General features: G+C 36.5%; 53 protein-coding genes (2 of these 53 only partly in view). 26 read left to right on the top strand and 27 right to left on the bottom strand.

The genetic code is table 11. The annotated features are described in order from the left end of the window. On the top strand, positions 1 to 104 hold the end of the coding sequence (locus IPI65_23520; protein ID MBK7444404.1) for a putative metal-dependent hydrolase. Its footprint begins 415 nt before the window's first position; 104 of the gene's 519 nt are visible here — the last part of the coding sequence; its start codon lies off the left edge, out of view; its stop codon occupies positions 102 to 104. A 7-nt stretch (positions 105 to 111) separates the two neighbouring features. Here IPI65_23520 and IPI65_23515 read toward each other — a convergent pair whose 3' ends face one another. After that, on the bottom strand, positions 112 to 729 hold the full coding sequence (locus IPI65_23515; GenBank protein MBK7444403.1) for an inorganic pyrophosphatase: 618 nt from the start codon (positions 727 to 729) through the stop codon (positions 112 to 114). 30 nt (positions 730 to 759) lie between these two features. Next, positions 760 to 3861, bottom strand: a complete 3102-nt coding sequence (locus tag IPI65_23510; protein MBK7444402.1) for an ATP-dependent helicase — start codon at positions 3859 to 3861, stop codon at positions 760 to 762. A 64-nt stretch (positions 3862 to 3925) separates the two neighbouring features. On the opposite strand from IPI65_23510, the gene IPI65_23505 reads away from it, so the two are divergent. The 7 genes from IPI65_23505 to IPI65_23475 all read left to right on the top strand — a co-directional run bounded on the left by IPI65_23505 (position 3926) and on the right by IPI65_23475 (position 11743). Further along, entirely contained in the window at positions 3926 to 4933 is a 1008-nt protein-coding gene (locus tag IPI65_23505; GenBank protein ID MBK7444401.1) for a hypothetical protein, read from the top strand. Continuing rightward, complete coding sequence (locus IPI65_23500; GenBank protein MBK7444400.1) at positions 4921 to 5502, top strand: CPBP family intramembrane metalloprotease; 582 nt, start codon at positions 4921 to 4923, stop codon at positions 5500 to 5502. Before IPI65_23505 ends, IPI65_23500 begins: the two co-directional genes overlap by 13 nt. Before the next feature lie 100 nt (positions 5503 to 5602). Then, positions 5603 to 8152 carry a hypothetical protein gene (locus IPI65_23495; protein MBK7444399.1) on the top strand — a complete coding sequence of 850 codons (2550 nt, stop codon included), beginning with the start codon at positions 5603 to 5605 and terminating at the stop codon, positions 8150 to 8152. Beyond that, the gene (locus IPI65_23490; GenBank protein MBK7444398.1) at positions 8052 to 9431 is read left to right on the top strand and encodes a hypothetical protein; all 1380 of its coding nucleotides are present in this window, start codon (positions 8052 to 8054) and stop codon (positions 9429 to 9431) included. Before IPI65_23495 ends, IPI65_23490 begins: the two co-directional genes overlap by 101 nt. Positions 9432 to 9481: 50 nt before the next feature. Then, a complete protein-coding gene (locus IPI65_23485; protein ID MBK7444397.1) occupies positions 9482 to 10261 on the top strand; it encodes a hypothetical protein in 780 nt (259 codons plus the stop codon). Positions 10262 to 10272: 11 nt separating this feature from the next. After that, complete coding sequence (locus tag IPI65_23480; GenBank protein ID MBK7444396.1) at positions 10273 to 10698, top strand: hypothetical protein; 426 nt, start codon at positions 10273 to 10275, stop codon at positions 10696 to 10698. A 67-nt stretch (positions 10699 to 10765) separates the two neighbouring features. Beyond that, entirely contained in the window at positions 10766 to 11743 is a 978-nt protein-coding gene (locus IPI65_23475; GenBank protein ID MBK7444395.1) for a hypothetical protein, read from the top strand. A gap of 51 nt (positions 11744 to 11794) precedes the next feature. Here the strand turns inward: IPI65_23475 and IPI65_23470 are convergent, their stop codons facing one another. The 3 genes from IPI65_23470 to IPI65_23460 all read right to left on the bottom strand — a co-directional run bounded on the left by IPI65_23470 (position 11795) and on the right by IPI65_23460 (position 14264). Beyond that, entirely contained in the window at positions 11795 to 12610 is an 816-nt protein-coding gene (locus IPI65_23470) for an SDR family oxidoreductase (GenBank protein MBK7444394.1), read from the bottom strand. 14 nt (positions 12611 to 12624) lie between these two features. Continuing rightward, positions 12625 to 13578, bottom strand: a complete 954-nt coding sequence (locus IPI65_23465; protein ID MBK7444393.1) for an NAD-dependent epimerase/dehydratase family protein — start codon at positions 13576 to 13578, stop codon at positions 12625 to 12627. Positions 13579 to 13655: 77 nt separating this feature from the next. Beyond that, complete coding sequence (locus IPI65_23460) at positions 13656 to 14264, bottom strand: hypothetical protein (protein ID MBK7444392.1); 609 nt, start codon at positions 14262 to 14264, stop codon at positions 13656 to 13658. Between the two features lie 296 nt (positions 14265 to 14560). Here IPI65_23460 and IPI65_23455 point away from each other — a divergent pair, with 296 nt between their 5' ends. After that, the gene (locus IPI65_23455; protein MBK7444391.1) at positions 14561 to 15013 is read left to right on the top strand and encodes a TlpA family protein disulfide reductase; all 453 of its coding nucleotides are present in this window, start codon (positions 14561 to 14563) and stop codon (positions 15011 to 15013) included. Positions 15014 to 15127: 114 nt separating this feature from the next. Further along, positions 15128 to 15724: a hypothetical protein gene (locus tag IPI65_23450; protein ID MBK7444390.1), complete on the top strand. Its 597-nt coding sequence runs from the start codon at positions 15128 to 15130 to the stop codon at positions 15722 to 15724. Between the two features lie 23 nt (positions 15725 to 15747). Here IPI65_23450 and IPI65_23445 read toward each other — a convergent pair whose 3' ends face one another. Next, entirely contained in the window at positions 15748 to 18348 is a 2601-nt protein-coding gene (locus IPI65_23445) for a lamin tail domain-containing protein (GenBank protein MBK7444389.1), read from the bottom strand. A 246-nt stretch (positions 18349 to 18594) separates the two neighbouring features. Between IPI65_23445 and IPI65_23440 the strand changes: the two genes are divergently transcribed. Next, entirely contained in the window at positions 18595 to 19596 is a 1002-nt protein-coding gene (locus tag IPI65_23440) for an aspartate-semialdehyde dehydrogenase (protein ID MBK7444388.1), read from the top strand. Positions 19597 to 19638: 42 nt separating this feature from the next. Next, positions 19639 to 20289, top strand: coding sequence for a YdcF family protein (locus tag IPI65_23435; GenBank protein MBK7444387.1), 651 nt, complete (start codon positions 19639 to 19641; stop codon positions 20287 to 20289). 42 nt (positions 20290 to 20331) lie between these two features. Here IPI65_23435 and IPI65_23430 read toward each other — a convergent pair whose 3' ends face one another. Continuing rightward, entirely contained in the window at positions 20332 to 22776 is a 2445-nt protein-coding gene (locus IPI65_23430) for a carboxypeptidase-like regulatory domain-containing protein (GenBank protein ID MBK7444386.1), read from the bottom strand. A 211-nt stretch (positions 22777 to 22987) separates the two neighbouring features. After that, positions 22988 to 23737 (bottom strand): L,D-transpeptidase family protein, encoded by a 750-nt coding sequence (locus tag IPI65_23425; GenBank protein ID MBK7444385.1) that lies wholly within the window; start codon positions 23735 to 23737, stop codon positions 22988 to 22990. Positions 23738 to 23849: 112 nt separating this feature from the next. Here IPI65_23425 and IPI65_23420 point away from each other — a divergent pair, with 112 nt between their 5' ends. Together IPI65_23420 and IPI65_23415 are read left to right on the top strand one after the other, a co-directional pair. Beyond that, the gene (locus IPI65_23420) at positions 23850 to 24920 is read left to right on the top strand and encodes a T9SS type A sorting domain-containing protein (protein ID MBK7444384.1); all 1071 of its coding nucleotides are present in this window, start codon (positions 23850 to 23852) and stop codon (positions 24918 to 24920) included. Further along, a complete protein-coding gene (locus IPI65_23415) occupies positions 24917 to 25348 on the top strand; it encodes a hypothetical protein (protein MBK7444383.1) in 432 nt (143 codons plus the stop codon). The genes IPI65_23420 and IPI65_23415 overlap by 4 nt, the downstream gene beginning before the upstream one ends. 78 nt (positions 25349 to 25426) lie before the next feature. Here the strand turns inward: IPI65_23415 and IPI65_23410 are convergent, their stop codons facing one another. After that, the gene (locus IPI65_23410; GenBank protein MBK7444382.1) at positions 25427 to 26134 is read right to left on the bottom strand and encodes a YceI family protein; all 708 of its coding nucleotides are present in this window, start codon (positions 26132 to 26134) and stop codon (positions 25427 to 25429) included. Between the two features lie 281 nt (positions 26135 to 26415). Here IPI65_23410 and IPI65_23405 point away from each other — a divergent pair, with 281 nt between their 5' ends. Then, positions 26416 to 27198, top strand: coding sequence for a DUF1295 domain-containing protein (locus tag IPI65_23405; protein ID MBK7444381.1), 783 nt, complete (start codon positions 26416 to 26418; stop codon positions 27196 to 27198). Positions 27199 to 27248: 50 nt separating this feature from the next. Here IPI65_23405 and IPI65_23400 read toward each other — a convergent pair whose 3' ends face one another. Beyond that, entirely contained in the window at positions 27249 to 30056 is a 2808-nt protein-coding gene (locus tag IPI65_23400) for a T9SS type A sorting domain-containing protein (GenBank protein MBK7444380.1), read from the bottom strand. 226 nt (positions 30057 to 30282) lie between these two features. On the opposite strand from IPI65_23400, the gene IPI65_23395 reads away from it, so the two are divergent. Beyond that, a complete protein-coding gene (locus IPI65_23395) occupies positions 30283 to 31413 on the top strand; it encodes a YbdK family carboxylate-amine ligase (protein ID MBK7444379.1) in 1131 nt (376 codons plus the stop codon). A gap of 3 nt (positions 31414 to 31416) precedes the next feature. Here IPI65_23395 and IPI65_23390 read toward each other — a convergent pair whose 3' ends face one another. From IPI65_23390 to IPI65_23375, 4 genes are read right to left on the bottom strand one after another with little or no spacing between them, the layout of a single operon-like run. Further along, positions 31417 to 31839: a VOC family protein gene (locus IPI65_23390; GenBank protein MBK7444378.1), complete on the bottom strand. Its 423-nt coding sequence runs from the start codon at positions 31837 to 31839 to the stop codon at positions 31417 to 31419. Further along, positions 31839 to 32684 (bottom strand): hypothetical protein, encoded by an 846-nt coding sequence (locus IPI65_23385; protein MBK7444377.1) that lies wholly within the window; start codon positions 32682 to 32684, stop codon positions 31839 to 31841. The genes IPI65_23390 and IPI65_23385 overlap by 1 nt, the downstream gene beginning before the upstream one ends. Before the next feature lie 45 nt (positions 32685 to 32729). Beyond that, complete coding sequence (locus IPI65_23380) at positions 32730 to 33665, bottom strand: hypothetical protein (protein ID MBK7444376.1); 936 nt, start codon at positions 33663 to 33665, stop codon at positions 32730 to 32732. Continuing rightward, positions 33655 to 33966, bottom strand: a complete 312-nt coding sequence (locus tag IPI65_23375; GenBank protein MBK7444375.1) for a DUF3817 domain-containing protein — start codon at positions 33964 to 33966, stop codon at positions 33655 to 33657. Before IPI65_23375 ends, IPI65_23380 begins: the two co-directional genes overlap by 11 nt. A gap of 106 nt (positions 33967 to 34072) precedes the next feature. Between IPI65_23375 and IPI65_23370 the strand changes: the two genes are divergently transcribed. Further along, a complete protein-coding gene (locus IPI65_23370; GenBank protein ID MBK7444374.1) occupies positions 34073 to 34897 on the top strand; it encodes an RNA-binding protein in 825 nt (274 codons plus the stop codon). 1 nt (position 34898) lies between these two features. On the opposite strand, the gene IPI65_23365 is transcribed toward IPI65_23370, so the two are convergent. Next, on the bottom strand, positions 34899 to 35447 hold the full coding sequence (locus tag IPI65_23365) for a DUF1415 domain-containing protein (protein MBK7444373.1): 549 nt from the start codon (positions 35445 to 35447) through the stop codon (positions 34899 to 34901). Between the two features lie 168 nt (positions 35448 to 35615). Between IPI65_23365 and IPI65_23360 the strand changes: the two genes are divergently transcribed. The 4 genes from IPI65_23360 to IPI65_23345 are packed head-to-tail and all read left to right on the top strand — an operon-like array spanning position 35616 to position 39113. Beyond that, on the top strand, positions 35616 to 36086 hold the full coding sequence (locus tag IPI65_23360; protein ID MBK7444372.1) for a hypothetical protein: 471 nt from the start codon (positions 35616 to 35618) through the stop codon (positions 36084 to 36086). A gap of 22 nt (positions 36087 to 36108) precedes the next feature. Then, a complete protein-coding gene (locus IPI65_23355) occupies positions 36109 to 38292 on the top strand; it encodes a radical SAM protein (protein MBK7444371.1) in 2184 nt (727 codons plus the stop codon). A gap of 30 nt (positions 38293 to 38322) precedes the next feature. Then, positions 38323 to 38475, top strand: coding sequence for a hypothetical protein (locus IPI65_23350; GenBank protein MBK7444370.1), 153 nt, complete (start codon positions 38323 to 38325; stop codon positions 38473 to 38475). A 5-nt stretch (positions 38476 to 38480) separates the two neighbouring features. Continuing rightward, complete coding sequence (locus IPI65_23345) at positions 38481 to 39113, top strand: hypothetical protein (GenBank protein ID MBK7444369.1); 633 nt, start codon at positions 38481 to 38483, stop codon at positions 39111 to 39113. A gap of 72 nt (positions 39114 to 39185) precedes the next feature. Here the strand turns inward: IPI65_23345 and rho are convergent, their stop codons facing one another. Then, a complete protein-coding gene (gene rho, locus IPI65_23340; protein MBK7444368.1) occupies positions 39186 to 40775 on the bottom strand; it encodes a transcription termination factor Rho in 1590 nt (529 codons plus the stop codon). Positions 40776 to 41113: 338 nt separating this feature from the next. Here rho and serS point away from each other — a divergent pair, with 338 nt between their 5' ends. The 3 genes from serS to IPI65_23325 all read left to right on the top strand — a co-directional run bounded on the left by serS (position 41114) and on the right by IPI65_23325 (position 46381). Continuing rightward, positions 41114 to 42385 (top strand): serine--tRNA ligase, encoded by a 1272-nt coding sequence (gene serS, locus IPI65_23335; protein ID MBK7444367.1) that lies wholly within the window; start codon positions 41114 to 41116, stop codon positions 42383 to 42385. Between the two features lie 646 nt (positions 42386 to 43031). After that, complete coding sequence (locus IPI65_23330; protein ID MBK7444366.1) at positions 43032 to 44504, top strand: T9SS type A sorting domain-containing protein; 1473 nt, start codon at positions 43032 to 43034, stop codon at positions 44502 to 44504. Positions 44505 to 44911: 407 nt separating this feature from the next. Beyond that, a complete protein-coding gene (locus tag IPI65_23325; protein MBK7444365.1) occupies positions 44912 to 46381 on the top strand; it encodes a T9SS type A sorting domain-containing protein in 1470 nt (489 codons plus the stop codon). 280 nt (positions 46382 to 46661) lie between these two features. Here IPI65_23325 and IPI65_23320 read toward each other — a convergent pair whose 3' ends face one another. Beyond that, on the bottom strand, positions 46662 to 47096 hold the full coding sequence (locus IPI65_23320; GenBank protein ID MBK7444364.1) for a DUF2147 domain-containing protein: 435 nt from the start codon (positions 47094 to 47096) through the stop codon (positions 46662 to 46664). Between the two features lie 14 nt (positions 47097 to 47110). Continuing rightward, positions 47111 to 47539 (bottom strand): DUF2147 domain-containing protein, encoded by a 429-nt coding sequence (locus IPI65_23315; protein ID MBK7444363.1) that lies wholly within the window; start codon positions 47537 to 47539, stop codon positions 47111 to 47113. Positions 47540 to 47714: 175 nt separating this feature from the next. Between IPI65_23315 and IPI65_23310 the strand changes: the two genes are divergently transcribed. Together IPI65_23310 and nadA are read left to right on the top strand one after the other, a co-directional pair. Next, the gene (locus tag IPI65_23310; protein ID MBK7444362.1) at positions 47715 to 48287 is read left to right on the top strand and encodes a nicotinate-nucleotide adenylyltransferase; all 573 of its coding nucleotides are present in this window, start codon (positions 47715 to 47717) and stop codon (positions 48285 to 48287) included. 439 nt (positions 48288 to 48726) lie between these two features. Beyond that, a complete protein-coding gene (nadA, locus tag IPI65_23305) occupies positions 48727 to 49740 on the top strand; it encodes a quinolinate synthase NadA (GenBank protein MBK7444361.1) in 1014 nt (337 codons plus the stop codon). A gap of 6 nt (positions 49741 to 49746) precedes the next feature. On the opposite strand, the gene IPI65_23300 is transcribed toward nadA, so the two are convergent. From IPI65_23300 to IPI65_23260, 9 genes are all read right to left on the bottom strand, one after another. Next, a complete protein-coding gene (locus IPI65_23300; protein ID MBK7444360.1) occupies positions 49747 to 50061 on the bottom strand; it encodes a helix-turn-helix transcriptional regulator in 315 nt (104 codons plus the stop codon). A gap of 1 nt (position 50062) precedes the next feature. Beyond that, positions 50063 to 50398, bottom strand: coding sequence for a helix-turn-helix transcriptional regulator (locus IPI65_23295; protein ID MBK7444359.1), 336 nt, complete (start codon positions 50396 to 50398; stop codon positions 50063 to 50065). 89 nt (positions 50399 to 50487) lie between these two features. After that, positions 50488 to 51177 (bottom strand): tRNA (adenosine(37)-N6)-threonylcarbamoyltransferase complex dimerization subunit type 1 TsaB, encoded by a 690-nt coding sequence (gene tsaB, locus IPI65_23290; GenBank protein ID MBK7444358.1) that lies wholly within the window; start codon positions 51175 to 51177, stop codon positions 50488 to 50490. Continuing rightward, entirely contained in the window at positions 51178 to 52848 is a 1671-nt protein-coding gene (locus IPI65_23285; GenBank protein MBK7444357.1) for a M28 family peptidase, read from the bottom strand. It lies immediately after the preceding gene. Between the two features lie 184 nt (positions 52849 to 53032). Then, positions 53033 to 54718 carry a S41 family peptidase gene (locus IPI65_23280; protein MBK7444356.1) on the bottom strand — a complete coding sequence of 562 codons (1686 nt, stop codon included), beginning with the start codon at positions 54716 to 54718 and terminating at the stop codon, positions 53033 to 53035. Positions 54719 to 54736: 18 nt separating this feature from the next. Then, a complete protein-coding gene (yidD, locus tag IPI65_23275) occupies positions 54737 to 54967 on the bottom strand; it encodes a membrane protein insertion efficiency factor YidD (protein ID MBK7444355.1) in 231 nt (76 codons plus the stop codon). A gap of 44 nt (positions 54968 to 55011) precedes the next feature. Further along, positions 55012 to 55395, bottom strand: a complete 384-nt coding sequence (locus IPI65_23270) for a ribonuclease P protein component (protein MBK7444354.1) — start codon at positions 55393 to 55395, stop codon at positions 55012 to 55014. Between the two features lie 34 nt (positions 55396 to 55429). Further along, positions 55430 to 55588: a 50S ribosomal protein L34 gene (gene rpmH, locus IPI65_23265; protein MBK7444353.1), complete on the bottom strand. Its 159-nt coding sequence runs from the start codon at positions 55586 to 55588 to the stop codon at positions 55430 to 55432. Positions 55589 to 55829: 241 nt separating this feature from the next. Next, positions 55830 to 57671 carry the 3' portion of a gliding motility-associated C-terminal domain-containing protein gene (locus tag IPI65_23260; GenBank protein ID MBK7444352.1) on the bottom strand. It continues 24 nt past the right edge of the window, so only the last 1842 of its 1866 coding nucleotides appear in the window; its start codon lies beyond the right edge, outside the window; it ends in the stop codon at positions 55830 to 55832.

The raw sequence follows: 57671 nt of genomic DNA, 5'->3' as shown, positions 1-57671 counted from the left end.
ATCCCGTTAGCGGAAAAGAAATTTCATTATTTGTGAATACCGCATTATACGCCTGGCATTGTGAGCACCACCTTGGACATATCGGCATTGTAGCAAATGCCTGATTAATTTTTATGCAGATTTAATTAAATTAAAATAATCTTCCATCGAGGTTTTAATAATGGTTCTTGCCTCTTCTTTGTTGTAGAGATGGGTGATTTCTGCTTTATTTGGCGCACCCGGCATGGCCTTGTACGTTAAAAAATAATGTTTTAATCGTTCAACTAACGATAATGGTAAATGGTCGATATCATCCCATCCGGAATAAATTTCATCATTATACATTACGGCAATAATTTTATCATCTGCCTGTCCGCCGTCTATCATTCTGAATCCACCGATTGGAATTGCCGGAACAATAATGTTTCCATGTGTAATATTACGTTCAGTAAAAACACATATATCCAATGGGTCACCATCGCCATGAATGCCTGTTCTGCCTGTCTTTTCACCACAATATTCACCTATTTTTTGACCACAATATGTTTGTGGTATAAATCCATATAAACAGGGTAATACATTTGAATATTTTTGGGGACGGTCAACCTTTAAAAATCCCGTAGCCTTATCTATTTCATACTTCACGGTATCGGTTGGCACAATTTCGATAAATGCCGTTACCGATTCAGGTGCATTTAAACCCGGACTAATGCCATGCCATGGGTGAACGGTATAATTTTGTTTTAACATAATGTATTTTTAATCTGTCAGTATTGTGCTTCAACCAATTTCACGTACAAAATTACACCAGTCGCAATCTTCTTCACCACAACCTGTTGTAAATTCTAAGTTTTTAATGCGCCGATAAACATCTTTAATTTGCGCTTTTACAATATCAACTTCATCCTGAATAATATTAAAACGATGTTTCACTAATTCACCTTTTTCATTTTTTTCAAGAAAATCAATTTCTCCACTTACCATTTTCCATGGTTTATATTTTTGATTATCCAGCAATATTTTATAAAACATGATTTGTCGCCAGTAATCACCACCCAACGGATCTTTTTCATTAGGTGCATATAATTTTTCTCTGCTACGGTCCGAATTTCCTGTTTTATAATCTACCACATTCACGTCTTTACCCCAAAATTCAACCTTGTCAAACACGCCCGTAATAGGCACTTCATCCATAATTACATTTCTAATCGGGTATTCCAACACAACAACTTTATTAAACTGATGAAGGTATTTATTATAATAATCAGTTAATACCTGCATTCCTAATTCAATCCTGTTTTGAAATTGTTTTGCTGTAAACGAATCCTCATTTCTGCGCATCTCATAAATAAAATCATCTATCACAATATTAATTGTCGGAAATTGTTGCTGCTCCGATTCACGCATGCGTTCAAACATTCTGCGTAATGCATAGTGAATAGCAGACCCAAACGACATACTGTCATTTTTTGCAGCAGGAACACCTACAATTCTTTCGAAATAATATTTTAGCGGACAATCTAAATATGCATTTAATGCCGAAGCACTCATCACAAAATGTTCAACTTTTTGTTGGATATAATTTTTGTCGAACAATTCAATTTTAACAGGAGGTGTTTCAATAAGTGCTGTAATTTTATATTCTGCAAGTAATTCTTCGCCTATTGTTTGCGGTTGTTGTATTAATCCTGTTCCTTCTTTTAATTGAGCGATAAATGAAGACGGCTCCGTGTCCTTTCCCTCGTTCGTATGGGCTGCATATGAAATAATCAAATGTTGTTCTGCCCTGGTCATGGCAACATAAAACAATCGGCGCAAACCCTCTTCCTTGCTGCTTCCCTCTGTAAAAGTGAGCGTGTCCGGCAGCGAAAAACGCCTTGAATCGGCACGCGCTTTTTCCCACTTGTCGCTATTCATACCGATTAAAAACACATACATAAATTCAAGCCCTTTGCTGGAATGTGTGGTAATAAAATTAACACCGCCCGGTTTTGAAATCGATTTTTGTATTTCAATTTTTAATCCGTGCATTTCCATTTGCTCCAGCGTATCCATGTATTGCCTAATTGTTATCCGTGGCAATCGCAACCCTTCCGATTTAATATGGTCAAATAAAGTAGTAATTACTTCCAGATTAAATACACGGTTATCTGCTTTTAATAAATATTGCAACAAACCACTTTCATTTAATACCTTTTCAAATAACATTTGTAAGGTAAGATTAAACGTCTCGGCAATCCAATGCGTAATATTTGCTTCAAATTTTATAATAGATGGATAACTCCGCAATTTTATCGTGCTCAAAACCGTATTATCACTTAAAACTGAACGCCAGGTAAAATTTTTATCCCGCTTCGAACTAATCCATGCAGAAATTGCCGCAATATCATGTGGATGAATCTCAAAAAACGGATAATGCATAATTTCAAACAACAAATGTTCTCCGGTATGCGGCTTGCGACTTTCATCGCCGAGATATTTTAATATGTTTATTATTTGCGTTACTAAGGGTAATTCAAGAATATTTATTTTTCTGCGTACCTGATATGGTAAACCGCGTTTTTCAAATACATTAATTAATTCTTCAGCCTGTGCATGTTTATGATATAACACCGCGATGGTATCCGGATTAACACCATCCTGAATTAATTTTTCAATTTGCATCAGCACACCGGCATGTTCCTGTGCCGGGTTTTGATATTCAAGCAATAGCGGTTCATGTAATGTTTGTCGAGCAGGATGCGCCGCAGTAAGCACTTTCGACAATCCATCCAGCCTGTTTATAAGCCGCTCCTTATTTGACTCAATAATACTTTTTGAAGCATCTAAAATTGCCTGATGCGAACGGTAATTTTCAGTTAAAACAACCACCTGAATTTCGCTTTCATAAGAGCGATAAAAATCGATGATGTTTTTTACACGCGCTCCCTGAAATTCAAATATACTCTGATCATCATCTCCAACTGCAAAAACGTTTGGAACATCCCAATAACTAATCAGTAAATTTAATATCTCATTTTGTGCGCCATTGGTATCCTGAAATTCATCTACCAAAAAATATAAATACCGCTCCTGATAATTGCGCAACATATTTTCTCCTGCAGGCGAAGGGTCCTTAAATGCTTTGATAACCCATAAAATCATATCGCTGTAATCGTATCGGCCAAGGGCCTTCATTCTGGCAACATATTCAGGATACAAATTGGCTGCAGCGCGGGTTTTTTCCATTTTATCTATTTCCGCCTGTAAATCTTTCTGCTTTATGTCACCAATTTTAACCCCTGTTTTTGTACTTCCCTTTTTATAAATATAATCCTCACGATTGGGTAAATCCGCAATATATTGATCTATTGCAGTATTTAATCTGTTTTCATCCCAATCCTCATCTTTCATCATTTTAAAAAAATTATTCAGGCGACTTACATCATAACTGGTATCACCTTTTAATTTTTTTAACGGATGATCAATAGGCAGCTCCTGTAACATTTCCTCAATTAAATTAACGTTCTCCAACTCTGAAATGGGCTCCAGTTCACGTTTTCCGAAATAATCGAGATTCGCCTGAATTACATCGTTACAAAATGCATGAAACGTATAAATATGCACGCGATAGGCATCCGGCCCAATAAAATCCAGCAAACGCTTGCGCATGGCAATTGTGCCTGCATCGGTATAGGTTAAACACAAAATATTATCGGGCAAAGTATCGGTTTCCATCAGGATTTTCCCGATACGAACTGCCAAAATCTGTGTTTTTCCCGTTCCGGGACCCGCAACAACCAATACCGGACCTTCAATGCTATCAACGGCTTTGCGCTGTTGTGCATTTAACCCCTCGTATGCTGCTTCGAATGATTTTTTATGGTTGGTTGAAATTTGCATGCTATTTCATGTAGTTTTGCACTTGCCGGCTCAACGCCGCTAAACAAATGTAATTAAGGAAAAAATGTCGAACAATAATAAATATTTACTGCTGATTTTATTTACAACGGCAACTGTTTTTTTCGGTTGTAAAAAAAATGTTTCTGACGATAAAGATAAAACAAATAAAGATACACTGGCTGTCGTGAAAAACGATACTGCTATTTCTATTAATTTGGAAAATCCAATCGCCGATGAAAAAATAATTTTACGCTTTCAACCTGAAATCGGCACTAAATATGTAGTTGAAAGTAATGTAAGCATGAGCCTTGATGAATCGCAGGATACTTTTAAAATTAGTTATAAATCAAAAAAATACGGAAAAGTAAATTTGAAAATCCTTGCTAAGGATAAAGAAAATTATAAAATTGAATTCGTATTGGTCGATACACGCGAAAATATAAAAACCGATACAACAACAATCGATTATCAATATAATAAACCACTTGCCGACCCATCAGCTGATATTAACCGTAAAATTGAAGACTGTCTCGTAAACAGTCCCCTCACCATTTTGATGACCCCCTCCGGTGAAGCCCTTGATATACTTGGTTATGAGGCTATTATTGCAAAAGTTAAGGCAGTAGTTGGCCAACAAAATATTCCCGATCAAATGATAGCCGCTCAGTTAGGAACACCAACTGAACATCTTGAAAATTATTTTTTAAATTATCCGGATACGGCCATTAAAATTGGTGATAAATGGACAATCGTTACTGCTTCACAAATGCAGGGTGTGCCAATTACTTTAACCAATAATTATACACTTGCCGACAGAAAAGATGGCATCGCTTATATTAATTTTAAAGTGGATATTGCTATCGATAAAAGTGCAATTCCTGCTGATGTAGCCGCAAAAATGGCCAACATAAAATTTAGCGCTTACATAAAAGGCACCGGCGAAGTAGAAGAAAAATCCGGTTGGCCAAAAGTGATAAAAGTAACGCAAGGCGTAAATCTTTCCGATGTTTATGAAGGGCATGTTACCACTTCAAAACAATTTAGTTCTTCAGTAATTAAGTGGATTCAATAAAACATCCAAAATATTACATATTAATTGCCGGCTTAGTCACGCTTTTTGGTATTGGCGGGGTTGGTTTGGGGCTGATGTACTTTTTTCATAAAAGTTTATTTTATCAGTTATTAATACATCCGGCAAGGAGCATAGCCTTCCAGGTTGCTATTGGGACAATTTACGCCATAATTGCACTTATTCCGCTCACAATACTACTACAGCTCAAAATGTTGGATGGAACCCGTCATTTTTTTGCCGATTTATTGTTGCGGTTTAAGGTGAGTTTTCCGCAAATCATTTTATTATCATTGTGTGCCGGTATTGGCGAAGAGCTACTTTTCAGAGGTGCAATTCAACCCTGGCTGGGCATCTGGCTTACCGCTGCGTTGTTTATAGCACTACATGGTTATCTCAACCCCAAAAACAAACCGCTTTTTATTTATGGCATAGTTTTGTTAGTAGTGAGTGCCGGTTTTGGTTATTTATTGCCAAAATATGGTATTTACGCGGCTATGAGTGCACATTTTTGGATAGATGTGGTATTGATGCTTTACCTGAAAAAGGCTGCATCAAAACTCAAAACCTGAAATTTAATGTTGCCATACTTATGCAATTTTTAATAAACTGAATCTCAATAAAAAATATTTACATTTTTTAGTATAACTTAGGAAAAAATCAACACTGATTATGAAGCGGAAAAGTATAATGCTCGTTGCCATTTTAATGTTAGCAGGAGCCGTGATTTCAGCAATTACATTTCAAACTATGAAAAATCCCGAATACAGCAATTGGCAGGGTTATGATGCCGAATGGAAAGTGGTAGACTCCCTCGAAAACCAGGGCCTGCCCGAATCTGCTTTAAAAGCAGTTGAAACAATTTACACCTTTGCGAAAACCGATAAAAACGACGGGCAATTAATAAAAGCCGTTATATATAAAGCAAAGTACATAAACATGGTGCAGGAAGATGCACAAGTAAAAGCCATTAACCTTTTTGCAGCGGAAACAGAATTGGCCACCGGTGTTACTAAAAGTATTTTCCAAAATCTGTTAGCCGAAATTTATTGGAGTTATTATCAAAATAATCGCTGGAAATTTTCAAATCGCAGCACAACTGTCGATTTTAAAAATGACGATATCAGCACATGGGATATAAAATCTTTACACCAAAAAACATACGATTTATATGTTGCTTCTATTCAAAATCGTGAAGAATTAAAAAAAGTAAAAATTAATAAATACAGCGCCATTTTAATTGAGGGTGATGCTTACGGAAAAATGTTGCGCCCAACCGTTTACGATTTTCTCGCACACCGCACACTTGATTTTTTAATGAACGATGAAGTGTATATAACCGAGCCGGCTTATTCGTTTAAAATGGACAATCCGGTTATATTTGGCAGCAATAAAGCGTTCGCAGGGCATGAATTTAGTGGTGATAATAATGCATCGAAAAAATTATTGGCGTTGCGCATTTTACAGGATTTAACTATTGCACATATATATGACCCGCAACCCGCAGCTTTAGTCGATTTAGATATTAAACGTTTGGCATTTGCTAAAAACAATGCCGTAAATCTGAATACCGACAGTCTTTATTTAAGTGCATTAATAGCAGAAGAAAAATTATATCGTAAAGACAGCAGCTCAACACAAATTAGTTATTTAATTGCAACAGAACATTACAGCAAAGGTACTAATTATCAACCTCTCGCCGGTGATGAAAATAAATGGGAGAACAAAATTGCCATCGACATTTGCAACGCTGCCATTGCCGCTTTTCCAAACAGCATAGGTGCAAAAAATTGTGCTGCTTTAAAAATAACCATCCAACAAAAAGAATATACCATTACTGCTGAACGCGTAAATGTTCCGGATAAACCATTCCGCGCAGGTGTGAGTTTTAAAAACATCGACACCCTGTTTTTTAAATTGGTAAAAATCAGCTCCGAAGACATGAGTCGTGTTGAAGCTATGGAATACGATGTTAAATTTGCCGAGCTCGAAAAATTTCCGGTGGTTAAAAGCTGGAATCAACCACTGCCCGTTGATGGCGACTATCAACAACATTTTACCGAAGTAAAAATTGATGCGTTACCACTGGGAAGTTATTATTTAATTGCCAGCGAAAATGCGAAATTCGTAAGCACATCAAATAAATTAGTTGCTCAGGAAATATGGATAAGCAACCTCAGTTATATTGCTTCAGGAAATGATTATAACAATGCACCTAATAAAGATTTTTATGTATTGGACCGCACAACAGGTAAACCAATTTCAGGAGCAACCATTCAAACATATCGCAAAGACTATGATTATAACAAACGCGATTACAACTATAGAGAATTAAAAAAATATACAACAGATAATAATGGTTTGTTTTCCGTTAATGACCCACTTGTTGCTGATTATTATTATTTTAATTTCAGTATTAAAAAAGGTAACGATTTTTTAGATGCTGATAATAATTATTACATCTCCAAACAATACAAAGCAAATAATAACACCACACAAAATACCTATTTCTTTACCGACCGCGCCATTTATCGCCCGGGACAAACTATTTATTTTAAAGGTATTTTAGTTGAGCGCAGTGCTGATGGCAAAACACAAAATGTAATGGAAAATCAGAAATCCACTGTTACATTTTATGATGTTAATGCACAAAAAATTGCAAGTCTCGATTTAACCACAAACCAGTACGGCTCATTTAGCGGAACCTTTACCGCGCCAGCTTCCGGGCTTACCGGACAAATGCGTATTCAAAGTGAATCGGGTTCTGCTTATTTTTCTGTTGAAGAATATAAACGCCCTACGTTTTCAGTAAGTACCAATCCCGTAACCGGTAATTATGTTTTGGGAGATAGTATTTCCGTAACAGGAAAAGCTGTTTCTTATGCCGGCGCAAATATCGATAACGCGAAAGTTGCTTATCGGGTGGTTAGAAATACTTTTTATCCGTATTATTATTACAATTACGACAGGTGGTGGAAACCGGCACCAATGAGTGCTGATGTGGAAATTACCAATGGTGTTGCTTATACCGATGCTGAAGGTAATTTCAAAATTGATTTTATTGCTTTAGCTGATTTAAATGCAGATAAAAAATTATTACCACAGTTTTCTTATACAGTTTATGCCGATATTACCGATGTTTCCGGGAGAAACCCGCAGCACACAGGCATATGTAACAGTAGGATATACATCAGTAAATGTATTTGCAGATGTTCCCGTTAGTTCAACAACCGGAAAAAATACAATCGTAAAAATTACAACCAATAATTTAAATGGTTCTCCATTGTCAACAAGCGGTAAAATTTCACTTTTTGCAATTGATTCACCTAATAAATTGTATCGCGACAGAACCTGGCAACAGCCTGACGTTCAAATTTTGAGCAAAGCCGAATACAATAAATTATTTCCAAACGATTTATATGCGGATGAAAATAATATATATAAATGGCCAGTGCTCAACAGCCTTTTAGAAGCAACCTGTAACAACGAAAAAACTGACTCTGTTGTTTTAAATACTGCTACATTAAAACAAGGTATTTATAAAATGGAAATCAGCACTGTAGATAAAAGTGGTGAAATAATTAAAGTAGTTAAATACCTGAGTATTTTAAATGAAGGTAATTATAGCGTAACACCTGAATATAATTTTACTACTACCGTAAGTAAAAATTATCAGCCAGGCGAAAATGCCATAATCAATATTGGTAGCAGTGCAAAAAATGTTACCGCCTTATTGGAAATTAGTCGCGCCGATGGAACCAGCGCTCGCAAATGGATTACCTTTCCAGATATGGGCAATCGCGGCAGCAACTCCAGCATGATGGATATCGAAATCCCGATAACTGAAGCCGACCGCGGTGGTTTATCTGCACAAATTTGTTTTATTAAAGATGGCCGCTTTTTTAATCAGCAATATTTTATTAATGTGCCTTGGGATAATAAAAACCTAAAAGTAGAATTAGAAACACATCGCGATAAGTTGCAGCCCGGCGCAACCGAAACCTGGAAAATAAAAATTTCAGGAAACAACGGCGAAAAAATTGCCGCAGAATTATTGGCAAACATGTACGATGCCTCACTCGATGCTTTTACCGGTCATTACTGGAATACCATTAGCTGGCCCGGATTTTATAATTATCGCTACTGGTCAGGCGCAACATTCGAAAACAGTCGGGGTTTTGTTTATACCGATAACGACTGGTGGAGAACAGGAAGTTATGTAGGATTTTCTTACGATGCACTCAACTGGTTTGGTTTATACTGGAGTGGAGGAAATTATTATTTTTATGATGGTGACCTGAGTATTAAAGGTAGTCGCGCAGATATGCCGGTTATGGCTGCTATGACCGAGTCGCTCGGAGATGGTAAAGTAGAAAAAAATAAGGCTTCTAATGAAGAATTCGGATTAGGTTTAGACACTCAAATAAAATTAGAGGATAAAGTCCAACAAATGCCTCGGTTGCGCCACCGCTTGATCAGGTTGCTACCAGAACAAATTTAAATGAAACCGCATTCTTTTATCCCCACCTTACAACCGATGCCGAGGGTAATATTGCATTTACATTCACAATGCCTGAAGCCCTTACAACCTGGAATTTTATGGCATTTGCACACACTAAAGATTTGCAAAGCGCACAATTATTCGATAAGGTAATTACGCAAAAAGAATTAATGATTCAACCAAATGCGCCGCGCTTTTTAAGAGAAGGTGATGAGTTGGTATTTACTGCAAAAGTGTCGAACCTCACCGAAAATAGTTTAAGCGGAAAAGCAAGTCTCGAATTATTTGATGCATTAACGATGCAGCCAATTGATGCAGCATTTGCAAATACAATTCCGGTAGTAGAATTCACAACTGCCGCAAAAGGTAGCGCCGCGGTGAGCTGGAAATTAAAAATTCCTGAAGGTTATGACGCTATCGTGTATAAAGTAAAAGCCGCATCAGGAACATTTACCGATGGTGAAGAAAATGCATTGCCGGTTTTAAGTAATCGCATTTTAGTTACCGAAGCAATGCCGCTTTGGGTTAGAGGTAATCAGTCGAAAGTATTTTCTTTTGATAAATTAATTAACTCAGGAAAATCATCCACCATCCGCAATCAAAGTTTGACCCTTGAATATACCTCAAACCCTGCATGGTATGCTGTTCAGGCCCTGCCGTATATGATGGAATATCCTTATGAATGTGCAGAACAAGTGTTTAGCAGATATTATTCAAACAGTATTGCTTACCATATCGCAAATTCAGATCCTGAAATAAAACGTGTATTTGATTCATGGAAAAATAATCCTGCATCGCTTACTTCCAATCTTGAAAAAATCAGGAATTAAAAGAATTATTGTTGGAAGAAACACCATGGGTATTGCAGGCACAAGATGAGACCGAACGCAAAAAACGTGTTGCCCTTTTGTTTGATATGAACAGAATGAATAATGAATTACAGTCTGCATTAAACAAATTGGAACAAATGCAATTACCTAATGGCGGTTGGCCATGGTTTAAAGGATATGAGGATGACCGTTATATCACACAATATATTGTTACCGGACTGGCACATCTAAAACAATTAGGAATTGAAGATGCCAACAATAACGATAAATTGAATGGTATGCTTGATAAAGCATTGGTGTATTGCAATAATCGTATGGAAGAGGATTATCGCAATCTCGATAAATATAAAGTAGATAAAGTGAATTATGTTCCGGTAATACCTTACTACAATATTTATATGCAATCAGTTATTTCCCTGAAAATCGTGTTGCGTTAAATAAAGAACAACAGGAAGCAAAAATGTATTTCCTTGGTCAGGTGAAAAATTCTGGAATAAATACAGTTTGTATGAAAAAGGAATGATTGCCTTATTAATGAATCGCAATAACGAAACTGCAACTGCAAATTCCGCTGTTAAATCAATTAAAGAATTTAGTTTGAATAGTGAAGAGATGGGTATGTATTGGAAAGAAAACATTTCCGGATATTACTGGTATCAGGCTCCTGTTGAAACTCAGGCATTAATGATAGAGGTATTTGGAGAAGTTGCTAAAGATGAAACATCCGTGCAGGCATTGCAAGTTTGGTTATTGCGCCAGAAACAAACCACAGACTGGAAAACAACACGTGCCACTGCCGAAGCTTGTTATGCTTTATTATTAAGGGGAGATAATTTATTGAGTAATAAAGAACTGGCTATTATTACAGTTGGTAAATTATTGGTTAAGCCCGAAAGTGTTGAAGCCGGAACCGGTTATTTTAAAACAAACTGGTTGGGAGATGCAGTCCAATCTGATTACGGAAAAGTATCGGTAACACCACCTGCTAAAAACACCTTGAGTTATGGTGCCATGCATTGGCAATATTTTGAAGATATTGATAAAGTAACAGCATCAGACAATAACCTGCAGATTAAAAAACAATTGTTTCTGCAACAAAATACCGCGAGCGGACCGGTAATTAAACCGGTAACCGACAACGTGGAATTACATGTTGGTGATTTAATTAAAGTAAGAATTGAAATTCGTGTTGACAGAAATATGGAATATGTGCACATGAAAGACATGCGCGCCAGTGGGTTTGAACCTGTAAATGTAATGAGTCAATACAAATGGCAAGACGGACTTGGTTATTACGAAGCAACCGGCGATGCCGCTACTAATTTCTTTATCGCTTATTTAAATAAAGGAACCTATGTATTTGAGTATCCGTTGCGTGTTGCACACAGTGGTAATTTCAGTAATGGTATTACTACAATTCAATGTATGTATGCTCCTGAGTTCACCAGCCATAGTGAAGGTATTCGGGTTCAGGTGAAATAAAAAAATAAAAGCGCATTAAGTAATAATCTTAATGCGCTTTTTTATTTATTGTCAATGCAATTCTACTTTTTGTTCTCGCTTTGTATATATCCACATATAAATTGAGTGCAGAAACAGTGGTGTTATTTTATTAATAACATACATCCATTTTCCCAATCCGGAAAAAATCATTTGTTGCTTTTTTTGTTCCAGCATCTTTATCAGTTTATTCGACACAACAGGTAAGGGCATCTGCTTGATATTTTTTCTTGACGGTTGGGGTATCCTATTTCCCGAAGCATTTAAAATTGTTTTTTCTTTGCTGTTTTCAGTAAACCCAAGATAAGCGATTGCAACATGTACATCAGTTTCAGCAAGTTCTATACGCAGCGATTGTACTAAAGCCGATAAGGCCATTTTTGAACAACAATAAGCTGAGTGATTACCTATACCGTGCAATCCCGCAACGCTTCCAATAAATAAAATTGAACCTTTTGATTGAATGATATGCGGCAACGCAAAATGTGTGATGGTTGCTGCACCGATTAAATTTACCTCAACTATTCTTTTAAAAACTGCCGGGTCGGTTGCTTTAAGTGAGCCTTCTGAAGAAATACCGGCATTGTTTATTAATACATCTATTTTCCCATGCAGACAAATGGTGGTATTAATTATTGTTCTGCAATCATCAGTATCAGCAACATCGCCCGCAATTAATGTAATATTTTTTTCAAATTTGATGAGTTCGTTTCGGGTTGACTCCAGGCGTTCGGCGTTAGTGGCATTTAATATTACGACTGCACCTTTTTGTAATAAATGTTCTGCCATCGATTTTCCAATTCCCATGCTGGAACCGGTTATAATCACTACTTTTTTTTCCCAATTCATAGTTATAAATTTTTTCAACAATAACCTTCCTGTTTAAACCATTGAACGCAATCTGAAATAGCTTTATCGATAGGTGTTTGCGGCATCAGTAATTGTTTAACCGCATCGTTGCTGTTGTAATAATATTTTTCACATCCTATTTGAGCCATTTCTAAACTCAGCAGTGGTGCTTTTTTAAATATTGCACCATATAAGCTGCCAGCTGCACCAATTGTTTTCACGAAAAAATCCGGTAGCGGAGAAATGTTTGCGGGTTTACCGGAAATTGCTGCAACCTTTTGTAAAAATTCCTGATAGGTTAAATTCTGATTACCTGCGATATAATATTTGCCTTTTATGCCGATGGCAATTGCGTTGGAGATTGCATTTGCTACATCGTTTACATACACGAAATTTTTTCCGCCCTTGCTGCAAAATTTTAACTGCCCTTTTATTAACGATAAAATCATTTTTCCTGAAGATGGTAATGAGTCATAAGCGCCAACCATATAAGTAGGTAAAATTGCTAGAGCATCTAATGCATTTGTTTCGGCTGCTTGTAATACAAGATTAAGTGCTCTGGTTTTAGAATCAATATAATCTAACATTTTTGTCTGATTATTTGCTGATGCCGATTTAATTGAACTTGCTGTGCCTACATAAATGAATCGTTTTATATTACAAGCCTTTGCAACCGTTATCATATTTTCGGTTCCCGTGGTATTTATTTTACGAATAAAGCTTGATTTTGCCGGCCAAACGCAAGTGTTAGCCGCTGCATGAATAACAATATCGCAGCCCCGCATTGCTGTCATAATAGAATCAACAACAAGTATATCGCCATAATATTTTTCGATATCGAGACCTTGCAGTGTTTTTGATTTTGAAGTTGTTTGTAAAAACACTCTGATAGTATGGCCCTGGCTAATTAACAGTCGTACTAAATTACTGCCCAGTAAGCCATCAGCTCCGGTGATTAGAATTTTCATAAGTAGTTGTGTTGTGGAGATGAATGATTTATTCATCTCCGGGTGTGAGAAGAATTAGGGATATTTTCGGGTAATTGTTAATTGGTAAGTATACCTACTGAAAAACCACAAGTAAGTGCTATTCCAAGTTCGTCAAAACGTAAATATTCATGTTTATAATCGCCACTATAACCTTCTTCAAAAATATTAACACCATAACCTGCGCCAATCCAATAGTCGAGTAATACTCTTTTGCCAACAACTTTTTGTTTGCCTACATTTAATAATAATGCAGTACCTGCATAAGCATCTTTTCCCTGTTCATATTCTGAAGGAGCGATAAAATATACAACAGCAACTTCAGGCTCAAAATATCCTCCCTGAAAATCACTGTATTTTTTTAATCCGTCTGAATAATAATCCGGATTGAAATATAATTTCGCACCTGCTTTTAATGAAACACCCTTGTTATTAATAAAGTCGTCACTCACATTGGGGCCTATTAAACCAACCCCAAGATCGAGTGTAACATTTTTTTGTAAAACCTGATTGTAATTAAATTTGAGTGAGCCGGTAACCGGAGAAAATGGCTGAATGGTTATGGCTCGCTGGTACTGATCAGCAGGGGTTACTTCGTTTGAAGGTGTTTGAGCAAATGTGTTTGCTGAAATAAGGGCGATGATTGCGAATAATTTTAAGTTTTTCATTTGTTATTGTTTTAGTGTTACAAAGGTGCACCTGCCAAAGAGGTGAACACAACGGGGTAATCCCAAATGAGAAACTGGGTTTATCGTTAATTACCATTGAGAGGTTATTGCGTCCCATTTGTTGCAATAATTGCCGGTTTTTTCAGGTTTTATAGGCTTTATTTGCGAAAATCCGTAATTCAACCCATGTTTTTAACCTTTCGGAACTGTATTAGGCCATATCTTCCTTCTGTCACGGCAATCTAACATTTATGTATAAAACCCATAAACTTTCATCAAAACAATACATTTGCAGCATGATTGCAATAAATACTCTTCGACATATCTATCTCCTGATTATTTTATTTTCTATTACAAGTTTATGTGTTGGCCAATCGAACCACATTAAAATTGGCGATACCTTACATCTTGAAAATTACCAACTCACTGCTCTGAATAAAAGTGATTTGCAATCTAGCAAACCCTTGGTAATCGATTTTTGGGCAACCTGGTGCGGACCATGTATTGCCGCATTTCCGCATTTAAATGAAATAACCTCAAAATATGTAAATAATATTCAGGTTATTGTTTTGAGTGATGAAAAACCGGAGCGGGTAAATAATTTTATCAAAAACAATAATTATGCTTTTGATTATTTTATAGATAACAATAAATCGGTTTTCACCTTATTTGAAATTGATGCACGACCACTCACCTGTTTAATAGCTCCAAATGGTGTAATCTATGGGTTGGAGATAGCAAAATCTTGAGCCGTAATTGATGATTATTTACTCAACAATTCCATTAACCCTCAAATTGCAACCGGTGCTTTTGCAGGAAAATATTATAAAACAAACGAAGCGCCTCAACAATCAAACAACTTAATGTTATATCAACTCGGTTATAGTGTTGATCCGGATGATTATTTTGTGGTTTCACAAAAAGGTCCCCGTGTTGATAGTGCCATTAATATTGAATATCGTGCAGTTACGGTTAGTGAATTACTTCAGGACTTGCTCAATTTGCCTGCATTACAATTTAATAATACTGTCGAAAAATTAGATACTATTTATATCGATCTTCTGGCAAAAAGCGAAAACCCGGCTATGACGTATAAAGTGGTTTCAGAAAAAATTAAATCGGATTTAGGATTGATGTTCAATTTTTCTATTGCTACAGAAAAAAAGGAAATCAATTTATATGAATTAAAAGTTGCAGATACAAAAAAGTTAAATCACTATCTCGAACCAATTGAAGGTGGCGGCATGGTTCAAATTATTGGCGACAGTGTTGTTATTATCCGATTGTCGCTCGAGCAAATTGCTTATCTTCTCGAAAAAAAATATAAAACATTTTTTAGTTATAATGGTAATGACATGGGAAAATATTCATTTACTTATAAAAATGTTGCTACAATTGAAGAAATGGAAAAGCAGTTGTTTGAATTAACGGGAATTAAATTCGAAAAGAAATGGCTGTAAAAGAATTTATTACGATACAATAATTACTGTTTCCTAACCAAAGTACATTTCACTTTATATGCTTTTGTATTGCCATTAAGGTCAAATAATTCAGCATAAATAATATAAATACCTGAAGCAATTTCTTCGCCTGCATCATTAACGCCATCCCAGGTTAAAAAACCTTCGCGGCTTAAGGTGAAATTATTGGCCAGTTCTTTCACAAATTTTCCCTGAGCAGAATATATTTTAAAGTTGCCGGTAAAACCCGCTTCTTCGGTATTATAGGTAACTACCAGCAAATCGTGATACCCGTCTCCATCCGGCGAAAATACAGGGTATTCCACATCAACGGAACTGGCTGAGGTATAATTGCCAAATACAGAGTTTTGATATCCCGGCGTGCCATAATGTACATCTGCCGCCGCACTATGCCAGTTGTTTTGGTCCTGCGTGGTGTAGTCGTAATTTACTCTTTCAAGTGAAACACCATTTTGGTCAGACAATAATGCATAATGCCAGTCATCGTAAAAATGTAATCTGTCAATTTCATTTAACGCTAAATCCAATATCGCAACAATACCCTCATTATCGCTGTAATTTGGCATATCCGATGCATCAATAAAATTGCCGGTATCAATTGCTAAATATTGTTGTACTACATTTTCACTATTAGAAGAAATACATAAATAAGCACCGGGAAATAATAACCGTCCTATTGCACTGATATTTGTATATTCATTTACCGAAGTGGTATCAAATAAATCCATTTCTGCAACAATCAGAGTGGACAAATCAATTATTTTATTGGAGCGATTGTAAATTTCAACATAATCAACACTTTCAGAAACGGGATTAAATAAAATTTCATTAATTACAACATCATTCGCTAATGCCGGTTCAGGTAATCCGAATTGAGCTGTATTAAATGCATTAATTAAATTACCACTGCAATCGCTTGCATTAGTAACCGTTAAAGTATACACAATACCATTATTTAAAGGCGACGATAAAACAACACCAACAATAAATGGATTTGCAACATCAAATATTATTTGTGTCGGAATATACTCGCTGCCATCGTTGCCGTTAATTACAAAATCTTCTGCTCCCAAACCTGCTGCAATTAATGCTTCATCAAAAGTTGCAATAACCGTATCAATTGTTAAAGGATAAGCTTCCAGCAAAGCCGGTGGTGTTTCGTCCGGATTGTCGGCTATCACCGAATTTTCTGCACCCGGAGTTCCGCCGGTAGCATTCGTGGATGCGGTCCAGTTATCATCTTCCTGACAAGGATTATTCGTATCTATCATCTCCAAACTCCAGCCCCCGTCTTCTTTTACAGCACTGTCGTACCAGTCGAGTGTGTAATAAGCAGTATGAATTTTAATTGCTTCTGGGCTATATAATTGTAAATCATCACCATCATTATTTAATGAAGGAAATGAAGTAATTCCCAATACATTTGGATAAGCAGTAAATAAATCCGCAACATCTGCATCTACAAGAACAACATAAGCTCCGGCTGTTAAAATATATGTTGGAAATGCATCACTTTCGGTTGTTGCATCCTTCATCACAAATCCGGTTAAATCGATATCTACGTCTGTATTATTATATAATTCAACATATTCGCCCAAAGGCAATCCGATTTGCGGTTCTATGTCTGCAAATATTTCGGTAATTAATACATCATATTCTGATGCCGTGTAAACTGAAAAATTGGTAGTTAAATTATCTGTTGCGTTGCCGACATTATCAGCAACTTCATTAATTGTTAATGTTAAATTAATACCTTCCGGAAAAGATGATAAAAAAGTAAGCAGCACTTTTGAAAAATCTGTAACACCTCTTGTTGCATCTATCGGACTTCCCACGCCGTTGTCAATTACATAATTCGTTTCTGTTTCCGATGAAATTAATTCAACCTGTTCATTAAAAACAATTTCTAACTGTGTGGAAGAAATTACAGTTAATGAAACAATTTCCGGTGCGCTGTTATCTACATAAATCGGGTCGATGGTAATATTGTCGTAATAAAATTTATCGCAACGTGTTGAAGTATATTTTGACCAGATGCCAAAATAATTTCCTCCATTATATTCATCATCAACCGCACTGCCTTCCAAAACATAATCTGTTCCACCGGTTGGGTCAACATACAATTGCCATTCCGCATCATTTGTCCGCACTACTTTAACACCTGCTGTAGGCGAAACCGACATATCTGAAGTACCCTCAATTACAATACTGGCGCTGGCTCCATTAGAACGCCAAAGTTCAACTCTGTCTGAAGTACCATCTTCCCCAATCCGCACAAAATAGCCATAAATATCTCCACTTAAAACAGGTGTATTACTTTGTAAATACACGCGTGTATGGTTCGTGCTGGAGGGGTCAAAATCAAGATCCACAAAAAAAGTCCACACAGTAGAATCCATTGTTGCAACCGGAAAAGTGAGGTAACCGGTTCCACCGAGGTCACAATCACCATTTAATTGTAGCTGCGTTGAAGCGTTTACAACATAGTCGGTATCGGTTCCTGTCCATCCAAGTAAATCACCATCATCGAAATTTTCGACAAATTGTGCCTGTGCCGTACATGCACAGACAAATAAAAAAACGGCTGTCAATATGCTTTTCATGATAAAATAGGACTGAAAAATACGGATTTTTGGCGAAATGCGTAATAAGGAGTGAAAATGTATCTTTATGATTACTTAAAATTTCTGTTATAACCTACAAATATTTCTTTTTACAAAGAACCTTGTTAATTAACTTTTATTTCCCTCAAAATAAAAGTATCGTTTGAGCATTTTATTTTGAAATTTTAACGCATAATTCCGCATTCATACAATCTGCTTTTCCCTTACCTTTGCAAAAAAATAATCATGAGAATTGCCGTTGTTGGCGCTACGGGACTTGTTGGCCAGATGATGCGTCGCGTTTTAGAAGAAAGAAATTTTCCGGTTACCGAGCTTATTGCGGTGGCTACTGAACGTTCTGTTGGCAAAAAGGTAAAGTTTCGTGGTGAGGATGTTGAGGTGGTGAGCATGGAACAGGCACTCGCCCGAAACCCGCAAATAGCGCTGTTTTCGGCGGGCGGGCAAACGAGCCTCGACTGGGCACCAAAATTTGAGGCAATCGGTTGTTGGGTAATTGATAATTCCAGCGCCTGGCGTATGAATGAAAAATGTGCTCTCATTGTACCCGAAATAAATGGTGATGCAATTGCTGATTACAATAGTAAAATTATCGCCAACCCAAATTGTTCTACCATTCAAATGGTTTTGGCGTTGAGTTTATTACATAAAAAATATACCATCAAACGTATTGTTGTTTCAACTTACCAGTCGGTATCGGGTAGTGGCGCAAAAGGGATCATGCAATTACATACCGAACGCAGCAGCAATTGTCGCGTTGCAGAAAATCCTGCTTATCCGCATCAAATCGATAAAAATGTTATTCCTCAGGTGGATGTGTTTTTAGAAAATGGTTTTAGCAAGGAAGAAATGAAAATGCATTTTGAAACACAAAAAATATTGCGCGATAATCATATTCAGGTTTCGGCAACAACCGTTCGTGTTCCGGTAAGTGGTGGACATAGCGAAAGTGTAAATGTTGAATTTGAAAATGAATTTGATTTGGAAACAATCAATCAACTTTTAACAGAAACGGAAGGTGTTGTTGTGCAGGATGATTTGGCAAATTCTGTGTACCCAATGCCTTTGGATGCCGAAGGTAAAGATGACGTGTTTGTTGGCCGCATTCGCCGCGATTATACCCAGCCCAAAACCCTCAATTGCTGGATTGTAGCCGATAACTTGCGAAAAGGCGCCGCTACCAATGCCGTTCAAATTGCACAATATCTGGTGGCTCATAAATTGGTATAATTTTGTTTTTAGATTTACGTTATAGATAAAACATTTCCCACATTGAAAAAACTATTCAAAAAATTATTTATCATCGGTTTTGTTGGTTGTTTAACCGGCGGTTTAATTATTTTATTAATTAATCGCTCTGTAAATAATGCTTCAGAAGGAAAAATATTTCGTGATGTAAATAAAATTCCCGCTAACGATGTCGCTGTTGTTTTAGGCACTTCGCGATGGCTGCAAAATGGATATGAAAATAATTATTTCACCTATCGTATCAATGCCGCTGCAGAATTATATCTCAACAAAAAAGTGAAAAAAATTTTAGTGAGTGGCGACAATGGTACCACTTCTTACAACGAACCTTATGAAATGTTTGATGCGCTGGTAGAAAAAGGCGTAAATCCAAACGATATAGTTTTAGATTACGCCGGCTTCCGCACATTCGACAGTATGATACGTGCTAATAAAGTTTTTGGATTAAATAATTTTATTGTTGTTTCTCAGGATTGGCATTGTGCCCGCGCTATTTACATTGCAAAAGCAAATGATATCACTGTAACGGGTTACGCGGCAAAAGATCCCTACGCATCCAATAAAACGCAATTAAGAGAATATCCCGCAAGAGTAAGTGCGTTTTTAGATTGTTATGTTTTAAAAACACATCCTAAATATTTAGGTGAGCCGATTAATGTAGTTGCTGGGTTATAAAATCATTTTTTTTATTGAGCTAAGATATTGATGCGCATAAAATCAAATATCTAAACTCACACCAACGCGAACACCAAAATTTGGGGCGAGGGGATTGTTGCGGTAGGTTAAACGCCAAATAGCATCTACGCGAATTAATTTGAAAATATTTTCTACACCAATGCCTGCTTCCATGTATGGATTTGGAGAAGGAGCAGTGTTGCCGATGTAAAATGGTTCGGTGTTTTTTAAATAATCGTTTGCAATGCGGTTGCTTTCACTTAATGTGCCATATACCATTTTAAATGTTGCTACCTCGCGCAATTTTAATTTTTGTATCAGCGGAATTTTATTCAGGAAAAAGCCATGAAAACTATGTGTTAAAAATAATTCTGCATAATTATCCATCACAAACTCATATTCATTCATCAGGTTAAAATTACCGTGATTCATAAAATAGGTTTCGTTTCCGGGCGGACTTTCCAGCAATAATGTTGGTAAGGTGCCAAATACTTTTCCCGCTTTTATCGAATAGGTGGTGGAGCCAAAACTGCCTAGTAAAAAATAATCTTCAAGTGTTAATTCAATAGATTTATAATTAAAATCGCTGCCACCAAAATCGGGAATACCCATTTTATAATGAAATGTAAAAACAGGATAATTAGTACCTAAACTATAACGTCGGTAATTATCGAATAAAAACTTTTCGCGATAGGCAAAACGAAATCCTAAATCAAGTTCCGCATTATTAATATCTGTAACCAACGAATCTTTTTGATTGTAATAATAAATATCAAACAGCGGATGCATTTTTACACTCGTAAAGGTGATGGAATTAGAAATTCCCCAAATCCAGTCTTTTTCATAATGCGCTCTGAATTTTTCGTGGTCAATTATTTTTTGTGGGGTATCTCTTCTGCGATATAATCCCGACAAAATATTATCCTCTCCAAACGTAACACCTTCGTTGCTGCTTACATCAAGGTCGTTTTCGTACGAAAATTTAAATTGTTGCCATGGCTTTTTATTTAATACCACACTAAAATCGCCACCGTATTTAAAAGCATTATCTTTTATACCATAAGCCAGGTAACCACCTAAAGCAATGCGTTTGCTGATTAAATCACCTGTTTTAACACCAAGTCTTAATCGCAATCCTTCCACCTCATCGCTACTCACCATATTTGCAAACGGGCCGATGCGCACATATCCCAAATTCCAATAGCCATACATTAATGTATTATATACATCAACTATGGTGTTAAAACTTTTGATGTTTTGCAGACTGTCCACCATTTGGTAAACACCGTGTTCATTTTTATTTAGTTCTTCCGGTCGCACTGAAGCCCAAAATGCTTCATCATTATTTATTACACTATCGCTGTAAACAATATCATCACGCAGCTTAACAACTTCTTCAAACACATCCGGTTTTATGGTATACTCCTTATAACTGGTCGATTTTCTAACAATTACACTTGCGGAATTCTGCAGCGGTAAAAATTCACCCAAAATTCTATCTTGCTTTAATACCCAATGTGCATCATCCAATTTTTCATATTCCTGATAAAAAACTGCACGTTTGTAATAATTAATATTTGCTGCACTGTCTAAACTCATAAACACTTCCTTCACCGCAAAATCATCATCTGCAATCCACATATATCCTTCAAAAACATTTTCCTGTTTTTGTCGAGGCGTAAATTCAATTTTATAACACCAGTAATTATCTATAAAAGCAGAATCGGTTAATTCCACACGATAAAAAAAGTTCCAGGCGTCGCTAACAGGCGGAACAAAATTTTTATTGATGATAAACCAGTAATTATTATAAATATTATACTGCTCGTAATAATTACCTAATATTTGAGAAGCACTGGCATTGTTAATTCCCGACGTGCGACTGGCAACTATTACTTCTTTTTTTGTTTTCGGATTTTTCCGGTAATATAAATCGCTGAGTGTTTCTGTAAAGAAAAACGGCAGGTAATTTGTTTCGTCGTTGGTAGTATCAATATGGTCTAGCAGTACATTGTAGGGCGAGGTTTTTCTTTTTTCTGAAGTTGTATCGTCTCCCAAAATAATATTACCCAAATCGAGCTCTATTTTAGTATATGCTCTTACTTTGTATCCGTCAATATTGTGGTAATCATTATCTTTTTTATGCTCAATCACTTTTTTCATGAGCACTTTCGCCGGATCTTCACGTGGTTTAATTACCACTTCATCCAAATTAAAATCTTCAGGAATTAAATAAACAGAAAATGTTTGGTTCGGTGCATCAGTGAGTAAAACTACTTCTGTTTTAAATCCCACATAAGAAACAAGTAGTGTGTCGTTGGTGTTTTTTGTCTGAATAAAAAAACGCCCGTCCTCATCGGTATTGGTTCCGGTTGTGGTATTTTTTATCTGAACAGTGGCATAAACAATCGGCTCATTCGATTTTTTATCGTAAACATGGCCAACCAGCGTAATGGTTTGCGCAAAAACAAACGCAGGTAAAAACATTGACAAAAGTATTGTCAATAATAAAACGTGAAATTTTTTACCTTCTGAAAACATTTTAAGGGTGCTCTGTACCTGGGTTTAAAAATAGCACAAAAATCCTTTATCCCCCTTCACGATGTCACAAAATCGGTTGTTTTGATGCGGTTTTATTTGAATTATGTAAGAATGAATAAGAATTATGTCACTTTCCCAGGCAGTTTTTCAATATTTCTCAATTAGATTGTAATTGAATAGACGCAGGTAATTGAATTAACCTCGGTTGTGCACTTCTGTTTAGCCAGTTTATCAATGTTAGCATATCTTTTTTCGCCATGGCCGTACAACCGCTTGTAGGCGTATTTTCATCTTTATAAATATGTAAAAAAATACATGAGCCATTACCTGCAATTTGTGGGTTGGTATTATAATTTACCCAAACGCCATACTCATACTGCAGGTCGTCGCGCAGCATGTGTTCAAAACTGTGATAATCTTTATCGGTAATGGTAGAATCGTTTATTAAGAGATTATAATATTTCGAGTTAATATCATCTACACATAAATCGTTTTCATCAACCTGTATAAATGGCATATTTAAGTTGTCGGTTTGATGATAGCTAAATATTTTATCCAACGAAAAAACGCCCGCCGGTGAACAACCATCACCTTCTTTTTTTATCGGCCCTGCTAATTGGTTTTTCAGACTACTTGTGTTATCCCATGCCATTCCGTTTCGGCCGACCAAAATATTAAATTCATTTACCCGATTCCAACCCTTGGCCGTTTTTTCCCACAATTGCATTTTCCCGTGTATTTCATGCCAGTCTGCTGTTTGAACCACAATTATTTGTGTCGATTCCGGAGCAAGTGCAGTAAAGCTGGGTGACGTTTCATCCATTTTAGTTGATTCCGTTTGGTGGGAAGTATTTTTACAGCCCAGCATTAAAATCATGGTGCTGATATAGAGTATCCTGTAAAACATTTTGCAAGTTATGGATAAGCCTCCAAACATACAAAAGACAAGCCTGTGCAGCCCCAAACCGCAACCGGACGCCGCGAACCATAATTTCCTATCTTTGTGCTAATTCTATCCAATGAAAAAAATATCTTTATATCTGTTGGCTTTAATTGCATGTGGAACACTGCATGCACAAACCCCAATTGTTTTAGATGATAACGATTTTGCCGGTGAAGGTGAATCGTATAATACTGTAAATGCAAATCCGGTAATTATTTTCGACGGTACCGAAACCGGAGCAGATTATAACTGGGATTTTACTGACCTGACAACACTTTCGGAAAGCGTTACCAACTTTGTGGACCCAAGCGATACCGATCCGCTGTATTTCTTTTTATGGCTGGCATCAGATGTTGCGCAACAAACTACTGCCGATATTGTAAACGATTTTATTACAATTGAAGACATTTTCAATTTTTATAAATTAGATAACAGCGAATTTTCGATGACCGGTTTCGCCGGAACTATTGCAGGTGTTCCTTTTCCAATTTTATATAACGACCCTGAAATAATTTATGAATTTCCATCAGCTTACAACGATGTAACTACTTCCGAATCAGGTTTTGATATTTCTGTTCCCGGTTTTGGCGGATGGAATGAACATCGCTACCGCACCAATGAAAATGACGGTTGGGGTTCATTAACAACACCGGTTGGCACTTACGATGTATTGCGCACGCGTTCTGAAATTGCCATTGTTGATACGTTTACCTACGACATATTTGTAATTCCTTTTGCTTACACCAGTTACGAATATCGTTGGATGGCAAAAAGTAATGGTATGCCCATTTTACAAATTAATTCACAGGCAATTTTAGGCACAGAAACAATAACGCAGGTAAATTATAAAGTTGGCGAAGTGGTTGATGGTATTGTTAACCAAAACAACGCAACAACAGATTTAACTGTTGCCCCAAATCCGGCTGAAAATACGGTAAACATTAGCTTTACAGCCACTGCTGCACATGCTTATACATTATTAATTACAGATATAAACGGTAAAAATATTAATGAAAAAAACATTACTGCATTAGATGGTAACAATAGTATTCGCACCGATTTACAATCGTTAACGGCAGGAACTTATTTTATTACTTTGACAGACAACGGCAAATTTGTTGCTACGCAAAAAATTATTAAACAATGAAAAAAAATGTAATCCTTTTATTTTTAATTGTAAGCGTAATTAGTGCCTGCAAAGAAATAAATAAATCTTCAACACCAATTAATGAAAGTTCAGTATCCGGTGTATGGAAGGCAAAAGAGTTTGAAAGTACCATTCCTGATATTCCTGAAGAATATCTTGAAGCGGGAAAAAAAGAATTTTTATCTTCTGTTTATACATTAAATCAGGATAATACTTTAGAGGTACGCAGCGATTATTTTCGTGAAGGCGCAAGAGGCCATTGGGAATTGGATGTTGAAAAAAAAGAGCTTTCCATGTTTTATGAAATGGATACCATTAAAGGTGTTGAAACCTATAATATACTAGAGCTTTCATCTAAAGCCATGACCTTGCGACAGGAGATGACGGAGGTAAATGCCTATGTCCAAATTACGCTGGAAAAACAGTAATAAGTTACAACGTTAATAAAAACAGAAATGCCGGAAAACTTGCATTTCCCGGCATTTGAAAAACAACCACTACTCTGTTTATTTTAAAGCTGTGGGTTCAGCTGCATTTGCTTTTAATGATATTCCAAACCAAATCATGTCCTGAATTAAATCATCAGGCATACCCGGATAAGTAATATTCCAAAGTTTTCTGTCGATATTAAATTTAGCAACAGCTTCAACACCGGAATTGTTCACCGTAATTTTTGCCGGGAATTCAATATTTTTTGTAACGTCTTTTATTTTAAGGTTTCCACTCACTAAAAAGTTAGGATCAGCAACAGTGTATTCACTTATTTCTGATTGATCACCACCTGTTGCAGTTGTTCCGGTAAATGGTTTTACGCCTGTAATTTCAAATGATGCTTCAGGATATGCAGCTACATCAAAAAAGTCCGGTGATGTTAAATGACCGGTTAATTTACCATTTGTTGTTGCATCATCTTTTACTGAAACTAATGTTGGCATGTCAATTACAAATTTGCCGCCGGCTACTACACCGTCTTTCAATTGTAAATCACCGCTTTTAATGTTTACAGTACCGCTGTGGTAAGTAGATAATTTTGTTCCTATCCACTCCAATTTACTTTCGGTAGTGCTGATGGCAACGGTAGCCGCGCCTTCTGTCATAGAAACTTCTTTTGCGTCGCCTGTTTTGGCTTCATCGCTGTCAGGTGCATTTTTGCACGCTGTGAATGTTAATGCTATTGCACCAACAAGAGTCAGAATTGTTGTTTTTTTCATCATTTTTTTAATTTTATATGTATATACATATATCTCTTAAAACCGCAAAATTTTCAAAAAGTTCAGTTTTGGGATAAAAAAATAGTTTCTTTAGCCCGAAACCCAATAATATTAAGGGTTCCGGAATTTGTTAAAATGAGACTGTTGTATTGGGTCTTTCCACTAAAAACCGCTTTTTTATTAAAATTCTCTCCTTTAAGATAGAATTATAAGACTAATTACAAATGCCATCTGCTAAAACCCTTTCCTATTAAAAGTGTTATATTTCATCAAAACTTACCGTTATGGGTCAAATTTTACTTGTTTCTGCATGCTTAATTGTTGTTTTTATGACGGCCGTGTGGTTGTTTAGTTTGTATAAACAGGACATGAGTGTGGTGGATGGTTTTTGGGGACTTGGTTTTTTGGCTGTAGCGCATCATTGGTTTTTCAGACTCGAGGATATAGAACCGAGGCAATTTGTTATTGTATATCTGGTTACCTTATGGGGTTTGCGGTTAGCCATTTACATTTTTTACCGCAATCGAGGAAAAGGTGAAGATCCACGTTATGTTGCCTTTAGAAACGACTGGAAAGAAAAAACATGGTATATCAGTTACTATAAAGTTTTTTTACTGCAAGGGTTTTTACAATTTGTTATTCTGCTGCCGGTATTATTTGTGATGTACTCGGGAGAAGGGAAATTAAATGTTATAAATATTGCAGGTATTATTATCTGGCTAATTGGATGGATTTTTGAAACGGCTGCAGATTACCAAATGTTGAAATTCAAAAAGAATCCGGCAAACAAAGGCAAGGTAATGGATAAGGGTTTATGGTATTTTAGTCGCCACCCGAATTATTTTGGTGAAGTTTGCGTATGGTGGGGAATATTTTTAATTAGCCTGAACGGTGCGTTAATTACTTACATCGGAATTTTATCACCGATACTCATCACGTATATGTTATTAAAAGTCAGCGGTATCACCATGCTGGAAAAACGTTATGAAGGCAACGATGCTTATTCGGTTTATAAAAGAACTACCAGTCCGTTTTTTCCATGGTTCAGAAAAAAAGATGCGATTTAAAAACCACTTTTTAGTTGTGATTTTTAAATCGCAAAATATTTTCTTTCGATTTACTGTTTAATTATTTTTCCCATAAACACACCGTCTGCAGTGTTTATTTTAACCAGATAAATGCCATTTTCAGCCGCAGCACCATTCGTGTTTGCGCTATTCCAGGTATAATTAAATGGTCCCGGTTGCAGGTTAACAATAGTTGTAGAAAAAACTAATGCACCCGACATATTAAATATTTCAATTTGTGCAGCACCGGCATTTTGTATCTCGGCTGAAAAATTAAATATATCTGATGAAGGGTTTGGCGCAATTGTTAATTCATGTTGTAAGGCAGACTGAATATCTTCAATACTGATAATAATATCAGGCGTATTTAATTTAACATCGGTATATAAACGATATTCACCCGGCAACAATGAAATAGGTGCATTAATATCGGCAACATTTAATGTATCACCTGAAAAATATTCATACCAAAAACCGGTATGTTGAAAATTAGGTGCTACAGTACCATTATTAACATCAAAATTTCCAATAACGGTTACATTCATCGCATCGTTATTCAAATTAATGCGTTTGCCAAAGCCGCCCACGTTTAATGCAAAGTTTGTTGTGCTGAAAGCAGGATATGTAGTTTTTAATTTAATTAACTCGCTCCATACCTGATTAATTCTTAAGCGCGCAGCTACATCGTAATAATTCCATAAAATTGGTTTGTTACAAACGCGACAAGGATTATCGATGCTGATATCATATCCCAATTCACCAAACTGCCACATCATTTTAGGCCCCGGAATCGGGAAGAAAAATGCGCCGGCAAGCTCCATACGCGATAATGCGATTGGTAAATATTTTACATTATAATCGGGGTTTGTTGAATTACCATAAGTAATATTTTTAAACATCAGTCGCTCCTCATCATGGCTTTCCATATAACCCATTACGTGTGGGTCGGCCCAGCCTCTGGCAACATAACTCATCCAGTTAACATCTGAACCACTATAACCCATTGTTCCCTGCGCATAATTGTAATTGGAATTTCCCCATAACATAAAACCGTAATCACTCAATACTTCTTCTTCACTATTTACTGCAAAATGTTCCAGAATTAAAATCGGGTCGCTGTCTACTGCATAAATATTATCTGAAATATCTTTCCAGATGGCAATTCTTGATGCATCATATTCTCCCCAATAACCAACATCACCTAATGAATTTGTTTGCGTATATCCTTTCGATAAATCAAAACGATATCCGTCAACATTATATTCCTGAATCCAATATTGAAAAATAATATTGCGCATATTGCGTGTTGCATTACTTTCATGATTAAAATCGTAACCGACATTATAATCATGTGTTGGTATCTGATTAAAATAAGGCGAATTAGCTGCAGGTGTTCCGGCAACGCCATCCCACCACATTTGCACTAATGGGCTTTGGCCAAATGCATGGTTCATGGCAATATCTAAAATAACCGCAATGCCATTGGCGTGACAAGAGTCAACAAATATTTTAAATGCTTCGCGCGTGCCGTAATATTTATCTAAAGCAATAAAAAAACTTGGATTATAACCCCAGCTTTCATTGCCTTCAAATTCCATAACCGGCATTAATTCGATTGCATTAATACCTAAATTTTTTAAATAAGATAATGTGTCAACTAAGGTCTGATAATTTCTTGCTGCAACAAAATCGCGAACCAGTAATTCATAAACTACTAAATCTTCATCAGCCGGTGGTGTAAATTCCGGAATTGCCCATGTATACTCAGTTTGCGCTGTTTGAAAAACAGATACAATACCGGAGGCTTTGCCTGTTGGATAATCAATTAAACCCGGATACGTTGCTTCAGAAATATAACTGTCGTTCCAGGGATCCAGCACTTTTTCTGCGAGTGGGTCGGCAACCCATAATGTACCATCTATAAAATATTGGTAAGGATATTCTTTACCCGCATCTAACCCCGTAAGCGTAACCCACCAAGTTGCATTATCCGGATCAAGATGCATAAACGATGATTCCTGCAACATCCAGTTACTGTGTTCGCCTACAGCAAAAATATATTGTTTATAAGGTGCATATAAAACTAATGTAACCGAATTATCATCGATATAATTAATTCCCTGATGTAAACCTGCGGGAACCGCTGCAATATCAGGATCACCAATTACATAAAAATAAGTTGAATCTTCTTTTACATCGCCTGCACCTTTCGCAACAACGCGAATTTCAGATAATCCATAATCAGTAGCAGAAAGGTCATATACAATTGAAGTTAAATCTGTACCAACAGCTTCAACACCATTTATATATAAATATAAACTATCAGAAAAAACAGATTCCGCTGTTATATGCACATTATCTCCGTAATTAACAATTAACGGGTCTGTATCCGGTGAAGAAATGGCAACATTTAATCCGTCTTCATAAACATTTACAAAAATATCTGAACCATCAGTATCTCTTCCAACAACATCTCCTGTTGTTGTTCTAAAAACAAATGCCATTTGTAAAATAGTATCATCTACAGTTGCGCCATAAAAATCTAATATGCTTGTATAATTAATCTGGTATAAATTATCACCTATCTCAGTCATTAACACTTCCGGGTCTGCTGTTCCCCAAACGCCCTGGGTATATTGCCAGTCGGTGGGCGAAACACTTTCTGTGGTAATCAGTCCGGTATGCGCGTAAATTGGGCCCGGAACATCGGCTAAAGCGCCATTTCCTTGTGTTGCGTCAAAAATTATGGTAACCGGCTCATCTACAGTCGGGAATACCGGAATGGTTGTAACTACCTGAGCGTTAGCTAATTGTGCAATTAACAATAAGCCCCAAAATTGAGTATATCTACTGAACATAAGGTAAAAATACTATCAAAGTATCAAATATTGGTATATGCGTTTAAAAAAACATTTATTCATACAAATACACGAAAACGCATACATTCAGCTAAAAAAATCAAAAAATGAATTTGTTTTTTTCCGTTAATATTTCTTAATAAGTTCATTTTTGCTTTTTGTTTAATTAAATTTGAATAAATGACAAATGTGAAAACTAAATTTAATAACATAAATATTTTTACAAATGAATTTAATTTATAAAAATAATGAGCGTTCGTTAACATTAGGTGTAGAAATGGAATTACAATTAATTGATGCCGATACACTACGTTTAACACCCAAAGCATCTGAATTTTTAACTGCAATAAAAAGTGATAAGCTTACAAAAGAAATGTTTAAAAGCACTTTAGAAATTATTACAGGTGTTTGCAATAATGTGCATGAAGTTATTGATGATTTTAATGATACACTTGTAGAAGTAAAAAAATTTGCTGAAATAAATAATATTCGATTTGCCGGAACGGGAACAAATCCTGTTGCAAATTATAATAATCGATTAATTAGTAGTGGCGACCGGTATAATGAATTAGTTGATAAAAACCAGTGGTTGATTAAAAGAATGGCCGTATATGGTTTACACGTACACATTGGAATGAAAAGCGGCGAAGATTGTATGCGCTTTAATCAATTTTTTTTACGCTTTGTTCCGCATTTAATTGCATTTAGTGCCAGCTCACCATTTTGGCGCAATGTTGATACCGGATTAGCAGCCTCACGACCAACTATGTACGAAGCACATCCAACAAGCGGTATTCCTTATTTATCTAAAAATTGGGATGATTTTGAACGAGTATATCATTCAATGAAAGCTACAGGTTCTATTAATTCTATTAAAGATATTTGGTGGGACATTCGTCCGAGCCCTGCTTATGGCACAATTGAGTTGCGCATGTGTGATGGCCCGGCTACTATGATGGAACTTGAAAGTCTCGTTGCATTTATCCATTTACTTGCACATTGGTTTGAAGAAAATGGAGAATCTTATTTCAAAGAATTTGCTCCAATACCTGATCGCTGGATTATTCGTGAAAATAAATGGCGTGCCATTCGTTATGGACTTGATGCAGAAATTATAGATCCTGATTCACTTGAAGTAAAACCAATTGTGGAAACCTTACTGCTTTGGATAGAAAAATTATCGCCACAAATAAAAAAATTACGCTATGAAAAGCAAATCGAAAATTTTATAGCTGTATTAAAATACGGAAACAGCAGTGCCCGTCAGCGAAAGGTTGCTTCAAACAGTAATTCATTATTAGAATTGGTTGAACATAATATTTCCGAATGGGAACTCGGTAAACCAATCTGGAATTAAAAATCAGGCAATTACATTTCCCGAATCATCCATTATGATAAACGGATTAAAAGCAATTTCCCAATAATTGTTTTCAGGATCGGCAATATATCCGCTATAGCCACCCCAAAATGCTTTTTGAGGTGGTTTCACGATTTTAACTTTTTTCTTTCTTAAGTCTTCAAATAATTGATCAACCAATTTTTCTGAAGGTAATAAAATAGTAAGTGTAATTTGTTTAAACGGACCGCCATTATTTTCAATGCCAATATCATTTGCAAGTTCGGCCGACGGGTATAAACTTAAAATAAAACCATTGAGTTTATAAAAAACAATATCACCTTGTTCATTCATAATATCCCAACCTAAAGTATTCGTATAAAAATCTTTCATTAATTCCAGATTTTGAACACCAAGGGTAATTAAAGACAATCGTTGTGGAAACATCAGAATAGCCCTTTCTTTTCTTTATGCACAAAAACACTGTCTAAGGTGTCATTATCAAAATCTTCTAACTGACGGTCATTGATGTGGTGATAAACTGCACTGATAAAAATAGTTTGTGCTGCAGAAGTTACTGCTATAACAGTTAACACACCAATAACGGCAAGTACAATTGCGGGAATTAATCCGATTAAAGAACCAATAAAAAACAGCGGAATTCCTACAATTAAAATACCAAGAAATTGTACTATTCCAAAACTAAAAGAAGCACCTAATGATTCGCCCCATTTTTCGCGCATCATTTGCACAGAGCGTTTATAAGCTGCAATTGGAGTAAGATTTTCATATGCCAACACCGGAACAACAAAAAATGTAGTTATAGACCAGGCAACACCTAATAAAGCAGAAATAATTTGTCCAACCTTACCTAAATTTTCTTCCAGCATTCTTAACAATAACCCTACGGTTGCTGCCATTGCCGACCATGCTAAAATATCGCCAATGCGGCTCATACTAAATTTTAATCCATCAGCAACCCGTGGCTCACCACCTTCAAAATAAATGCGTGCACAATGAATTAATCCCATATTAAAGAAAATTACAATAAAGTAATTGATGAGATAAAAAACAAAAATGCCAATATAGGTTACTACGTCAGCAGAATCTTTTGTTTCGCCAAAATTCCAGCCGTTCGGTGCAAATAATATTGTAAGGAAGGATGCAAATAATACGAGTAATGCTGCACCTGAAAATACGGGGAACAATAAGAGTTGTTTGTTTTTTTTGATAACAGAAAAGCTACTCATGGATAGCTTCCATCCGTTGGAGAGTCGTGTAAAAAATCCCATTTATGTAAAATTTTACATAAATATATACTTATTTTTTAAAATCTATTATTTCAGCTTAAATGTTTTTGCCATTTGTTGAAACGCCGGCAAATAAACATCAAACTTTGCACTGGTCATGCCCACCATAATGTAATAACTATTGTCTTCCGGATATAACATCACTAAATAAACTAGTTGCGGTTTATTGTCATTGTCTTTACCTTCTGCAATTATTTCATATCCGTTAATGCCGTTTATAGTGATCGGGCTTGTAGATTTGATGGTGTTGTAAGTTCCGCGTGGCATGCCTTTGAGCCGCTTTTCGGTATATTCTTTTTTATCGGTAATGGGGGTGTTTGAAAGTGAACCTCCGGCAGTAAAAACAGCCTTATCAGCGCTATTGGTAGGCATTTTCCCATCTTGCGAATACATTAAAGCACCCTGCATATAACCTGAATATAGTAAGCCCGAACCGGTTTCATCTAAACTAAACAGCGCTACCTGTTTACCATCCACCACAACATCTTTGTTATACTGAATTGTTTTCATTGATTTTAAAATAGCTGCGTCCGCATCTTTTTCCGATTCCGGAAAAATGCCATTTACCATGATGGTTTCTTTATCGCTGCCAAAAATAAATACGTATTTTTTAAATTGTGTGTTATTGGCCATTTGCGTCAAAGTGAAAAAATGTACCGGAATTTCATTTACCAGAATTTCCGATTTATTCACTAAAACAATACCTGCTTTTTGCAAATTTTCGGCAGTAAATCCATTTAATATTTCAAGGTAATCACTGGGCATTTCCGTTATCATTATCGATGCGCCGATTGGAAGGTATTGAAAACCGGAAAAGTTTTCTGCTACCGTAAAACCCTTTGGGGGAGCCATTTTACACTTGGAACCCGGAATGGCAATTACACTGTCTGCCTGAGCAAAACCGGTTGTGGCTGCAATTAAAAACAATACCACAAATTGAATTTTAAAAAAATTAAGCTTCATTTTCTTTCGATAATATTTTTTTATCTAAAATAAATGGTCCGAATGGAATAATGGATGCAACAACGGCTAATGCAGTTTTTTTAAACGACCAATCGTGTGCAATTTTTACATTTAATCCGGTAAACATATAACTTATAAAAAGCATGCCATGAATCCATCCCATTATATCTACTGCTTGCGGAATATTTGCGCCATATTTTAATGGCATTGCAATAAATAATAATAACAAAAATGAAATGCCTTCAAAAATGGCAACCTTTCTAAACCGGCCAATTTCGGTTTTATACCATGCCTGCTCCATAATTTTCTTTTCTTTTGTTCGCCAAAGGTAGTGCAGTTTGTTATTATAGCTGTTAAAATGTGTTAGCCGATTTTTTAACTTACATTTATGGTTGTTAAATGAAAATATGATTGCAATTGGTAAAAAACAGGTTTTAAAGGCAATGCGTTTTGAACCGGAAGGGGTTTATCTCGGAAATGAAGAAAATGAAGTCCTCTTACCCCGCAAACAGGTGCCTGCCGGTTTACGCAACAACGATGAAATAACGGTATTTGTATATCACGATGGCGACGGCGCTGTTGTAGCCACAACCATGGAACCTAAAGGGGTTTTAGATGATATTGTTGCCCTTGATGTGGTAAGTGTAACTCCTAATGGTGCCTATCTTAATATGGGCATTCCAAAAGATGTGTTGCTGCACAAAAGCCAGATCAGAAACAATGTAGAACCCGGCGATACCGTTGTGGTAAAACTCATTCTTGATTATGACGGAAGGCTTGCAGCTACCGAGCTGATTGAGGGCTGGCTGGATAATTCGCCGCTAACTGTCGAAGAAAAAGACATGGTTGAACTCGTTATTTTGCGCGAAACCGACTTGGGTTATAACGTTGCCGTTAATGGCAAACATATCGGCTTGCTGCACTATTCTGATGTTTTTCGGCATGTGAAGCCGGGAGATACTTTTGCTGGTCATATTAAACGAATTTTACCCGAAAACAAGCTGGATGTTGCCGAAGGAAAACACGGTTATCAGCGTGTGGAAGATGAATTGGGCAAAATTTTACGGCTTTTGGATGAAAATGAAGGCTTTTTGCCTTTCCACGATAAAAGTGAAGCGGAAGATATTTACGCCTACTTCGCCATGAGCAAAAAAACGTTTAAAAAAGCTGTTGGTGCTTTATACAAACAGCGTATCATAAAATTATCGGAAGAAGGTATTCACAAAGTATGATTTATTTAGTCATTACACTGTCGCGCAACATTTTCATATAAACCAATCCTTTTTTTCGGGCAAAATCGATATTGTTTTCGGGTATTTTTTCCGGCGTGGCATAATTTTCTAAAGCCTTATCTATGCTGGCTTCCCGCAACAAATGCAACATGGGAAATATTGAGCGATTGGTATAATTTGCCGCATCCTGTTCATCACTGCCGGCAAATAAATACAAAGGGTGGAATCCGGCTAATTGATATATTCCTTCATACCCAGCCGCAGCCATGGCATCCTCTGCATCGGCAACCACATCTAAATATTTCATAAAATCAGGAAAGCTGTCCGGTAAAATAATAAAGGTTGTTTCTGTAGCGTCATGTTCATCTAAAAAAACACATTCGGCTAATACCATTTCAAGAACCTGCTGTAAATCCAATTGATTGCCAACAACATAACGAACACTTTGTTGTTTTACAGGCGCTGCAGCAAAAGGGCAAAAATGGCAATCGATTACCACTTTTTTAATCCACGTTTCCGTTTGCAGAATTACTTCTGCATCGGTAATCATTTTTTTTCCATTAAACTGTTTTTATTTTATCCGAAAACCACCGCAGCAGTTATGTATACTATAAGATGAGCAATAATATAAACAGAACAAATGTACCGAAAAAAAACGAAGCCGGCAATTTAAACAGCTCGCTCCAATCTGCTGCCTAAATAGTATTAATTTTACAATATGAAAGCTGCTTCCCTCTCAGAAATCAAAAAAGAGCTGCTGCGCAACGATCCTGTTCAATTAAGCGAGCTTATTTTGCGATTGGCACGTTATAAAAAAGAAAACAAGGAGTTGCTTACTTATCTGTTATTTGAATCTGATAATGAAGCTGCTTTTATTGAATCGATTAAAGTAGAAACCGATGCGTTTTTTGAAGATATCAATAGTTCAAACTTGTATTTTGCAAAAAAAAGTATTCGGAAAATAGTGCGCAATATCAATAAACATGCGCGTTATTCAGGCAACCAGGAAACACTTGCAGAGCTGCTGATTTATTTTTGCAAATGTTTAAAAAATTCGGGAATTCCTTTTGAAAACAGTTTAGCATTATCAAATTTATATGCTGCGCAAATTAAAAAAATAAAAAAGGCAATTGAAAGCATGCATGAAGATTTGCAATATGATTTTAAAAAAGAATTAAAAAATTTATAACCAGCAATAGTAAAATATTTTTTTGAGCGCAACAGTATTATTAATTACACCGCCCTTTACGCAGTTAAATACACCTTATCCCGCAACTGCTTACCTAAAAGGATTTTTGAATACAAGAAATATTTCTTCGTTTCAATCTGATTTGGGGATTGAAGTTATTTTACAAATTTTTTCAAAAGCCGGTTTAACAGAAATATTTAACCGCATCCCGGTTAATGATGATACAATAGCCATTCGCACATTACAAGAAGATTATATACAAACCATTGAACCTGTAATTTTATTTTTACAGGGCAAAGCACCAACACTCGCAAATCGAATTGCCGCCGGCGGATTTTTACCGGAAGGTCCGCGATTTGAAAACAACGAAAGTGTGGACTGGGCTTTTGGCAATATGGGCGTACATGATAAAGCAAAATATTTTGCCACCATGTACCTCGAAGATATTTCAGATATTATTTCCAATTATGTAGATGAACATTTTGGATTCAGCAGATACGCCGAACGACTCGGCCGCTCAGCCGCAACATTTGACGCACTGCATGAACATCTACAATTGCCATTTACATTTATTGATAACATTTTATTAAATATTTTAGATAAACACATTACCGCACTAAATCCGGAAATAATTGCATTGTCTGTCCCTTTTCCGGGTAATTTATATGCGGGTTTCAGATGTGCTCAATTTGTAAAAAATAATTATCCGCATATTAAAGTTGCTTTGGGTGGCGGATTTGCAAATACTGAATTAAGAAGTATTTCCGACCCCCGCGTATTTAATTATTTCGATTTTATTTGTTTAGATGATGGTGAAGCGCCGCTGGAACAATTAGTTGGTTTTATTCAAAATAAAATAAGCCGGGATGAATTAAAACGAACATTTTATTTAGAAAAAAATACCGTTCGGTATATTAATAATGCCGGCTGTGCCGACTATAAACAAATAGATACCGGCACGCCCGATTACAGCGATTTATTGTTGGATAAATATATTGCTGCAATTGAAATTATTAATCCCATGCATAGTTTGTGGAGCAACGGTCGCTGGAATAAACTTACCATGGCGCATGGTTGTTACTGGGGTAAATGTACATTTTGTGATATTTCACTCAATTATATTCAGGCTTATGAACCATTAACAGCCGCAGTTATTTGCGACCGAATGGAAAAAATAATTGCGCAAACCGGAGAAACAGGTTTTCATTTTGTTGATGAAGCTGCACCACCATCGCTCATGCGGGCTGTTGCGTTAGAAATAATTAAACGCAAATTGGTTGTGAGCTGGTGGACCAATATTCGTTTCGAAAAAAGTTTTACCCGCGATTTGTGTTTGTTGTTAAAAGCAAGTGGTTGTATTGGTGTGAGTGGCGGACTGGAAGTGGCATCGGACCGATTGTTGGCATTAATTCAAAAAGGTGTTACCGTTGAACAGGTGGCACTCGTAAATAAAAATTTTACGGATGCAGGAATCATGGTGCATGCTTATTTAATGTACGGCTTCCCAACACAAACAGCTCAGGAAACCATCGATTCACTGGAAATGGTGCGCCAATTATTTGAAAATGGCATTTTGCAATCCGGTTTCTGGCATCAGTTTGCTATGACTGCCCATAGCCCCGTTGGCATGTATCCTGAACAATTTAAAGTAGAAAAATTGAATGCAGAAATTGGCGCTTTTGCAAATAATGATATCGAACATATCGACCCAAGCGGTGCAAACCATACTTTATTTAGCGAGGGGTTAAAAATTTCATTATTTAATTACATGCAGGGAGCAGGTTTTGATATTCCACTTTCCAATTGGTTTGATACAAAAGTTCCCGGCACTACTATTCCGCAGAATTATATTGAACGGGTTATTCAAAATACGCCTGTTTCAATTCCTGCGCCTACAACCAAAGTAATTTATTTAGGTAATAAGCCTGTTTTAAAAAATTATACCAAAACAAAAAAAGGTGTTGCTTATGATATGTGTTCAATCACCTTTTACAATCGAAATGGCGAATTAACCATTAAATTAAATCGCGAACAGGCTGTTTGGTTGGAAGAAATACTCAATCTGATTGCAGTACATAATGTAAAAACATATACCCTTCAGGAAATCGCAACACATTATGAAAACAGCGGTTTAACAGATTTCTATTTGTTTTGGAATAACCCTCCTGTAAATAGTCTACATCAGGTTGGTTTGTTGCATCTTTAAAATATGCATCAGATTTTATAGTTTTGTTAGGTGAAACACAATCATTCTAAATATTTCCCGCTCTGGACAGAATATTATGATCAAAATGCTGAAAATTTCGACATGTATAATGCCGCTGCATTAACCGAATCAATTTTTATCGGCATTAATGAATCAACCATTTACCGTTTAACCGCATTTTAATTATTATGAAAAAAATTATTCCGATAACATTATTGCTAATAAGCTGCATGCATATAAATGCACAGGCATTTGAATTCGGTTTGGGAATATCACCGGTGCATATTGAGGGTAACCAAGTTTTTACTTACGAAGATAATAACGGACACACTATACATTATCTTGAACCAATACAACCGGTATCCTTGCTATTATTCAATGTTAATTGTGGTATGTATTTTAATTTACTAAACGGCTTCGATGAATTTTCTGCCGGTGTATTATATCAAAGTATTTTTTCGATTGGCAAAACTTCATACGGTGCCGGCGATTATGCTTACGGAATTGACCTTCCTGTTTTTGCCTGTGTGCGTTTGGGATACACCGGATCTCAGGATAGCAGAAGTGCTGTTGGAGCCGGGTTTGGCGGTGGTATTATGTATTCTATAATGGGTTCGGGTGGCGAAAGTTTTTACTATAAAACAGGTGCATTTATACCGGCACTGCAGGCATTTGTTATTTTTCGTAGTTTTGGCGGATTGGAAATTACCACCAATTTCATAGGTTACCAAGATTATTTTAATAAAAACGCAAGTAATATTGGCGGTTTGCTCATAAGATCTTTACATTTTAGCTTCTACGCCAATTATGGCGAATGGTAATTTTTTATTTAATTAAATGTAATGCATAAAAAAAATCCGCTTTTGCGGATTTTAATATGTTTAAACTTTAATTTATCTGCTCATCGTAGCCAAAAACTCTTCATTACTTTTTGTTCCACGCATATGTTGTAAAATAAAGTTCATGGCTTCTTCGGTATTCATATCAGCCAGGTGATTACGCAATACCCACATACGCTGTAACACTTCTTTTTCGTGTAATAAATCATCGCGACGGGTTGAGCTTGCCGTTACATCTACTGCAGGGAAAATACGTTTGTTAAATAATTTTCTTTCGAGTTGTAATTCCATGTTACCGGTTCCTTTAAACTCTTCAAAAATTACCTCATCCATTTTACTTCCTGTATCAATTAAGGCAGTTGCAAGAATGGTAAGCGAACCACCAAATTCTATATTTCTGGCAGCACCAAAAAATTGTTTTGGTTTTTGCATTGCATTCGCTTCAACACCACCAGATAATACTTTACCACTCGATGGCGCAACTGTATTATGTGCGCGCGCTAAACGTGTAATTGAATCCAATAATATAACCACATCCTGTCCGCACTCTACCAGTCGTTTTGCTTTTTGAAGCACAATACTGCTCACCTTCACGTGTTTTTCTGCAGGCTCATCAAATGTACTCGCAATTACTTCTGCGTTTACACTGCGTTCCATATCAGTAACCTCTTCCGGACGTTCATCAATTAATAATACAATTAAATATACTTCCGGATGATTTTGTGCAATAGCATTTGCAATCGATTTTAATAAAAATGTTTTACCCACTTTCGGTTGCGCTACAATCATACCACGCTGACCTTTTCCAATTGGTGTAAATAAATCGATAACACGGGTTGAATAATCGGTAGGACTATAAACCAGATTTAATTTTTCTTCCGGAAATAATGGTGTAAGATAATCGAATGGAACGCGGTCACGAATTTCTTTCGGGTCGCGACCATTAATTGTTTCTACTCTTAATAATGCGAAATATTTTTCACCTTCTTTCGGAGGGCGGACAAATCCCGAAACCCAGTCGCCGGTTTTTAATCCGAATAATTTTATTTGTGATGGTGAAACATAAATATCATCAGGGCTGGTAAGATAATTATAATCAGCACTGCGCAAAAATCCATATCCGTCAGGCATCATTTCTAATACACCTTCACCCGGAACTGCGCCGTCTAAATCAATATTAAATCTTGGCTCTCTGTTTTTCTTTGGATATTGATGTTGTTGTTGTTGCGTTTCTTCACGATGATTTACAACAGGCTGCTCATTTGTTTGTTGCTCAACAACAGGTTGTTCATTTACCTGCTGCTCATGCGCCTGATTATTAAAAGTATCATCACCCGTTGCAGGCACTTCAATTTTTACGTCTTCATCCTCCTCTTCAACAAATTCAATTTTTGGTGCAATTACCTTTTCAGGTTCTTCATCACCGGCTAATTCTTTTTTCTTACGAGGGCGTAACAAACGTTTGCGATCATTCTTTTTATCATCGCTGGTTTTATGAGTATTAACGTGTTTTTTGGCAGTGCCTATTATGGCAGTTACCAATTCACTTTTACCCATTTTTTTAAAGTTGTTGATCGATAATGACTCCGCAATCTCTCTCAGTTCAGGAACGAGCATTTCGTTCAACTGTGCTTCAGTATACATTACAAACTTTTATAAGTTAAAAAATAAAATTTCACTAAATACAATGTAGGTTCAATCTAAAATCGAAAATAAATCAGGAAAAAAATTTGACTGAATAAAACAATTGAAATATTCAGATGAGATGTCCTTTAGCTGGTTAATCGGACTTTACAGTGCAATAATAAGACGGAATTTTCAAATAAACAAACATGCCGCAACCAACTTCTTCAACTATTTGATAATGAAGTGTTTGCTACACTGTTTTTTTCGCATTTTTCTGTCAACTCCTTACCTATACCGCAAAATCTCCTTTCCTTAAGATGCCACTTAGGCGTATCTTTGCCAAAATTTTAAAGCGCATGCTGGATATTAATTATTTAAGAGCAAACACAGAAATAGCTAAAACCCGTTTAACTAAACGTAATAAATACAATATTAGTTTAATTGACGAGGTTTTACAGCTCGACGATGAACGAAAAAAATTACAAACTGCTTTAGATAATACCCTTTCTGAAACAAACAGCACCAGCAAAGAAATCGGCAAATTAATGGCTCAAGGCCAAAAAGATGCTGCCGAAACCATGAAACTAAAGGTGGCCGAACTCAAAACCCGTTCTGCCGAAATCGAAACACAACATGCCACTATTGCAGAAAGTATAAAAAACTTACTCCTCACGCTCCCAAACCTGCCACAGGATATCGTTCCGGCCGGTTTAACACCTGAAGAAAACGAAGTGGTAAGCACCGGTGGCACAGTTCCGGAATTTAATTTCAACGCCCTTCCACACTGGGAACTCGCCGAAAAATACAACCTCATCAATTTTGAACTCGGCAATAAAATAACCGGAAGCGGTTTTCCCGTATATATTAATAAAGGTGCCCGCTTACAACGCGCTTTAGTAGCCTATTTCCTCGATAAAGCCGGTGAAGCAGGTTATATTGAATACATTCCGCCATTTATGGTAAATGCCGACTCCGCCTATGGCACCGGTCAGTTGCCCGATAAGGAAGGTCAGATGTACCATGCCGTAGTCGACGATTTTTATCTGATTCCAACCGCCGAAGTGCCCGTTACCAATATTTATCGCGATGTAATCGTAAAAGAGGACGAATTACCTATCAAAATGACCGCCTATTCACCTTGTTTTCGTCGCGAAGCGGGTAGTTATGGCAAAGATGTGCGCGGTTTAAACCGTTTACACCAGTTCGAAAAAGTGGAAATCGTGGAAATTGCCCACCCCGATACATCCATTGAACGCCACGAGGCCATGGTAAAACATGTAGAAAACCTAGTTCAGGAGCTCGGTTTACCTTATCGTATTTTGCGTTTATGCGGCGGCGACATGGGTTTCGCATCAGCAATTACGTACGATTTCGAAGTGTTTTCAGCAGCCCAACAACGCTGGCTGGAAGTTAGCTCTGTATCCAATTTCGAAACCTTCCAAAGCAACCGCCTAAAATGTCGTTATAAAGACAATGCCGATGGCAAAAACAAACTCGTGCACACCCTAAACGGCAGCGCACTAGCCCTTCCGCGCATTTTAGCTTCAATTTTGGAAAACAACCAAACACCCGAGGGCATCAATATTCCCGAAGTGCTCTGGAAATATACCGGCTTTAAAACAATCTAAAACAGAACCCGCTCGCTTACAACACATTTATGTAGCGAATTGTAGTTTACCTGATTTGGAGCATCTCCATCTCCCACACCTGCAACTCCGCTGCCGGCTCTCCATTCCAACTCCTGCTCGTTCCTCGCAGGGGTTTCCATTTCGATCCGGGCTAGAATTCCATTTCAAGTTTCTATGCACAAAAAACTGCTGATAATTAGCTAATTAGCCGATTAGCAAATTAGCTGATGGGGGTCCGACAGTTAATGACAATCTTGCTCAAATTCGGATTTTCTATTATTGATTTATCAGTTAATTATGAGTCGGGCTAATATTGATTAGCCCCAACGAGAGCTCCGAATTATTCATTAGCAAATTAGCTGTTGGGGTCTCACAAAATCATATGAGTTTTACCGGACAACAGTGATTAACTAATCAACACATTAATTTATTTCCATGGCAATCCTGGCTAGATATTACTTTTTTTTGTAACTTGCATAGCAAAATGGTGTAACAAATTTCTTTTTTAAAATTGTAAAATAGCACCAACGCAATTATCTATTTGTTTGGGTATGAAAAATCCAAAATGGCAATATGTCAACAATAAACAAACCATTGTTTTGAATACCTAAAACAACCTACTCCTGAAATATCAAACCCTTTCTATATGAAACCGCTACTTGTTATTCTGCTCCTAATCAATTCTTTCAATATCTTTTGTCAGGATTGGGCCTTATTTCCATACCAAACAGACATGTATTATTATCTTGAAGGATCTGCAAGCTTGTTTAGTTGCAAACACGACTCGGTTTCAACTGATGGCGTTACTACGAACTACTATTTTAATACAAAAGCCCCTGAGGGGATTTCGCAGGAGTGCTTTGATTCGCTTATAAATTTTAAGGTAGACACTTTTTTTTCTGAAGTCCCTTACCAAATGCAATTTACCCAAAAAGGCGACAGCCTGATTAATTATACTGAGTATTATTGCACAATGCCTGCAATTTTTAAACCATGGGCTGCCGTTGGAACAAGCTGGATAGTTCCAAATAATGCGCCTTGGAGCACTTTTTCTGAAGTAGAAATTACCTGTGATTCAATAGTTCTGGGAAACTTCCTTGGGGTAACAGATAGTCTCAAATATTTTTCAGTACATACAGAAACACCAATTACAGGATGGCATACTATTGATATGGCGAATTATGTGCTCAGTAAACATTATGGTCTTATTCGTTTTTTGCCTTTTTATTATTTACTTAAACCTACCTCCTGTCCAGATTGTTTTAAATGTTATGATTTAATTGGTTGGAATGGAATCGGTTCATCTGCCGGTTACCAAGGTCCAAAATGGGAGGACTGGATAAAATTGGTTCCTGGCGATTTTCTTAAATATCATCATAACTATTCAAACCCTTCGGGAACAGGTTTCTACGCTACTACGGCCTTGATATTAAATGTAACACATTATACCGATTCTGTTGTTATACAATATGAAAACCATCTAGGAGAAATTTTCGAATATGCCTATCATAAAAAGGCCCTATTCAACGCAATTACCACGGCAACATGGAGACTATTTTATCTTCCCGAATCTCCTTATCAATCTGAATTAGATGAATATGTGGGTCAAATGGACAGAGGGTCTCCCATGTTAGACACTATCAGTTACCCTGGTTATTCGAATTATTTTCAAGAATTGATAACAACCAACCAGCAAAATGAAATAAATTGCACAATCGAACCCTTAATTGAACACAAACACGTAATACGCTGGGATTCGTATATTGGTGTCATGTTTGAAGATAAATTAGTTGGTGATTCTTGGTTCAACTACGGTATAGTCGGTGGTATTATTAACGGTGTCTCTTTTGGCAACTTGCAGCCAGTCAGCATAGATGAATCTTTTAATACTGAAAATGCTATTACTATTTTTCCAAATCCTGCATATAACTTAATTCAATTTCAAATTGATGCAAATTCATACACGCAATATTTTATTTATGATATCACCGGCAAATGTCATATCACCAACCAAACCGTTTCCGGCAAAATCGATATTTCCGGTCTGCCCAAAGGAACTTATATCCTAAACCTAATTTCCGACACCGGAAGTCGGGTGGGCAAATTTGTGAAGTTGTAAGTTACCGCTTGGTTTTTAATTAGCTAATTAGCAAATTAGCTGATGGGGGTTCGTCAGTTAATGGCAATCTAACTCAAATTGGAATATGGCAGCTCCGAGTTTTTAATTAGCAAATTAGCTGATGGGGGTCTCGTAAAATCATATGAGTTTTACCGGACAACAGTGATTAACTAATCAACACATTAATTTATTTCCATGGTAAAACTGGCTACATATTACTTTTTTTTAGTAACTTGCATAGCAAAATGGTGTGACAAATTTCTTTTTGAAAATTGTAAAATAGCATCAATGTAATTATCTACTTGTTTGGGTATGAAAAATCCAAAATGGCAATATGTCAACAATAAACAAACCATTGTTTTGAATACCTAAAACAACCCCCTCCTGAAATATCAAACCCTTTCTATATGAAACCGCTACTTGTTATTCTGCTCCTAATCAATTCTTTCAATACCTTTTGTCAGGATTGGGCCTTATTTCCATACCAAACAGACATGTATTATTTTCCTGAAGGAACTACCAACTTGTTTAGTTGCAAACACGACTCTGTTTCAACCATTGGAGATACAACTAACTACTATTACAATACCCAGGCTCCTCATGGTGCTACTCAAGCGTGCTTTGATTCGGTTATAAATTTTGAAGATAATTTTTATTATTCCTGGCCTCCTTACAAGATGGAATTTTCAGGTCTTGGCGACAGCTTAACTTATTATAATAGTATTTATGGCACATTGCCGGCCATTTTTAAACCGATGGCTGTTGTGGGTTCAAGTTGGAAAATTTATAACAATTCTGATGAAAGCGAATTTTCGGAAATAGAAATTACTTGTGATTCTATTGTATTGGGAAACTTTCTTGGTTTTACAGACAGTATAAAATATTTTTCGGTGCATACTCTTTCTCCCGTTATCGGCGGTTTTACAATTGATAAGGCAACTTATATTTTAAGCAAACATTATGGACTCATACGTTTTTTACCTTTTTACCAGTTAATTAATCCTACTACCTGCGAGGACTGTTTTAGATGCTACAATTTAATTGGTTGGAATGCATTTGCCAGTTCAGCAGGGTACAAGGGACCACTTTGGGAAGACTGGATACATTTGGCGCCTGGCGATTTCCTTAAATATTATTTCAACTATAGCTATCCTTTGGGAACAGGTTCCGGTTTTCAAACGGCCCTAATACAAAGTGTAACACATTATGCCGATTCTATTGTTATCCAATATGAAAACGAATCTGGTTACATTTATACCTATGCTTATTATAAAAACGCAATATATAATGCGATAAGTTCACCACCTTGGAGACCTTTTTATATTCCCGAATCTCCATATCAATTTGAATTAGATAAATATATTGGTGAAATGTATTCCAATGAGTCGTATATTGATACAACAACGTTTCCAGGCGTTTGGCGATACAAACAATATATTACAACAACAGGTTGGCAATATGACGATTGTTTGGTAAACCCATCTTTTGAATACAGCCACGAAATACATTGGGATTCATATATTGGTGTCACCTTCGAATCAAAGGGAAGTCCAAAAGATTATTCGAATTTCGGCCTGGCTGGTTATGTTATTAATGGTCAAACTTATGGCAACTATTCCCCGCTCAGCATAGATGAACTTTATAATAATGAAAATGCAATAAACATTTTTCCAAATCCGGCAAGTGATTTCCTTCAATTTCAAATTGCTCCAAATTCATACACTCAATGTTATATTTATGATATTACCGGCAAATGTCATCTCACTTGCCAAACAGTTTCCGGCAAAATCGATATTTCCGGTCTGCCCAAAGGAACATATATCCTTGACCTAATTTCCGACACCGGAAGTCGGGTGGGCAAATTTGTGAAGTTGTAAGTTACCGCTTGGTTTTTAATTAGCAAATTAGCTGATGGGGTTAGTCGTTAAAATGACAATCTTGCTCAAATTCGAATATTCGATTAATGATTTATAAGTTAATTATGAGTCGGGCTAATGTTGATTAGCCCCAACGGGAACTCCGAATGAAAATCCAACTAAAAATCGGCTGTTCATTGGCTGTTCCATTGGTACATTGGTACATCATCCCAAGCCCCTACGTCAGCTCCGAATACAAATCTCACTCAAAAATCGGCTGTTCAATTAGCACATCAGCACATCATACCTTCACCCTCGTCCAACGCTCAGTATGATAAACAAACCCCCAATACCCTCGCAGCACAAGCATATCCTTCCCTTCTAACCATATTTCACAGGCGTAGGTATTGCCGTTTTGGGAGTTATACACGTATCCATCCTGCCAAAATCCGTCTTTGAAACGAAAATCTTTTAAAACCTGCAGGCCAATAAGGGGTCGGTTGCGTTTGTTGGGGTCGGGGTTTTCTTTATCTAACTTGGGTTTACCCGTTTCAGGGTCGTTTTGTTCGTATAACCATAAAATTTTACCGAAATACACATTATTTACGGCGTAAATTTCAACTTTTAAGCGCTTGTTTTCCGACAACCATACGCCTTTTATAGCATCGGCATTGCCCTGAGCAGAAACCCTGCCCAAACCAAGTGTAAGTAGTAAAATGAGTATGCCGTATTTCATAATGTGCGAAAAAATTATTTCGCTTTGGTCCAGGTTTCGGTTCTGTATACCACGCCCCAGTACCCTCGTATTTTTAATCCCGTTTTGCCATCCAGCCACATTTCGCATTTGTAAGTTTTTCCGTTTTTAGGGTCATAAATTGTCCCGTTTTTCCAAAAGCCATCCTCAAAATCAAACCCTTTCAGTATAACCAGACCCATAATTGGTTGTTTTTGTTTCGACTCATCCGGATTTTCATCATCTACTTTTGGTGTTCCATCTTCCTCATTCGGCTCGCGTAACCAGGTTATTTTACCGTAATATTTATTGTCTTTTTTATAAATCTCAATTTTCGCATCACCATCACCGTTTATCCATCCACCAATGCAGGCATCCTGCCAGTTTTGCGCCTTCACCGAAAACGCAACACTCATTGTAAATAATAAAAACATTAATTTCTTCATATTAAACTAAATTTTACTCGTTAAAAGTAGGTATATTTTTTTGCTTGCCAAAAATGACATCTAACAGCTATTTTTCCTTTACTTTTAAAAAATTACTGCAAATTAACATGACTAACCACCAAAAAGCGCTCCACAATCGCGCTCAGTCGTATCGCTTACCTATCTTTACACAACGATGAACATTGGATTATTCTTCGGCTCATTCAATCCTGTGCATACCGGACATATGATTATTGCAAATCATTTTGCTGAAAATGCTGATCTGCATCAGGTATGGTTTATTATTTCTCCCCAAAACCCTTTTAAGGAAAAATCTTCTCTGCTCGATGAAAAACATCGCTTATACATGGTAAATCTGGCAATTGAAGATAATTATAAACTCCAGGCCTCAAATATCGAATTTCATTTACCGCAACCGAGTTATACTATTGATACACTCACACATCTAAAAGAAAAACATCCGGAACATAAGTTTAGTATCATTGTTGGCTCCGATAATTTGGCTGCATTTCACAAATGGAAAAATTATGAACTGATACTTGCAGCACATACGGTTCTGGTATACAAAAGAAGTGCAAAAGACGTAGTTCCGGAAAACCTTAAAGGTGATATCCAACTCTTTGATGTTCCGCTGCTGGGTATTTCATCAACATATATCCGTCAAAATATCAAAAACGGGAAATCTGTACGATATTTAGTACCCGAAAAAGTTTGGAAACACTTAGATGAAATGCATTTTTATAAATAATGTGGATTTAATATTGCGCTTTTACGCTTCAAATTAATGCGTTGTCTTTTTTAAAGGTCAGTTTATTTTTAAGTGTCATTTTTAGTCGTTTTTTTATGTTGGTACTATGTTGTACAACTGTTAATTGAGTTTGATAAGTTCTTTTTTTTAGTGTTGATGATGTATGAGCGGAATTTTTTTGTGGAGATGTACTGTTGTACCAACATGCAATGTACGTGGAAGCAGTGTGCATTACGAAAAAGTTTTCCTGTTAACTTTGTACCAACAGAATGTGTATTAAAGGCAAAATGCCCGTTGTTATTTAGTTGTCATTGTTAGTTATATGTTAATTTAGTGGTTATAATTATGGAAAACCATTATATCAAGAATGTGATTAAGTACTTATCAACGAATACACAGCACTGATGATGAATCTTTATTTAATTTAAAAAATAACATCATGATCATTAAGGGGGAAAAGGATGTGGATAATGCCGTTTTAGAACGGACCGGATTTATAGATAGTCCGATAGATCCACAGTTAGATTTGTTTGAGGAAATAAAAAAACTCAAAAAAGAAAAAAATGCTGTTATTCTGGCGCATTACTACCAGGAGTCTGATATTCAGGATATTGCAGATTATATCGGTGATAGTTTAGGCCTTGCACAAAATGCAGCAAAAACCGAAGCCGACCTTATTGTGTTTGCAGGCGTGCACTTTATGGCAGAAACCGCTAAAATCCTCAATCCCCACAAAAAAGTGATTATGCCCGATTCTAAAGCGGGTTGCTCATTGGCTGACAGTTGTCCTCCTTTTTTGTTTAAAAAGTTTATTGACGCCCATCCCGGCCACACTGTCATCAGTTATATCAACTGCACAGCAGAAATAAAAGCGTTGAGCGATATAATCTGCACAAGTAGCAATGCAGTTAAAATTGTAGAAAGTGTTCCAGCCGATCAACCCATAATTTTTGCACCGGATAAAAACCTCGGAAGATATATCGAGAAAAAAACCGGAAGAAAAATGGTTTTATGGGATGGCAGTTGTATGGTGCACGAAATATTTTCGCTGGAAAAAATTACTAAACTCAAACATCGTCACCCAAACGCAAAAGTTATAGCACATCCTGAATGTGAAGAACCCGTTTTAGCCGTTGCCGATTATATTGGCAGTACAACCGGTTTATTAAAATATGCTACAACCGATAGTGCAAATGAATTTATTGTTGTTACCGAAACAGGTATCATCCATCAATTGCAAAAAAATAGTCCTGAAAAAACTTTTATTCCTGCACCACCTGATAATTTATGTGCTTGTAATGATTGTCCGCACATGAAAAGAAATACATTAGAAAAATTATACAACTGTATGCTATATGAATTGCCGGAAATAAATATTAATGAACCAACAATTTCTATGGCAAGAAAATCTATTCAACGCATGTTGGATATTTCTGCAGCTGCAGGTTTGTAAATAATATTATTTTTTAAAATTTTCCAGCAGTGTATTAATATACCTTATGGTATCGTAGTTGATGGAATAATAAATAAATTTTCCATCTCTGGATGTTATTACCAGATTAGAAGCACGTAAAATATTTAATTGTTGCGAAGCAATACTCTGGTCGATATTTAAATTGGTATAAATACTATGCACGTTTACCGGCTTATGTTTATCTATATAAGCAATTATTTTTAATCGCAGCGGATGCGCAATGGCGCGAAGCATGATGCCTGCACTGTGCAGCTCACCGCTTTCAACATTATTAAAAACGATAATGCTTTGTTTTGCCATTTTATTTTGCCAGTTCTTTAATTAAGTTACCAATTTCAGCAAGCCTTTCGTGATTAAGGGAGTAATAAATAAATTTTCCCGTTCGTTTGCTGACTACCACACCACTTCTTCTTAATATAGAAAGATGTTGCGATGCAATACTTTGCTCTATACGTAATTTAATGTAGATTTCAGTAACTGTTAAACGCGGAGATTCTTCCAGCATTTTTATAATCTGCTGTCGAAGTTTATGGTCAACCGACCGAATTACCAAAACGGTTCTTCGGAGTGTGTTGTATTCAACTTTAATTTCTCCTCCTTTTTCAGGAGTTAGTTTAATGGAATTTATAGCGGGCATAAGGATAATTTACCGGTTGTCGTTACCCACGTGGCGTTCTGTTATCAAAACTAATCATTAAGCACTGAAAAAACAAACTAAAATTGCAGCTAGGCCTTTTTTATTTTTTGAGTAGTATAAAATTCTTTGATATATAAAGGTTCGAAATATGCAATATTTTCAAAATTTCCATTTAAAAATTGACGATTTGCTAAAAAATGCATGCTTGTTGAAGTTTGTATGAAATCATCATAAAATATCGCATGCGCATGGTTTAACAGCTGTTTACATTTATTTAACCCTGTTCCAAAGAAAACGATGCGGTTTTTTTCCAGCATATCCTCCAATAAATGGCCTTCATTAACAATATAAGCCTGCTGGGGGACTAAAATTGAACCGGACGGGTTGGCAATCAAAGTGTATACTTCCATTCGCCTTGCGTCTATTAGAGGGCAAAAAAGCACATCTTCGCCTTTAAACTTGTCTTTTATCCCATAAACCATACTTTCCAGCGAATTAACAGAAATAAGGGGAATGTTAAGCGCCTGACAAATACCTTTTGCGGTTGAAACACCTATACGCAGGCCGGTATATGAGCCGGGACCGGAACTTACGGCTACTGCATCCATTATTTTGAGCGGGATAGCGGCGCTACCGCATACTTTTTCGATTAGGAGCGTCAAATGCCCAATATGATCGTTAACAGCTGTGGCAGTTTCTTCACTTACACCAATGCCATCAACTGCAATACTTACACTGCAATAAGCTGCAGAGGTTTCTATATGTAATATTTTTGCCAATTAAAATTTAACCTCCAGTTGAAGTGTTTCTTTATCGCGAATAATGGTAACAATTGTGGTTTCTCCTTTACTAAATTTACCCAATGCGGTCATGTAACCCATCATATCTACTACATCATATTCGCCTAATTTAATTACAATGTCCCCTGCTTTTAATCCTGCAACACTTGCCGGTTTGCCATCCGTAACACCATCAATGCGCATACCTTTTTCGGCAAATGCATAATCAGGAATTACACCCAGTGTTACTTTAAAACGTGGGGTATTTTCGTTGTTTTCTTCTTTTGTTTTTGTGAAATTAATTTTCCCGGCACTATTTAATGAATCAATTAATACATAACTAAAATCCAATACATCAACTATGCCTTCGTAATTAATTAAATTAGCATCATCGGTTGGTTTATGGTAATCGTTATGTGAGCCGGTAAAAAAATGTAAAACAGGAATATCTTTTAAATAAAATGAAGTTTGATCACTTGGTCCTATTCCTGATTCAGTAGTTTTTAATTTTAAATCATCTATTTTAATATTTTGCAATAAACGCCAGTTTGTGCTGCTGCCAACACCATTAATTATTATTGTTTTAGATGTATCTAATCGCCCAACCATATCATAATTGAGCATATAATTAATGCTGTAGTTATTTACTAGGGTAGATGCCACGAAAGCTTTGCTGCCAAAGAGTCCCATCTCCTCACCACTAAATGCGATAAACAAATAATTATTGTTTTTATAATCTGATGTGGCTATTTTTTTTGCCAATTCAATTATTAATGCAACACCGCTCGCATTGTCATCAGCACCATTGTGAATGGCAGGTGCTCCTCTGTATAACGAACCTTCAATTTCGCCGTGACCAAGGTGATCGTAATGTGCACCAATTACAATAGTATTTACAGCACCATTATCAATATACCCCAATACATTATGTCCGGTTTTTACCACAGGATTTAATTCAGCGGAAATAGTTATTTCGTTTTTATAGGATAATAATTTTGCTGCAACCGTTTTACTGATTATGATTACCGGAATATTTTCTGCTGTAATTGTTCTGCGATAATCTTGAGTAGGAACATCATAATTTTCATCTTCATTATAAAATAATACTGCCGTTGCACCTTGTTCAACTGCTGATTTTATTTTTAAACGTTCATCATTAAAATCAACATACTTAGAATGTGGATGTGTACCATCAGGCGATGAAAATTTTATGATTACAATTTTCCCTTTTACATCAATTCCGGTATAGTCGTTATAATCTAATGTAGGTGCAATAATTCCAAAACCCGCTGCAACAACTTTTCCAGTTACAATGCCGTTTGCCGACATCGGATGCGGATAGGTTTCAGCGATATTATCGAAAGTTTCTCCTGCTTTAATATAGTTATTTGGGCCAAGTGCTTTTCCCGCATGGGCATCAAAGGCTTGTAAGTACGTATTGTTATCACCAGCCGGTTTAAGGTTAATAGCTTTAAAGGCTTTGGCTATATAATCAGATGCCAGGGCCTCTCCTTTGCTACCTGTTGCTCTTCCTTCCAGTTTATCGTCAGCCAGATAGGTAATATGTTGCTCTAATGCACTTTTAATGGTGGTTTGACCTGATACCACACCAAAACTTGCCAAGAGAACAAGTAATACCCAAAAACGATATGTTCGAATTACTGTAAACATGATTTAAATCTAATTTTTCGCAAAATAACTAATAATTCACCTCAATACGTGTGATTTATGTTTCAGTGAAGGAAAACATATTAATAAAAAAGTATATGCATAGGGTTATAATGCATACTGAATAAGGGTTTTAGCAATATTTGATTCCTTTCATCCCGGATAAATTACCTACCGCAGATGAAATTTATTGTTTAGGAATAAGCAGCTCCTGATACGTTTTTGCATCTTTTAAAACGGCCACCGCCTTTTGAATTTCCTTATCCTGATCGAAGTTGGCCTCTATGCGACCATCTTCATTATAGTAGCGGGCAACAATTTCTGCGTTGAGTTCGGCTAAAATTTCATCCTTAAACTTATATAAGTCTTTTTCCTTATCGTGATTAATTTTCGTTTTTAGGCTGGCAATATCATCTTTTACAGCATCGTAATAAGCATCTTCTTTTGCACTTTCTTCCAGATATTCCAAATCTTTTTCCGTTGCAGTAGTATAATCATATTCTTTATCGCGCAGCCAGGTTACAAATGCATCATATTCTTTGTCGCTCATTGAAAATGTTTTTGCATCTCCAATAGTAGGATGTTCAAAGTGATATAAAGTAGCGTAATTAAAGATTAAATTTTTGCGAATTAAGCTGATGGTGATATCGCGGTAACTTTCGCGTTCAACTTTTACATCCGGATCAATTCCACCACCATCATAAACAGTTCTTCCACTTTTAGTTTTGAAAGCTGTTTTTAATGAGTCAGGTAATTTACCCACGCTGCCATCCGGATTACGATGCGTATAATCTAAAGCCTGAATACATCTCCCACTGGGAATATAATATTTAGCTGTTGTTAATTTTAATTTCGTGTTGTATGAAATATCACGTGTAGTTTGCACTAATCCTTTTCCAAAACTTTTTTCTCCAAGTATTACACCGCGGTCATAATCCTGAATAGTTCCCGCAACAATTTCTGATGCAGATGCTGAAGAACTGTTTGTTAAAACAACTAAACTTATTTTACTGTCGATTGCACTGTTTAAAGTATTAAATGTTTTATCCCATTCTTTTACTTTACCCAATGTGCTGCATACTGCTTCACCTTTATTAATAAATACATTCGATACATTAACAGCTTCGCGCAAAAGTCCGCCCGGGTTACCTCTTAAATCTAAAATTAAACCATTCATGTTCGGATTAATTTTTTTCAATTCTTTAACAGCATTACCAACGTTTAAACCTGCGTCTTCAGTAAATTGTGAGAGAATGATATAACCAATACCCTCTTCCACAAAACCATAGTATGGCACATTATGTACATCAATATCTTCGCGGGTAACAACTACATCAAATGTTTTTTCTACAAATGGGCGATTTACTTTTAATGTTAAAGTTGTTCCCGGAGAACCGCGTAATAAATCGGTAATTTCATCATCATTTACATCTGATAATTTTTTACCATCAATTTCTAAAATAATATCACCGGGAATTAATCCTGCTTTTTCCGCAGCAAATCCTTCAAAACATTCTATTACAGTTTGTTTTCCTTCTATTGGACGAATACTTGCGCCAATACCACCATAATTTCCTGTAATTTGAAATTTATATCCTTCTAATTCTGCTTCAGAAATATAATTTGTGTAAGGATCTAAACTTTCCAGCATGGCATCAATTCCGGTGCGCATTAATTTATTCGGATCAACATCATCCACATAATAAGTATTTAATTCTTTATATACAGAAGTAAATATGTCGATGTTTTTTCCAACTTCAAATAAATCGGCACCGGTTGCTGCCGTAGTAATTATAAATACAGAACTAATTGCAGTTGCGGTAATTATGAGTTTACCTTTTGCTGACTGATAAAATGTTTTTAAACGCTGCATACTATTATTCGTTTTTATTTATGGAACCGGGTCATGTCCGTGTCCGCCCCAGGGGTGACATCTTGCAATTCTTTTTAAACCTAACCACGTTCCTTTTATTGGACCATATTTTGTAATTGCCTGCACCATGTAATGACTACAGGTTGGTGTATAGCGACATGAGTTAGGTAAAATGGGAGATATTAAGAGCTGATATATTTTTACCGGCAATATTAAAATCCATCCAAAAAACCTGCTGATATATTTCATGTAATTAATACACTGTATTACTAAACGTTATTATTTATAATATCTTATATCCGTTTAATAAGTTCGGATAAAGCTACTTTGATTTTAGACTCGATGTCGTTAAAAGATGTTATTTTTTTTTCGTTGTATAAAATTGCCAGTGCGAGTTGTTTGTTGGCAGATATTAATTTTTGGTATAAGGGTAATTTATTCACCCGATAAGCTTCTTTTATACGCCTTTTAATTAGGTTACGATCGGTTGCTTTGGCGAATTTCCTTTTTGATACAGTTGCTAAAACCTGAACAGGAACAGCTTCCGGTAGTGTAGTAATTTGATAATAAATAAGGAAGGGTGGGCTCAAAAAACTTTGCCCCGCTTCAAAAAGCGAGGCAATAAGTTGTTCTCTGCCAAGTCGTTCGGACTTGCTGAGGGTGGCTCTTGAAAACATACGCGTAGCGCCGCTTTCAGAACCTTCAGTTGGTTTATTTACCGATATTTCTTTCGTCAGAAACAGTCAATTTTTTACGTCCTTTACGGCGACGACGAGCTATAATTGCACGTCCGTCTTTAGTTGCCATACGCTCACGAAAACCGTGCTTATTTCTTCTTTTTTTTCTGGATGGTTGAAACGTCCTTTTCATCACTTACTATTTTGGGAATGCAAAGATAGGAAAATTTTGAGAAATTCACAATGTGTTAACAAATAAAATTCTACTCGATTAAGCCCGCTGCCACAGGCCTTTGAATTACCATAAATCGGTAACAATTCAGTTTTAATTACCAGCTCCTGATGTTCTGTGAAATAGAAATACGGTAGCGGCTTAAAATCTCATTGCCACTAAGTCTACACAATAATGCATCTATTATTTTATAATATATATATTAACGCACTAAAGTCAGGTTTCCCGAACCGGTAAATGCTTCGCCATTGTTGAACGATGCACTTACCTGATAAATATAAGTACCCATTTCCTGTGGCTCGTTATTAAATGTTCCATCCCAACCGTGAACAGGGTCAAAAACATTGGTTTCAAACACTAATTGGCCATAGCGGTTAAAAATGGTAAAGTGATATTCCGTTACGTTATATGCAACTCCGGTAAATTCATCGTTAGTGCCATCTGCATTTGGCGAAAAAGCGTTGGGATAAAATACCTCAGGAACAAATTCAACAAAAATGGTAATGGTATCTATTGCCACACATCCCATATCGTCAACCACGGTTACTGTATATGTTGTAGTAGTGAAAGGAGCTACTGTTGCTGTAAAACAAGGTGCTTCACAAGGCACTTCCGGATCCCAGGTTACTGATTCTATTCCCGGTAAACTTGTTTCCAATGTTATAGTTGCTGTTTGACCAACAAAAATTGTATTGTCATCTGCAGTTAAATCTGCAGTTAATAATATTGGTTCATCAATTGAAAATGTAGCTTCATCGGTGCAGCCATTAGCATCTGTAACAACCACTGTGTAAGTTCCTGCGCCCAGGTTATCAAAGTCGGGAACAATTGTAGCAGCACCTCCATCTAAACTATAGCTATAAGGAATGGTACCACCGGTAACATCAATATGAACAGAACCTTCTTCATAATCAAAACAAGGATTGTCAACAATATCGGTTGCAGTTGCTACGAGCTCTTCAGGTTCATTAATAGTAAAAGTGTATTCTCTCAAACAACCACCGGCTTCAGTTACCGTAACGGTATAAGTACCGCCATCTAAACCGGAAACATGGTCAACACCGGTTTCGCCGCTGCTCCATTCATAAGTATAAGGTTCTAGTCCGCCATCAACAGTAACAGTTGCTGTTCCATTATCATCTCCCCCACAAGTAATATCTGTTGTTAAAACTTCAGTATCAAAAGCAGCACCCACTTCAACGGTTACATCATCAGTATAAACTGTTCCGTCGCATAAAGTTTGAACTACAGTATAGGTAGTTGTAACATCCGGTGCTACATCAACAACTTGACCGTTACCAATTAACACACCATCTTCATCAAACCACTCAACAATACTGGTATACCAACGCCATGATTCATCGTGTGCTTCCCATTCTGTTGCATTTCTGTCTTCAACAGTAAAGGCTATTGAACCATTTTGATTAATTAAACCATGTGTTGCAACGCCAAGATCCCATTCCGGGCAAACCATTACATCTGTAAAATGGTTATCAATAAAATTTGATGTTTCATGTAATATAATTTGGAAAGTACCTGCTTCATCTGTGCAAGAAAATAATGGCACTTCATCCCAGGTTACTAATAAACGTTGGTTCGGAGCAACACCAACTGTTTCATAATGAATACATTCGGTACACAAGCCGGTATGCCAGTCGGTCCAAGGTCCAAAAATTGCTGCTTTCGGAACATCTGCAGCCATATCAGGAATAGGACCATCGGGCGTCCAGTTGCCTGTCCATCCAAAGTCCGGCTCTAAAAAACTAATCCAACCATTTGAGCATAAATAAAACTCATCATATTCTTCTCCGAAATAACAAAATGAAAATCCTATTGGAAACGGACCGATATACGTATCATCAACCATGGTAATAGCTTCACCACCAATTGGTTCCGGTGCGTAGTCCAGGTTTTGATAACTATAACAATCGCCACAAAAATCAATTAAGGTTGAACCCAATTGTAATTCATCGCCCGGACAAATACTCGTATCCGGATAGGCTGTTATTTGTGCATTTATAAATGTTGCTGAAATCAGGAAGAG

This window comes from Bacteroidota bacterium, from assembly GCA_016706255.1.
Taxonomy (GTDB): Bacteria; Bacteroidota; Bacteroidia; order Chitinophagales; family BACL12; genus UBA7236.
The sequence above is the reverse complement of the archived record's forward strand: the minus strand, read 5'-3'. Positions and strand labels throughout refer to the sequence as shown.

What these genes read in the sequence shown, in the direction of transcription:
- IPI65_23495 (MBK7444399.1), top strand. Translation starts at nt 5,603, where the DNA reads ATGAAGCGGAAAAGTATAATGCTCGTTGCCATTTTAATGTTAGCAGGA.
- IPI65_23285 (MBK7444357.1), bottom strand. Translation starts at nt 52,848, where the DNA reads ATGTTTACAGTAATTCGAACATATCGTTTTTGGGTATTACTTGTTCTC.
- IPI65_23465 (MBK7444393.1), bottom strand. Translation starts at nt 13,578, where the DNA reads ATGAAAATTCTAATCACCGGAGCTGATGGCTTACTGGGCAGTAATTTA.
- IPI65_23510 (MBK7444402.1), bottom strand. Translation starts at nt 3,861, where the DNA reads ATGCAAATTTCAACCAACCATAAAAAATCATTCGAAGCAGCATACGAG.
- IPI65_23345 (MBK7444369.1), top strand. Translation starts at nt 38,481, where the DNA reads ATGAAAAAAATTATTCCGATAACATTATTGCTAATAAGCTGCATGCAT.
- IPI65_23440 (MBK7444388.1), top strand. Translation starts at nt 18,595, where the DNA reads ATGAGAATTGCCGTTGTTGGCGCTACGGGACTTGTTGGCCAGATGATG.
- IPI65_23515 (MBK7444403.1), bottom strand. Translation starts at nt 729, where the DNA reads ATGTTAAAACAAAATTATACCGTTCACCCATGGCATGGCATTAGTCCG.
- IPI65_23395 (MBK7444379.1), top strand. Translation starts at nt 30,283, where the DNA reads ATGAATTTAATTTATAAAAATAATGAGCGTTCGTTAACATTAGGTGTA.
- IPI65_23410 (MBK7444382.1), bottom strand. Translation starts at nt 26,134, where the DNA reads ATGATGAAAAAAACAACAATTCTGACTCTTGTTGGTGCAATAGCATTA.
- IPI65_23430 (MBK7444386.1), bottom strand. Translation starts at nt 22,776, where the DNA reads ATGTTTTTACCTGCGTTTGTTTTTGCGCAAACCATTACGCTGGTTGGC.
- IPI65_23455 (MBK7444391.1), top strand. Translation starts at nt 14,561, where the DNA reads ATGATTGCAATAAATACTCTTCGACATATCTATCTCCTGATTATTTTA.
- IPI65_23330 (MBK7444366.1), top strand. Translation starts at nt 43,032, where the DNA reads ATGAAACCGCTACTTGTTATTCTGCTCCTAATCAATTCTTTCAATATC.
- IPI65_23405 (MBK7444381.1), top strand. Translation starts at nt 26,416, where the DNA reads ATGGGTCAAATTTTACTTGTTTCTGCATGCTTAATTGTTGTTTTTATG.
- IPI65_23360 (MBK7444372.1), top strand. Translation starts at nt 35,616, where the DNA reads ATGAAAGCTGCTTCCCTCTCAGAAATCAAAAAAGAGCTGCTGCGCAAC.
- IPI65_23385 (MBK7444377.1), bottom strand. Translation starts at nt 32,684, where the DNA reads ATGGGATTTTTTACACGACTCTCCAACGGATGGAAGCTATCCATGAGT.
- IPI65_23490 (MBK7444398.1), top strand. Translation starts at nt 8,052, where the DNA reads ATGCCGATATTACCGATGTTTCCGGGAGAAACCCGCAGCACACAGGCA.
- IPI65_23390 (MBK7444378.1), bottom strand. Translation starts at nt 31,839, where the DNA reads ATGTTTCCACAACGATTGTCTTTAATTACCCTTGGTGTTCAAAATCTG.
- IPI65_23295 (MBK7444359.1), bottom strand. Translation starts at nt 50,398, where the DNA reads ATGCCCGCTATAAATTCCATTAAACTAACTCCTGAAAAAGGAGGAGAA.
- IPI65_23425 (MBK7444385.1), bottom strand. Translation starts at nt 23,737, where the DNA reads ATGTTTTACAGGATACTCTATATCAGCACCATGATTTTAATGCTGGGC.
- IPI65_23310 (MBK7444362.1), top strand. Translation starts at nt 47,715, where the DNA reads ATGAACATTGGATTATTCTTCGGCTCATTCAATCCTGTGCATACCGGA.
- IPI65_23375 (MBK7444375.1), bottom strand. Translation starts at nt 33,966, where the DNA reads ATGGAGCAGGCATGGTATAAAACCGAAATTGGCCGGTTTAGAAAGGTT.
- IPI65_23415 (MBK7444383.1), top strand. Translation starts at nt 24,917, where the DNA reads ATGAAAAAAAATGTAATCCTTTTATTTTTAATTGTAAGCGTAATTAGT.
- IPI65_23370 (MBK7444374.1), top strand. Translation starts at nt 34,073, where the DNA reads ATGATTGCAATTGGTAAAAAACAGGTTTTAAAGGCAATGCGTTTTGAA.
- nadA (MBK7444361.1), top strand. Translation starts at nt 48,727, where the DNA reads ATGATCATTAAGGGGGAAAAGGATGTGGATAATGCCGTTTTAGAACGG.
- IPI65_23420 (MBK7444384.1), top strand. Translation starts at nt 23,850, where the DNA reads ATGAAAAAAATATCTTTATATCTGTTGGCTTTAATTGCATGTGGAACA.
- yidD (MBK7444355.1), bottom strand. Translation starts at nt 54,967, where the DNA reads ATGAAATATATCAGCAGGTTTTTTGGATGGATTTTAATATTGCCGGTA.
- IPI65_23400 (MBK7444380.1), bottom strand. Translation starts at nt 30,056, where the DNA reads ATGTTCAGTAGATATACTCAATTTTGGGGCTTATTGTTAATTGCACAA.
- IPI65_23280 (MBK7444356.1), bottom strand. Translation starts at nt 54,718, where the DNA reads ATGCAGCGTTTAAAAACATTTTATCAGTCAGCAAAAGGTAAACTCATA.
- IPI65_23450 (MBK7444390.1), top strand. Translation starts at nt 15,128, where the DNA reads ATGTTATATCAACTCGGTTATAGTGTTGATCCGGATGATTATTTTGTG.
- IPI65_23380 (MBK7444376.1), bottom strand. Translation starts at nt 33,665, where the DNA reads ATGAAGCTTAATTTTTTTAAAATTCAATTTGTGGTATTGTTTTTAATT.
- IPI65_23300 (MBK7444360.1), bottom strand. Translation starts at nt 50,061, where the DNA reads ATGGCAAAACAAAGCATTATCGTTTTTAATAATGTTGAAAGCGGTGAG.
- IPI65_23320 (MBK7444364.1), bottom strand. Translation starts at nt 47,096, where the DNA reads ATGAAATACGGCATACTCATTTTACTACTTACACTTGGTTTGGGCAGG.
- IPI65_23315 (MBK7444363.1), bottom strand. Translation starts at nt 47,539, where the DNA reads ATGAAGAAATTAATGTTTTTATTATTTACAATGAGTGTTGCGTTTTCG.
- IPI65_23445 (MBK7444389.1), bottom strand. Translation starts at nt 18,348, where the DNA reads ATGAAAAGCATATTGACAGCCGTTTTTTTATTTGTCTGTGCATGTACG.
- IPI65_23460 (MBK7444392.1), bottom strand. Translation starts at nt 14,264, where the DNA reads ATGAAAAACTTAAAATTATTCGCAATCATCGCCCTTATTTCAGCAAAC.
- rpmH (MBK7444353.1), bottom strand. Translation starts at nt 55,588, where the DNA reads ATGAAAAGGACGTTTCAACCATCCAGAAAAAAAAGAAGAAATAAGCAC.
- IPI65_23505 (MBK7444401.1), top strand. Translation starts at nt 3,926, where the DNA reads ATGTCGAACAATAATAAATATTTACTGCTGATTTTATTTACAACGGCA.
- rho (MBK7444368.1), bottom strand. Translation starts at nt 40,775, where the DNA reads ATGTATACTGAAGCACAGTTGAACGAAATGCTCGTTCCTGAACTGAGA.
- IPI65_23365 (MBK7444373.1), bottom strand. Translation starts at nt 35,447, where the DNA reads ATGATTACCGATGCAGAAGTAATTCTGCAAACGGAAACGTGGATTAAA.
- IPI65_23470 (MBK7444394.1), bottom strand. Translation starts at nt 12,610, where the DNA reads ATGAATTGGGAAAAAAAAGTAGTGATTATAACCGGTTCCAGCATGGGA.
- IPI65_23325 (MBK7444365.1), top strand. Translation starts at nt 44,912, where the DNA reads ATGAAACCGCTACTTGTTATTCTGCTCCTAATCAATTCTTTCAATACC.
- serS (MBK7444367.1), top strand. Translation starts at nt 41,114, where the DNA reads ATGCTGGATATTAATTATTTAAGAGCAAACACAGAAATAGCTAAAACC.
- IPI65_23270 (MBK7444354.1), bottom strand. Translation starts at nt 55,395, where the DNA reads ATGTTTTCAAGAGCCACCCTCAGCAAGTCCGAACGACTTGGCAGAGAA.